The sequence below is a fragment of the Kitasatospora sp. CB02891 genome (assembly GCF_002803145.1).
In the GTDB taxonomy this organism is placed as follows: Bacteria; Actinomycetota; Actinomycetes; order Streptomycetales; family Streptomycetaceae; genus Kitasatospora; species Kitasatospora griseola.
Genome location: NZ_NNBO01000008.1, coordinates 57,470 through 112,397, shown reverse-complemented (window position 1 = coordinate 112,397; position 54,928 = coordinate 57,470). Strand labels below are relative to the sequence as shown.

The 54,928-nt window shown below is 72.6% G+C and carries 61 protein-coding genes and 1 tRNA gene (2 of these 62 cut by a window edge); 37 read left to right on the top strand and 25 right to left on the bottom strand.

Annotation, left to right across the window (positions count from 1 at the left end):
- The 5 genes from CG736_RS19285 to CG736_RS38970 all read right to left on the bottom strand — a co-directional run.
- Positions 1–56 carry the beginning of a hypothetical protein gene (locus CG736_RS19285; protein WP_157815643.1) on the bottom strand. 409 nt of this gene lie to the left of the window's left edge, so 56 of the gene's 465 nt are visible here — the first part of the coding sequence; the start codon lies at positions 54–56; its stop codon lies beyond the left edge, outside the window.
- An 11-nt stretch (positions 57–67) separates the two neighbouring features.
- Positions 68–367, bottom strand: coding sequence for a hypothetical protein (locus CG736_RS19280; protein ID WP_100587437.1), 300 nt, complete (start codon positions 365–367; stop codon positions 68–70).
- Positions 364–711 (bottom strand): hypothetical protein, encoded by a 348-nt coding sequence (locus tag CG736_RS19275; RefSeq protein WP_100587436.1) that lies wholly within the window; start codon positions 709–711, stop codon positions 364–366. The genes CG736_RS19280 and CG736_RS19275 overlap by 4 nt, the downstream gene beginning before the upstream one ends.
- 121 nt (positions 712–832) lie before the next feature.
- Complete coding sequence (locus CG736_RS19270) at positions 833–1,084, bottom strand: hypothetical protein (protein WP_100587435.1); 252 nt, start codon at positions 1,082–1,084, stop codon at positions 833–835.
- Positions 1,081–1,287 carry a helix-turn-helix domain-containing protein gene (locus CG736_RS38970; RefSeq protein WP_100587434.1) on the bottom strand — a complete coding sequence of 69 codons (207 nt, stop codon included), beginning with the start codon at positions 1,285–1,287 and terminating at the stop codon, positions 1,081–1,083. Before CG736_RS38970 ends, CG736_RS19270 begins: the two co-directional genes overlap by 4 nt.
- 180 nt (positions 1,288–1,467) lie before the next feature.
- On the opposite strand from CG736_RS38970, the gene CG736_RS19260 reads away from it, so the two are divergent.
- From CG736_RS19260 to CG736_RS19255, 3 genes are all read left to right on the top strand, one after another.
- Positions 1,468–1,980, top strand: coding sequence for a helix-turn-helix domain-containing protein (locus CG736_RS19260; protein WP_157815642.1), 513 nt, complete (start codon positions 1,468–1,470; stop codon positions 1,978–1,980).
- Between the two features lie 128 nt (positions 1,981–2,108).
- Positions 2,109–2,282 carry a hypothetical protein gene (locus tag CG736_RS36315; RefSeq protein ID WP_157815641.1) on the top strand — a complete coding sequence of 58 codons (174 nt, stop codon included), beginning with the start codon at positions 2,109–2,111 and terminating at the stop codon, positions 2,280–2,282.
- Between the two features lie 72 nt (positions 2,283–2,354).
- On the top strand, positions 2,355–3,641 hold the full coding sequence (locus CG736_RS19255; RefSeq protein ID WP_100587432.1) for a hypothetical protein: 1,287 nt from the start codon (positions 2,355–2,357) through the stop codon (positions 3,639–3,641).
- A 211-nt stretch (positions 3,642–3,852) separates the two neighbouring features.
- Here CG736_RS19255 and CG736_RS19250 read toward each other — a convergent pair whose 3' ends face one another.
- Positions 3,853–4,881 carry a leucine-rich repeat domain-containing protein gene (locus tag CG736_RS19250; protein ID WP_232734069.1) on the bottom strand — a complete coding sequence of 343 codons (1,029 nt, stop codon included), beginning with the start codon at positions 4,879–4,881 and terminating at the stop codon, positions 3,853–3,855.
- 162 nt (positions 4,882–5,043) lie between these two features.
- Between CG736_RS19250 and CG736_RS19245 the strand changes: the two genes are divergently transcribed.
- Entirely contained in the window at positions 5,044–6,603 is a 1,560-nt protein-coding gene (locus CG736_RS19245; protein ID WP_100587430.1) for a GMC oxidoreductase, read from the top strand.
- Positions 6,604–6,638: 35 nt separating this feature from the next.
- Positions 6,639–7,385 (top strand): LLM class F420-dependent oxidoreductase, encoded by a 747-nt coding sequence (locus tag CG736_RS19240; RefSeq protein ID WP_100587429.1) that lies wholly within the window; start codon positions 6,639–6,641, stop codon positions 7,383–7,385.
- Positions 7,386–7,401: 16 nt separating this feature from the next.
- Here the strand turns inward: CG736_RS19240 and CG736_RS19235 are convergent, their stop codons facing one another.
- Positions 7,402–7,959, bottom strand: a complete 558-nt coding sequence (locus CG736_RS19235) for an adenine phosphoribosyltransferase (RefSeq protein WP_100587428.1) — start codon at positions 7,957–7,959, stop codon at positions 7,402–7,404.
- Between the two features lie 411 nt (positions 7,960–8,370).
- Here CG736_RS19235 and CG736_RS19230 point away from each other — a divergent pair, with 411 nt between their 5' ends.
- The 14 genes from CG736_RS19230 (at position 8,371) to CG736_RS19165 (ending at position 21,185) form a co-directional block, all read left to right on the top strand.
- Positions 8,371–9,087, top strand: a complete 717-nt coding sequence (locus tag CG736_RS19230) for a hypothetical protein (protein ID WP_198520550.1) — start codon at positions 8,371–8,373, stop codon at positions 9,085–9,087.
- 19 nt (positions 9,088–9,106) lie between these two features.
- Positions 9,107–9,712 (top strand): NUDIX domain-containing protein, encoded by a 606-nt coding sequence (locus CG736_RS19225; RefSeq protein WP_232734068.1) that lies wholly within the window; start codon positions 9,107–9,109, stop codon positions 9,710–9,712.
- Positions 9,713–9,763: 51 nt separating this feature from the next.
- Positions 9,764–10,495: a phosphoribosylaminoimidazolesuccinocarboxamide synthase gene (locus tag CG736_RS19220; protein ID WP_100587427.1), complete on the top strand. Its 732-nt coding sequence runs from the start codon at positions 9,764–9,766 to the stop codon at positions 10,493–10,495.
- Positions 10,482–11,198 (top strand): SDR family oxidoreductase, encoded by a 717-nt coding sequence (locus CG736_RS19215; RefSeq protein WP_100587426.1) that lies wholly within the window; start codon positions 10,482–10,484, stop codon positions 11,196–11,198. The genes CG736_RS19220 and CG736_RS19215 overlap by 14 nt, the downstream gene beginning before the upstream one ends.
- 23 nt (positions 11,199–11,221) lie before the next feature.
- Complete coding sequence (locus tag CG736_RS19210; RefSeq protein ID WP_157815640.1) at positions 11,222–12,466, top strand: hypothetical protein; 1,245 nt, start codon at positions 11,222–11,224, stop codon at positions 12,464–12,466.
- A complete protein-coding gene (locus tag CG736_RS19205) occupies positions 12,463–12,879 on the top strand; it encodes a hypothetical protein (RefSeq protein WP_100587424.1) in 417 nt (138 codons plus the stop codon). The genes CG736_RS19210 and CG736_RS19205 overlap by 4 nt, the downstream gene beginning before the upstream one ends.
- 15 nt (positions 12,880–12,894) lie before the next feature.
- Complete coding sequence (locus CG736_RS19200; protein WP_100587423.1) at positions 12,895–14,103, top strand: MFS transporter; 1,209 nt, start codon at positions 12,895–12,897, stop codon at positions 14,101–14,103.
- Complete coding sequence (locus CG736_RS19195) at positions 14,100–15,941, top strand: Cof-type HAD-IIB family hydrolase (protein WP_100587422.1); 1,842 nt, start codon at positions 14,100–14,102, stop codon at positions 15,939–15,941. Before CG736_RS19200 ends, CG736_RS19195 begins: the two co-directional genes overlap by 4 nt.
- A 17-nt stretch (positions 15,942–15,958) precedes the next feature.
- Positions 15,959–17,314 carry a cation:proton antiporter gene (locus tag CG736_RS19190; RefSeq protein WP_232734067.1) on the top strand — a complete coding sequence of 452 codons (1,356 nt, stop codon included), beginning with the start codon at positions 15,959–15,961 and terminating at the stop codon, positions 17,312–17,314.
- 40 nt (positions 17,315–17,354) lie between these two features.
- Complete coding sequence (locus CG736_RS19185) at positions 17,355–18,191, top strand: S-methyl-5'-thioadenosine phosphorylase (RefSeq protein WP_100587420.1); 837 nt, start codon at positions 17,355–17,357, stop codon at positions 18,189–18,191.
- 139 nt (positions 18,192–18,330) lie between these two features.
- Positions 18,331–19,161 carry a hypothetical protein gene (locus tag CG736_RS19180; protein ID WP_229847594.1) on the top strand — a complete coding sequence of 277 codons (831 nt, stop codon included), beginning with the start codon at positions 18,331–18,333 and terminating at the stop codon, positions 19,159–19,161.
- A gap of 29 nt (positions 19,162–19,190) precedes the next feature.
- Positions 19,191–19,796, top strand: coding sequence for a histidine phosphatase family protein (locus CG736_RS19175; RefSeq protein ID WP_100587419.1), 606 nt, complete (start codon positions 19,191–19,193; stop codon positions 19,794–19,796).
- A gap of 47 nt (positions 19,797–19,843) precedes the next feature.
- Positions 19,844–20,404 (top strand): cupin domain-containing protein, encoded by a 561-nt coding sequence (locus CG736_RS19170; protein WP_100587418.1) that lies wholly within the window; start codon positions 19,844–19,846, stop codon positions 20,402–20,404.
- Between the two features lie 4 nt (positions 20,405–20,408).
- Positions 20,409–21,185, top strand: coding sequence for an SDR family NAD(P)-dependent oxidoreductase (locus CG736_RS19165; protein ID WP_100587417.1), 777 nt, complete (start codon positions 20,409–20,411; stop codon positions 21,183–21,185).
- Positions 21,186–21,228: 43 nt separating this feature from the next.
- On the opposite strand, the gene CG736_RS19160 is transcribed toward CG736_RS19165, so the two are convergent.
- Both CG736_RS19160 and CG736_RS19155 read right to left on the bottom strand, forming a co-directional pair.
- Positions 21,229–21,933, bottom strand: coding sequence for a response regulator transcription factor (locus CG736_RS19160; RefSeq protein ID WP_100587416.1), 705 nt, complete (start codon positions 21,931–21,933; stop codon positions 21,229–21,231).
- Between the two features lie 377 nt (positions 21,934–22,310).
- Complete coding sequence (locus CG736_RS19155) at positions 22,311–22,784, bottom strand: nucleoside-diphosphate kinase (RefSeq protein ID WP_229847615.1); 474 nt, start codon at positions 22,782–22,784, stop codon at positions 22,311–22,313.
- 675 nt (positions 22,785–23,459) lie between these two features.
- Between CG736_RS19155 and CG736_RS19150 the strand changes: the two genes are divergently transcribed.
- The gene (locus CG736_RS19150) at positions 23,460–23,897 is read left to right on the top strand and encodes a DUF190 domain-containing protein (RefSeq protein ID WP_157815639.1); all 438 of its coding nucleotides are present in this window, start codon (positions 23,460–23,462) and stop codon (positions 23,895–23,897) included.
- Positions 23,898–23,963: 66 nt separating this feature from the next.
- Here CG736_RS19150 and CG736_RS19145 read toward each other — a convergent pair whose 3' ends face one another.
- From CG736_RS19145 to CG736_RS19125, 5 genes are all read right to left on the bottom strand, one after another.
- Positions 23,964–24,701 (bottom strand): isocitrate lyase/phosphoenolpyruvate mutase family protein, encoded by a 738-nt coding sequence (locus CG736_RS19145; protein ID WP_369880223.1) that lies wholly within the window; start codon positions 24,699–24,701, stop codon positions 23,964–23,966.
- 50 nt (positions 24,702–24,751) lie between these two features.
- On the bottom strand, positions 24,752–25,375 hold the full coding sequence (locus CG736_RS19140; protein ID WP_100587414.1) for a DsbA family protein: 624 nt from the start codon (positions 25,373–25,375) through the stop codon (positions 24,752–24,754).
- 233 nt (positions 25,376–25,608) lie between these two features.
- Entirely contained in the window at positions 25,609–25,938 is a 330-nt protein-coding gene (locus CG736_RS19135; RefSeq protein ID WP_100587413.1) for a hypothetical protein, read from the bottom strand.
- Positions 25,939–26,139: 201 nt separating this feature from the next.
- Positions 26,140–28,182, bottom strand: a complete 2,043-nt coding sequence (gene murJ / locus CG736_RS19130) for a murein biosynthesis integral membrane protein MurJ (protein ID WP_232734066.1) — start codon at positions 28,180–28,182, stop codon at positions 26,140–26,142.
- A gap of 317 nt (positions 28,183–28,499) precedes the next feature.
- Positions 28,500–29,318 (bottom strand): phosphatase PAP2 family protein, encoded by an 819-nt coding sequence (locus tag CG736_RS19125; RefSeq protein WP_157815638.1) that lies wholly within the window; start codon positions 29,316–29,318, stop codon positions 28,500–28,502.
- Positions 29,319–29,639: 321 nt separating this feature from the next.
- Here CG736_RS19125 and CG736_RS19120 point away from each other — a divergent pair, with 321 nt between their 5' ends.
- Both CG736_RS19120 and CG736_RS37125 read left to right on the top strand, forming a co-directional pair.
- Entirely contained in the window at positions 29,640–30,611 is a 972-nt protein-coding gene (locus CG736_RS19120) for a sigma-70 family RNA polymerase sigma factor (RefSeq protein ID WP_043915705.1), read from the top strand.
- 56 nt (positions 30,612–30,667) lie between these two features.
- Entirely contained in the window at positions 30,668–30,832 is a 165-nt protein-coding gene (locus CG736_RS37125) for a hypothetical protein (RefSeq protein ID WP_198520549.1), read from the top strand.
- A gap of 3 nt (positions 30,833–30,835) precedes the next feature.
- Here CG736_RS37125 and mscL read toward each other — a convergent pair whose 3' ends face one another.
- The 4 genes from mscL to CG736_RS19095 form a co-directional block, all read right to left on the bottom strand.
- A complete protein-coding gene (mscL, locus tag CG736_RS19115; protein WP_043915706.1) occupies positions 30,836–31,249 on the bottom strand; it encodes a large conductance mechanosensitive channel protein MscL in 414 nt (137 codons plus the stop codon).
- 578 nt (positions 31,250–31,827) lie between these two features.
- A complete protein-coding gene (locus CG736_RS19105) occupies positions 31,828–32,118 on the bottom strand; it encodes an FmdB family zinc ribbon protein (protein ID WP_100587411.1) in 291 nt (96 codons plus the stop codon).
- Between the two features lie 94 nt (positions 32,119–32,212).
- Positions 32,213–33,505: an MFS transporter gene (locus tag CG736_RS19100; RefSeq protein WP_100587410.1), complete on the bottom strand. Its 1,293-nt coding sequence runs from the start codon at positions 33,503–33,505 to the stop codon at positions 32,213–32,215.
- A 206-nt stretch (positions 33,506–33,711) separates the two neighbouring features.
- The gene (locus tag CG736_RS19095; protein WP_100587409.1) at positions 33,712–35,232 is read right to left on the bottom strand and encodes a potassium/proton antiporter; all 1,521 of its coding nucleotides are present in this window, start codon (positions 35,230–35,232) and stop codon (positions 33,712–33,714) included.
- A gap of 215 nt (positions 35,233–35,447) precedes the next feature.
- Here CG736_RS19095 and CG736_RS19090 point away from each other — a divergent pair, with 215 nt between their 5' ends.
- On the top strand, positions 35,448–38,192 hold the full coding sequence (locus CG736_RS19090; protein ID WP_100587408.1) for a penicillin acylase family protein: 2,745 nt from the start codon (positions 35,448–35,450) through the stop codon (positions 38,190–38,192).
- A gap of 1,029 nt (positions 38,193–39,221) precedes the next feature.
- On the opposite strand, the gene CG736_RS19085 is transcribed toward CG736_RS19090, so the two are convergent.
- Positions 39,222–39,815 carry a 5-formyltetrahydrofolate cyclo-ligase gene (locus tag CG736_RS19085; protein WP_232734065.1) on the bottom strand — a complete coding sequence of 198 codons (594 nt, stop codon included), beginning with the start codon at positions 39,813–39,815 and terminating at the stop codon, positions 39,222–39,224.
- Between the two features lie 63 nt (positions 39,816–39,878).
- Here CG736_RS19085 and CG736_RS19080 point away from each other — a divergent pair, with 63 nt between their 5' ends.
- The 8 genes from CG736_RS19080 to CG736_RS19045 all read left to right on the top strand — a co-directional run bounded on the left by CG736_RS19080 (position 39,879) and on the right by CG736_RS19045 (position 46,087).
- Entirely contained in the window at positions 39,879–40,718 is an 840-nt protein-coding gene (locus CG736_RS19080; protein WP_100587406.1) for a GGDEF domain-containing protein, read from the top strand.
- Positions 40,719–40,775: 57 nt separating this feature from the next.
- Positions 40,776–41,696 carry a UTP--glucose-1-phosphate uridylyltransferase GalU gene (gene galU, locus CG736_RS19075; RefSeq protein ID WP_043915712.1) on the top strand — a complete coding sequence of 307 codons (921 nt, stop codon included), beginning with the start codon at positions 40,776–40,778 and terminating at the stop codon, positions 41,694–41,696.
- A gap of 26 nt (positions 41,697–41,722) precedes the next feature.
- Entirely contained in the window at positions 41,723–43,042 is a 1,320-nt protein-coding gene (gene glp, locus CG736_RS19070; protein ID WP_100587405.1) for a gephyrin-like molybdotransferase Glp, read from the top strand.
- 116 nt (positions 43,043–43,158) lie between these two features.
- Complete coding sequence (moaC, locus tag CG736_RS19065) at positions 43,159–43,596, top strand: cyclic pyranopterin monophosphate synthase MoaC (protein ID WP_232734085.1); 438 nt, start codon at positions 43,159–43,161, stop codon at positions 43,594–43,596.
- Entirely contained in the window at positions 43,593–44,084 is a 492-nt protein-coding gene (locus CG736_RS19060) for a molybdenum cofactor biosynthesis protein B (RefSeq protein WP_043915714.1), read from the top strand. The genes moaC and CG736_RS19060 overlap by 4 nt, the downstream gene beginning before the upstream one ends.
- Positions 44,081–44,707: a GNAT family N-acetyltransferase gene (locus CG736_RS19055; RefSeq protein ID WP_043915715.1), complete on the top strand. Its 627-nt coding sequence runs from the start codon at positions 44,081–44,083 to the stop codon at positions 44,705–44,707. Before CG736_RS19060 ends, CG736_RS19055 begins: the two co-directional genes overlap by 4 nt.
- Positions 44,708–44,870: 163 nt before the next feature.
- A complete protein-coding gene (gene glpR / locus CG736_RS19050; protein WP_157815637.1) occupies positions 44,871–45,863 on the top strand; it encodes a gephyrin-like molybdotransferase receptor GlpR in 993 nt (330 codons plus the stop codon).
- A 147-nt stretch (positions 45,864–46,010) separates the two neighbouring features.
- Positions 46,011–46,087 (top strand) — tRNA-Ala (locus CG736_RS19045).
- Between the two features lie 131 nt (positions 46,088–46,218).
- Here the strand turns inward: CG736_RS19045 and CG736_RS19040 are convergent.
- The 5 genes from CG736_RS19040 to CG736_RS19020 all read right to left on the bottom strand — a co-directional run bounded on the left by CG736_RS19040 (position 46,219) and on the right by CG736_RS19020 (position 49,424).
- On the bottom strand, positions 46,219–46,863 hold the full coding sequence (locus tag CG736_RS19040; protein ID WP_100587402.1) for a response regulator transcription factor: 645 nt from the start codon (positions 46,861–46,863) through the stop codon (positions 46,219–46,221).
- Complete coding sequence (locus tag CG736_RS19035) at positions 46,815–48,092, bottom strand: histidine kinase (RefSeq protein WP_100587401.1); 1,278 nt, start codon at positions 48,090–48,092, stop codon at positions 46,815–46,817. Before CG736_RS19035 ends, CG736_RS19040 begins: the two co-directional genes overlap by 49 nt.
- The gene (locus CG736_RS19030) at positions 48,089–48,853 is read right to left on the bottom strand and encodes a CPBP family intramembrane glutamic endopeptidase (protein ID WP_232734064.1); all 765 of its coding nucleotides are present in this window, start codon (positions 48,851–48,853) and stop codon (positions 48,089–48,091) included. Before CG736_RS19030 ends, CG736_RS19035 begins: the two co-directional genes overlap by 4 nt.
- Positions 48,854–48,969: 116 nt before the next feature.
- Positions 48,970–49,194: a response regulator transcription factor gene (locus CG736_RS19025; protein WP_043915720.1), complete on the bottom strand. Its 225-nt coding sequence runs from the start codon at positions 49,192–49,194 to the stop codon at positions 48,970–48,972.
- 32 nt (positions 49,195–49,226) lie between these two features.
- Complete coding sequence (locus CG736_RS19020) at positions 49,227–49,424, bottom strand: hypothetical protein (RefSeq protein WP_100587400.1); 198 nt, start codon at positions 49,422–49,424, stop codon at positions 49,227–49,229.
- A 317-nt stretch (positions 49,425–49,741) separates the two neighbouring features.
- Here CG736_RS19020 and CG736_RS19015 point away from each other — a divergent pair, with 317 nt between their 5' ends.
- From CG736_RS19015 to CG736_RS18995, 5 genes are all read left to right on the top strand, one after another.
- Positions 49,742–50,164, top strand: a complete 423-nt coding sequence (locus CG736_RS19015; RefSeq protein WP_100587399.1) for a hypothetical protein — start codon at positions 49,742–49,744, stop codon at positions 50,162–50,164.
- Positions 50,165–50,470: 306 nt separating this feature from the next.
- Positions 50,471–50,767 (top strand): hypothetical protein, encoded by a 297-nt coding sequence (locus CG736_RS19010; protein ID WP_100587398.1) that lies wholly within the window; start codon positions 50,471–50,473, stop codon positions 50,765–50,767.
- Positions 50,764–52,062: a putative T7SS-secreted protein gene (locus CG736_RS19005; RefSeq protein ID WP_100587397.1), complete on the top strand. Its 1,299-nt coding sequence runs from the start codon at positions 50,764–50,766 to the stop codon at positions 52,060–52,062. Before CG736_RS19010 ends, CG736_RS19005 begins: the two co-directional genes overlap by 4 nt.
- On the top strand, positions 52,059–52,766 hold the full coding sequence (locus CG736_RS19000) for a hypothetical protein (RefSeq protein WP_100587396.1): 708 nt from the start codon (positions 52,059–52,061) through the stop codon (positions 52,764–52,766). The genes CG736_RS19005 and CG736_RS19000 overlap by 4 nt, the downstream gene beginning before the upstream one ends.
- A complete protein-coding gene (locus tag CG736_RS18995; RefSeq protein WP_100587395.1) occupies positions 52,763–53,263 on the top strand; it encodes a hypothetical protein in 501 nt (166 codons plus the stop codon). Before CG736_RS19000 ends, CG736_RS18995 begins: the two co-directional genes overlap by 4 nt.
- A gap of 7 nt (positions 53,264–53,270) precedes the next feature.
- On the opposite strand, the gene CG736_RS18990 is transcribed toward CG736_RS18995, so the two are convergent.
- Positions 53,271–53,591, bottom strand: a complete 321-nt coding sequence (locus CG736_RS18990; protein WP_100587394.1) for a hypothetical protein — start codon at positions 53,589–53,591, stop codon at positions 53,271–53,273.
- A 185-nt stretch (positions 53,592–53,776) separates the two neighbouring features.
- On the opposite strand from CG736_RS18990, the gene CG736_RS18985 reads away from it, so the two are divergent.
- Positions 53,777–54,928, top strand: the 5' portion of a protein-coding gene (locus tag CG736_RS18985; protein WP_100587393.1) for a terpene synthase family protein. The gene runs 1,041 nt beyond the window's last position; only the first 1,152 of its 2,193 coding nucleotides appear in the window; its start codon is at positions 53,777–53,779; the stop codon falls past the right edge of the window.

The following is a 54,928-nucleotide window of genomic DNA, read 5'->3' as shown; positions in this document are numbered from 1 at the left end:
ACCACGGCGCTCATCGTCGGCAGAGCCCGGGCGGCCTCGACCGCGGCAGACGACATCGGCTCGGGCGTCATCCGGTCACCTGCTTGTAGCCGTAGGACCGAATCTGCAGTCCGGACAGCCGCGCGGTGTGAACCAGCGCGATGCAGCTGTAGGTCTCGCCGGCATTGACGGTTTCGTGCAGCACGGTCGCCACACCGAGAACCGCGGCCAGGGCGCGGACGGCCTCGTGGCTGCCTTCGGCGCAGAACGCCGGGTCGGGGTCGATGGTGCCGTCGGGGTCGATGGTCCAGACGAGCGGCAGCGCGGCCAGCTCGGGGTGGCTGGCGAGCAGGACGTGGACGGCGGCGATTCCGGGCAGGGCGTTCACGCGGCCACCGCCTGCTGGCGCTGCGCGGCGCCGGCCGGGACGGACGCGGCGAGGTGCACGGAGACGTCCTCGATGACGGTGCCGATCGCCCAGATGCAGCGGGGGCCGTCGGGGCGCTGCTCGGTGCGGGTCTCGAACCGCCCGGCACCAAGTACGCGGCGGAACCAGCCGTCCAGCGCGGTGAACGCGGTGCCGTCGGCGGTGTCGATCCAGCCGGTGACCATGTCGTCGGTGACGCGCCACTGCGGCGCGGGGCCCGGGACGCCGGCGGCGTCCGCACGGGCGGTGAGGCCAGCCAACACGGTGAACGTGCGGCTCTGGAGCCCGAGTTCGGTAGGCTTCATCTCGGCCTACTCCTTCCGTTGATCGGGTGTGCTTGGAGTGGGTCGCTGGGCTCTCGCGGGCCGGCATTCCGGGGGCTACCGGGTGCTGCCGGGCGGGGGCCCGACCCATGTCTGAGGCCGGTCAGGCGGCGGCGCGGCGGCGGCCGCGGGTGCCCGGGTTCACCGCGCACATCTCCTGCGCGGCGTAGATGTCGGCCAGGCGGAACCGGATCTTGCGGTTGATCAGGGTGTGCGGAATCCGCTTCTGGTTGCACGCGATCTTCAGCGTGCGTTCGGTGTAGGGCAGGAGCCCCATCTCGATGACCTGCGCGATGGTGTAGAGCCGCAGCCGTTCCTCGGCGGTGAACTGCGGGTCGGCGACCTTGCTGGTCACGGCGAGTCCTCTCTGGTGATGGCGCCGACCTCGACGCCCAAGGCGTCGGCGACCGCGCGGAGTGTGTCGTCGCTGGCGCCGGCCAAGCCGCGCTCGACGCGGGACAGAAAGCTGCGATGCCGTCCAGCCCGCAATGCGAGCACCCGGAGGCCAATCCCGGAGGCGGTTCGGATGGCTCGGATTGCGGTTCCGTTCGGTGTCACGAGAGGAGCTAACCATCGGTCCGCCCGTAAAGCAAGCAGTCTCGGCACTCTTTAAGGGCAGTCTCGGGCATGGCTGGGGTGCGGGTGGATGAATGCATGCAACCGCTCACCGCCTTAAATGCAGGTCAAACGGCTTGATCTGGGCTTCGTGGTTGCATGGATGTAGGGCATGATGTGCCCATGGACAGAGACTGGGCCCGGCTCTCGCGCTACATCGCGAGTGCACGCGAAGCACTTGGCCTGCCCCAGCCCGCATTCGCGGCCGAGCTTGGAGTCGGGCGCTCGGCGATTCAGAAGCTGGAGAGCGGACACGAGTACCGCAAGGTCACGCCCTTGCACCGTGCCGTTGAGCGGCGCTTCGGATGGGCTGAGGGCAGCATCGAAACCGTGCTGGCTGGGGGAGAGGCTGAGCGGTTCGCGGGTCCCGTCTCGGACAGTCCGATCGAAGCGGGTGTCGACGCCCTACTGGACGACCTCACTGCCCGCGTGAAGGGCGCGCTGCTCGGCGGCCAGGTGGTCGACGCCACCGCGGTACCGATGGGCGACGGCGACGGAAGCGTCGTCATCATCTGGAAGGGGGGTGAGGAGCGCGACCTGACTCCAGCCCAGCGGCGCAGGCTGGAGAGGCAGTGGAGCAAGTTCCAGCGCGCCGCTCACGACATTCTCGCTGACGGCGAGGAGCAGGAAGAGTAGTAACCCATCCGGCGCAACACGCCACTCGAACGCCCGTCGCATATGCCAATCGTGTGACAGAATTCCGCTTACCTGCGGAGGGGGGTCATCCCAACCAGGTAAGGGGGTGGTCCGCCTTGCTGCGGACCATGCGCGTGCAGACCAATCCCACCGGCGCTCTCGCCGTGCTCTACCGCAAGCCCGGTTGCCCGCCGGTCGTCCACCTCAACGCCGACCTCATCACCGATGAGCAGGCCGCTGTGCTTGGACGCCGCCTTAACGCTGACCCGGGACTGCTGGCCGCGCTTGGCCTGGTCGCCTAGCACCACTTCTGTCGGCACGGCGGGGACACGACTGCGTGCCCCGCCGGCCGGAGAACACCAGGAGGGGTGGGCGTGGCCTACGCAGAGAAGGTCTACAAGGTCAAGCACGGTAAGCCGACCAAGTCGTACACCTGGAAGGCGAAGTTCCTGCTGCCCGACGGCATCAACTATGGCAGCAAGTCGGGTTTCCCAACCGAGAAGACGGCCAAGGATTACGGCCTCGACCAGGAAGCTGACATCAGGGCCGGCCGGTGGATCGATCCGAAGCTGAGCAGCAAGCACTTCGGCACCTGGACGCAGGAGTTCATGCGGGCCCGGCCGAAACGCGGCCAGACCGTGGACACCCGGTGGAAGCAGCTGCAGGGGCACATCCTCCCGCGGTGGCAACACACACCGCTGCGCGACATCACGTGGTTCGCGGTCGACGCCTGGCAGGTGAACGACTTGCGCATCGACGACGTGTCCAAGGGCCACGTGGTCAGCCTGATGTCGACGATCCTGACCGCAGCCGTGGACGCGCGGCACCTGCTGGCGAACCCGCTGGTCGGCCGACGCCGTACGAAGCCGGTCATGGTGCTCGGCGTCGTGCCGAAGAAGGCGGACGAATCGAAGTGGTATCCGCCGGCCCAGGTCATCCAGGTTGCGGAGCGGCTCGGGTTCGAGGACGGGTTCCAGCTACTGTCCGCGGCTTTCACGGGCGTCAACTGGGGCGAAGGCTTGGGCCTGGAGAGTGACCACCTGCTGACCCGAGAGCAGCTCGACATCGACGGGACCCCTTGGTCGTGCCCCGTCCTGCGCCTTGTTCAGGAGGTGGCTGAGTACGAGGAACGGGGTCCGAACGGCGAGAAGCTGGGCACGGTGCTCCGTCTGGAGCCGCTGAAGAACGAGCATCGCATTCGGGATGTGGATATCCCCCCGTTCCTCGCTGGCCTGTGGCAGCACCGCGCCGAGGTCTGGCCGCACAGATTCCTGCTGTCGACCGAGAGCGGCAGCTGGTGGCGGCGGGGAAACTGGGGCAAGACCATCCGCCCGGCTGCAGACGGCCGACCGGCCAGGGAGCGGCGCCGGGGCGTGGCGGCGCGGGAGGGGTGGGAACCACTCGCGCCCGGGCTGACGATGCGTGGCGCCCGGCACACCCACGACACCCTCCAGGAGCAGATCATGGTGGCGGCGTCGCTGATGTACGAGCAGGCCGGGCACAAGCCGCGCGGCATCAAGGGCGTGTACCAGCACCCCACGGTGACGATGAGGCAGCACCGCCTGGATGGCTTGCAGACGGTGTTCGTGCGCGCCATGCTGGGGCTGGGGAAGACCACTCTGTGGGGCTTGCCGGTGGATCTGGAGCTCCCACAGAAATGATCACCGAAATTTCTCCCAAAGGATCTTCAAATCGAGGGAGTTGGGGGCGTCGCCGCTGGCAGCGAGAATGGACCAGCCAAGATAGCCCGGCCCTCCTAAAGCCGGTGTCGCAGGTTCGATTCCTGTCTGGGGCACAGAGAAGTAGCAGGTCGCAGGCCCTTCGCCCATTCGGGCGGGGGGCCTGCGCCGTTTCTCGGCCGGGTGCCGGCGGTCAGAGCAGGACGACGCACCCGCGCTGTTCGAGGTCGGCGATCCAGGCCGGCAGCGGGTCGATGAGGTTCCACCGCAGGTCGAGCTTCTCCAGGCGGGGGAGGCGGGCCAGCGAGTCCGGGAGCCGGGTCAGCGCGTTGTTGCGCAGGTCGAGATGGGTGAGGGCGGTCAGCTCCCCGACGGCGGCGGGCAGTTCCCGGACGCGGTTGTTGCGCAGGTCGAGGATCCGCAGCCGCTCCAGGCGGCCGATCTGCTCGGGGAGGCCGAGCAGGTGGTTGTCGGTCAGCCGCAGTTCGCGGAGCTCGGTCAGGCCGGCCAGGGTGTCGGGCAGGGCGGTCAGCCGGTTCCCCGCCAGGTGGGCCTCGCGCAGGCGGGAGAGTCGGCCGATCGAGTCGGGCAGGGTGGCCAGCCGGTTGTTGTAGAGGCGCAGCTCCTGCAGGGCGGCCAGGTCCCCGAAGCGCTCCGGGAGGCTCTGGAGCAGGTTGTCGGTGAGGTTCAGGTAGCGCAGCCGGGTGAGGTCGCACAGGGCCGCCGGCACGCTGGTGAACCGGTTGTTGCTCGCGTAGAGGTAGCGGTCGAGGCCGGCCAGCCGCCCGATCGACTCGGGCAGTTCGGTGAGTGCGTTGTGCCCCAGGTCGAGGGTGTGCAAGCGGCTCAGCGCGCCGATGCCCTCGGGTACGCGGGTGAGGCGGTTGTCGCCGAGGTTCAGGTGGCGCAGGCCGCGGAGGTTCTCGATCCAGTCGGGCAGGGTGGTCAGTTCGTTCTTGTACAGCGTCAGCAGTTCGAGGCCGGCGAGCTCGCCGACGGGCCGCGGAAGGTGGCGGAAGGCGTTCCGGTCGAGCCGGAGTTCGGTCAGCCGGCGGAGGGCCGACAGGCTCTGCGGCAGGTCGCTCAGCCGGTTGCCGGACAGGTCGAGCCGGCGCAGGCCGGGGAGGTCGGCGAGCTCCGGGGGCGCCTGCTCCAGTTCGGCGTCGCGGGCCGAGAAGTCGGTGACGTCCTCGGACAGTTGACGGTCCGTCAAGTGGGCCACGTGGCTCCTTCGGTGCGGCTTTCGGTCCAACGTAGCGGAGAACGGCGCGGGAGCGGTGCTCGATCGGCGGCCTCGTCGGACCGGTCGGAAGTTCATCTGGTTCGTGACCATCGGCTGCCTTAGGTTCCTGATCACGATTCGGGGGTCACGAGAGGAGTCGCGATGGTAGCGCCCGACAGTCAGGCGGATCCGGCCGGAGGGCTGGAGGAGATCCTCCTCGCCACCTTCGAGGAGGCCGCCGCGGGCGACTTCGACGTCATCATCGTCGGTGGCGGCGCCACCGCGGCGGTGACGCTGAAGAAGTTGCTCCAGCTCGCCCCCGACACCCGGGTGCTGCTCCTGGAGCAGGGCCCGTACCTGCTGCCCGACCACGTGCAGAACCTCGGTGTGGTGCTCCAGCCGCTGATGGACCGTGCGGTCGCCAACCCCTGGCGCTCCGAGGGGGATCTCGAACTCGTCTCGCAGGTCCCGTACCTCGGCGGGCGGACGCTGTTCTGGAGCGGGGCCAGCCCGCAGCCGACGGCGCAGCAGCTGGCCGGGTGGCCGAAGTCCGTGGTCGACGAGCTGGACGAGGAGTGGGCCGAGGCGAAGCGGATCGTCGGGGTCCGCCGGGCCTCCGAACTGGGCCCGGAGTTCGGGAACCTGAACTCCCGGCTCCGGCAGCGGATCCACGAGGGGACCGGGCCGGACTCGCAGCTCGTCCTCCCCGCGGACCCGAGCCTGCTGGACGCGCCGCTCGGCATGGCGGCCACCACCGAACCCGGGGCGACCAGGAAGTTCAGCGCCGTCCCGCTGCTGTTCGAGGCGCTGGCCGGGCACCGCGGCTCGGTCGCCGTCCTGCCGCGCTGCAAGGTCGTCGGGCTTGCCTGCGAGGACGGCCGGGTGACCGCCGTCCGCACGACGCGGGGCGAGCTCGCGGTCGGCGGCGCCCGGATCGTGCTGGCGACGGGCACCGTCGAGAACACCGAGCTGGTGCTGCGTTCGCTGCCCCCCTCGGCCACCCCGCTGGCGGGCTCGAACCTGGCCGGGAACGCCGCCAGCTTCTTCAACTGCCGGCTGCCGCGGGCGGCGTTCGAGGACCTCGCCACGGACCGGCCCGAACTCGCCGCGCTCTACCTGGACGGCGCCACCGAGGACCGCGAGTTCGTGCTCCACCTGAGCGCGAGCGCGACCGTCGACCCGGGCCGGGACGTGGAGACCGTCTACCGCCTGCTCCCCGACGTCTTCGGCGAGGGCACCCCGGAGCGGCTGACCGACCCCGACCACGTGGTCTTCCTCGTCAACGGCGTGACCGAGCTGGCCGGGGTGCGCGCGGCCGACTCCCCGAGCCGGGTCTACCTCGACGCGGACGGCGCCACGGTGGGGGCGTTCCACCTGGACGAGTCGGACCGCAGGGCCTGGGACGCCCTGGACCGGACGACCGACGAGGTGCTGAGGCTCGTCGCGGGGGACTCGGCGCTGGAGTACTGGTCGCCCGAGCACCGCCGGTGGGAGTCCGAACCGGTCGCCGCCCGGCGCATGCCGTTCGCCTTCCTGGAGGCCGGGACGCTCTGGATGGGGGAGTCGCCGGAGGAGTCGGTCACCGACCTGCACGGCCGGCTGCACGGCCTCGACAACCTCTACGTCACCGGCGGAGCGCTGTTCCCGACCCGCGGATCCTGGAATCCGCTGCTCACCATGGCCGCCCTCGCGCTGCGACTGGCCCGTCACCTGGCCCGGTGACCGACCGGGTCCACCACTCTCAAGGAGCTTTCCCGATGCGGGACTTCAAGCTGGGTGTGCAACTTCAGCCCGAACGGACCGAACTCGACCCGCTGCGCGACGCCTGGCGGGAGCTCGACCGCGCCGGAGTCGACTCGATCTGGGTGCCCGACCACTTCTTCCCGGTGTCCCCGGGCGACCCGAACGGCCCGAACTTCGAGTGCTGGTCGCTGCTCGCCGCGATGGCCGTCGACACCTCGCGGGCCGCGTTCGGCGCGCTGGTCAGCTGCGTCTCCTACCGGAACCCGGACCTGCTCGCCGACATGGCGCGGACGGTCAACCTGCTGAGCGGCGGCCGGCTGGTCCTCGGCCTCGGCGCGGGCTGGTGCGAGCGCGAGTACGTCGAGTACGGCTACCCCTTCGAGAGCCCCGCCGTCCGGCTGCGCGAGTTCGAGGACGCGCTGGTCCGGATCCGGGCGCGGCTGCCCCGGCTCAACCCGGCCGCGCCCGGCCTGCGCACGCTGATCGGCGGCGGCGGCGAGAAGGTGACCCTCCGGCTGGTCGCCGAGCACGCGGACCTGTGGAACGCGTTCGGCCCCGCGGACGACTACCGCCGGAAGAACAAGCTGCTGGACGAGTGGTGCGAGCGGGTCGGCCGGGACCCGTCCACGATCGAGCGCTCGGCGTTCGTGGACGTCTCCGAGGTCGACCGGGTCGAGGAGTTCCTGGCGGCCGGGGCCGAGCACGTGATCGTCGGGCTGGCGGCGCCCTACGACCTGTCGTTCCTCGACCGCCTCGGCTAGGGCCCGTCCAGCCCCCTCAGATCGTCAGCACCGCCCCGAGCGGCGCCCCGCCGAGCGCGGTCGCCAGGCGGGAGCGGCCCGCCAGGAAGCCGAGTTCGAGGAGGACGGCGACGCCGGCCACGTCCGCGCCGGCCCGCCGGAGCAGGGCGAGGGCGGCGTCGACGGTGCCCCCGGTGGCGAGCACGTCGTCGACCACGACGACGCGCTCGCCCGGGGCGAACGCGGAGCGCTGGATCTCCACCTCGGCGGACCCGTACTCCAGGTCGTACCGCTGGGTCAGGGTGGGGCCGGGGAGCTTGCCGGCCTTGCGGATCGGGACGAAGCCGAGGCCCGCGCGCAGCGCCACCGGGGCGGCCAGGATGAACCCGCGGGCCTCCAGGCCGGCCACCTTGTCGGCGCCCACGGCGGTGCAGAACCGGGCGAGGACGTCGACGAGCGGGCCGAACGCGTCGGGGTCCGCGAGGAGCGGCGCGATGTCCTTGAACACCACGCCCGGGTTCGGATGGTCGAAGACGTCCGTGATCCGTTCCAGCAGAAGTGCGCGGAGTTTGTCGTCGATTTCCTCGATGGCCATGGCGGCGTAATTTCCCTCGGTCGATGGTCGGTCGCGGCGGAATTCGGTGAAGCCGCCCGAATGCGGCTCCGCCAATCATGGGGCATGGCCGCGCACGTCCGTAGGTGCACCATCGACCGGCCCGATCGACAGGCTCCGGCGGGCGCACCGCCGACCCGCCCGAGCGCCCGCCCCGACCGACCGCCCGGGCGGCCATCACCTTCGAATACTTGTCGCGCGTCTGGCGTGGCTGGCTAGATAGGACGGTGATCCAAGTCGGCACGAGGCCGACTTTCTGTGCGTCGGCGAATCCGTTTCCGGAACCACCGGATTCGTCCGGCCGATTTGTGCAAAGGGGGTTCGGACTTGACCAGAGAAATACCGCTCGACGTTGATCTCGGGGAAATTCGCCCGGCGGATCTCGATGCCCTCGTGAGCGGTCTCCACCCGGCCGACGACGAGAGTCGGCTCACCTACAACCTGGCCCTGATCCGGGAGCTCGGGCGACCGGAGCGGATCACCGCTCTGCTCAAGGACTACCTGAGCGACCCGGCCGCGCTGGCCGTGATCGCGGACCGCTCGTACCGCCACGTCAACCACTTCGACAAGATCGTCCTGGTGGACACCGACAACGGCGGCTACCGGCTGACCCTGCACCTGTGGAGCCCGCCGTACAGCGAGAAGGAGCTCCACGACGAGCTGATCCACGACCACCGGTTCAGCTTCTGGTCGACCATCCTGACCGGCCGGCTGGTCTCGCAGAACTTCAGCAAGCAGGAATCGCCGGGCGCGGTGAACTTCCGCCAGTACCGGTACAGCCCGGAGAAGCTGGGCACCGCGTCCGTCGGCAACTTCTACGAGTTCGTCGGCGACACCCGGCTGACCATGACCGACCAGGCGGTGGAGTCCCAGGGCAACGCGTACCACCTGCAGTACCACCGCATCCACCGGGTGGCCCTGCCGCTGGAGGCGATGGTCTGCACCCTGGTGCTGCGCGGCCCCCGGGAGCGGACCTTCTCCAACGTCTACAACACCGCGTACCCGTCCACGAACACCCAGAACGGCAACGTCATGTTCTCGGTGCCGGAGCTCACCGAGAAGCTGGAACGGCTGAAGGCCACGATCGAGCGCACCCGTGCCGATGCCTGATCCGGACGGTCGCGCGAGCGTGACCGGGTCGTCGGGCGCCGCCTCCGTCCGCGAGGTGGAGACGGTGCTCGACGACTGGCTGGCCGTGCGCCGGTACACGCTGGACGTGCCCGGAGCCGACGGGGGGACCCGTCGGCTCCACCGGCTGAGCGTGGGCCGCGGCGACCGGGCCGCGGTGCTGCTCGGCGACCCGGACCGCGGGACGGTCCTGCTCACCCGGCAGCTCCGCCTGCCGGTGCTGGTCCACGGCGGAGCGGCGACGCCGGGCGACGGACGGCTGATCGAGCTGCCCGGCGGGCTCACCGACGGCGCCGACCCCGCCGAGGCGGCCCGCCGGGAGGCGGAGGAGGAGACCGGCTACCGGGCCGGCGAGCTCACCCGCCTGGCCACCGTGTACCCGGCCCCCCAACTGAGCACCGAACGGCTGCACCTGTTCACCGGCGAGTACCGCGCCGACGACCGGACCGGCCCGGGAGGCGGCGTCGCCGCCGAGGGCGAGGACATCGAGGTCCTCGAACTCCCCCTGGCCGAGGCGGTCGACCGGCTGCTCCGGGAGCCCGCCGCCGACGCCAAGACACTGCTGCTCGTCCTTCTCGCGCACCACCGGCACACCCGTCCGGCCTGATCGGACGCCCGCCGCCCGCACCCACACCCACGACCGAGGACAAGGGGTCCGATGCAACCCTCCGCCCTTCCGAGCGACCAGGAACTGCAGGCGATTCGCGAACAGCGCGAGCCCGACATCCAGGGGCGCAGCAAGCGGCTCTGGCTGCTCCCCGACGGCCTGTGCATGGTGGAGATGATCCCCAGCCTGCGGAGCTTCACCTACAGCCGCGACGAACTGGTCGAGGAGACCGGCCCGTTGCGCCTGGACTTCTACGAGCGGGCGGCCGCCCGGCTGGAGAAGGCCGGCATCCGCACCGCCTTCGTGCGGCGGCTGGGCCCGGTCAGCTACCTGGCCGAGTACCACCCGGCCCCGCCGTTCGAGGTGATCGTCAAGAACCGCGCGGTCGGCTCCACCCTGGTGAAGTACCCCGGACTGTTCGAGGAGTACGAGCCGCTGCCGCGCCCGGTGGTGAAGTTCGACTACCGGGTCGACCCGGAGGACCAGCCCATCGGCGAGGACTACCTGCGGGCGCTGGACCTGCCGGTCGACGAGTTCCGCCGGCTGGCGCTCGGGGTGAACGCCTCGCTGATCGAGTGGCTCGACTCGGTGCAGGTGTGGGACTTCTGCGTGATCTTCGGCCTGGACGGCGGACAGCCCGTCCTCATCTCGGAGATCTCGCCGGACTGCATGCGGCTGCGGCACGCCGACGGCTCCTCCCTCGACAAGGACCTCTTCCGCCGCGGCGCGTCCGCCGAGGAGATCACCACCGCGTGGCGGAGGCTGCTGGATGAGCTCGCCTGAGCAGTCGGCCGGTGACCGGGTCGCCCTGGTCACCGGCGCCAACCGGGGCACCGGGCTGGCGATCGCCGCGGAACTGCACCGGCGCGGGTACCGGGTGGCGGCCCTCAACCGCACCCCGGCGGGGCAGGACTGGCTGTCCGAGGTGATCTGCGACCTCGCCGACCCGGCCGCGCCGGAGCGGGCGGTGGCCGAGGTGCTCGAACGCCACGGACGGCTGGACGTCTGCGTCGCGAACGCCGTGGTCCGCCGGATCGCCACCGTGGGCGAGCTCTCCGCCGAGGACTGGGACGAGTCCGTCGCAGTGAACCTCACCTCGGTGTTCCGGCTGGTGCAGGCCACCCTCCCGGCGCTGCGCGCCAGTTCGGGCAGCTACGTGGTGATGGGCAGTCACGCCGGCACCCGCTGGTTCGAGGGCGGGTTCGCCTACGCCGCGACCAAGGGCGCGCTCAAGGCGCTGGTGGAGACCCTGCTGCTGGAGGAGCGGCCGAACGGGGTGCGGGCCACCCTGCTCAGCCCCGGCGCGATCGCCAACCGGGCGGCCGACGACACGCCGCTCAAGATGACCACCGAGTCGGTGGCCCGCTGCGTCGGCTACCTGGTGCAGGATCAGCCGGTCGACCTGGTCTACGGCGAGGCCGAGATCCGCCCCGCCCGGCTGGGCGAGCCGCAGGTCGCCGGCCTGGACCGACTGCAGTACGTGTGATCACGCCCGACGAGGAGCCGGTGTTGACGCGAACCCTGATCTCCGACACGGCGTTCCACCTGGAACGCGGCTCGGGCCCCGGCAGCCGGGTGCTGGTGGTCGGGGACGGCGCCGGCGCCTCGCAGGCCGCCGCGACCGCTCCGGGCACGGTCGCCAGACCCCGGATGCCGCTGCTGACCGAAGTGATCCGGGCCCATCCCGCCGGCCCGGCCCGGCTGGTGGTCGCGGCCGACCTGAGCGGGGAGAGCGCCTCCTTCCTCAGCCACCTGCGGGCACTGGCGCCGGACCTCGACCTGGCCGCGGTGGTCACCACCGTCGCGGCCGCCGACTCGTCGGTGCGCGGCGCGATCGGCAAGGACGTCCCGCTGCTGGTGCCCGAGCGGCCCTCGGACATCGGCCGCGCGGCGGTCGAGTACGCGAGCCGGGCGGCGCGCCGCACCGCGGACCCGGTGATCGTCCAGGGCCCGGTCGGCCAGGCGGTGACGGGCCGCGAGGCCGGCCTTCCCGGGGAAGGGCTGCGCGGGGTGGTCGAGGGCGCGTCACCCGGCGACGGCCGCCACCGCTGGGCGGCCGGCCGGCAGCCGGAGCTCCCCGTCTACCGCACCGCGGGCAGTCCGCTGGGGGCGCTGGTGAGCCGGCCCGCCGGGGTGGCGATGGCGTACGGCCTGGAGTCGGTGCTGCGCCGCCGGCTGGCCCGGACGGTGGCGAAGTCCCGGGTGCTCCTCGTCGGGTACGAGGGCGGGGCGCCGTCCGCGGCCGCGACGCTCCACACGCTGGGCGCCACGGTCGGGGTGCACGACCCCGATCCGATCCGGGCGTGCGCGGCCGCCATCGCCGGCCACCGCACCCTCGGCCACCAGGAGGCGCTGCGGTGGGCGGACGTGGTGGTCGACCTGACCGGCGAGCTGGTGTGCGACGCGACCGCCCTGAACGAACTGAAGGACGACAGCGTGGTCCTGACGCCGGAACCGGGCTGGTGCACCGCGCCGCCCGGGCCGCTGCCCGGCCTCGCGATCACCGAGACCTACGAGGGGCTGACCGTCTGCCGGACGGCACGCGGTTCGCTCCACCTGCTCTCCGGGCTGTGCGGCTCGCCCGACGGGGGCGAGCTCCCCGGGCCGCTGCACGACCTGGTGAGCGCCGAACTCTATCTGTGCGTGCGGGAGTTGGCCGCAAGGCCGCACCGGCGGGGCTTCCATCACCTGGGCGCCCGGGAGTGTGCGGACCTGGCACATCGTTGGTACCAGATCTATGGGGTGGTGTGGTGAACGGCTCGGTGTCCGAGGCGGTCGAGGTCGAGTGGGAGCCGGGGCGCGGCCGGCTGCGGGTGCGGGTCGGCGGACCGCCGGTGCGGCCCGGCGCCGACGAACCGTCACCCGCGGAGTTCGTCGCGCCGGTGGTGCTGGTCCTCTCGGAGGACAGCACCCCGCTCGACGTGGAGGTCCGCGGCCTCCCGGCGGACGCCGTCCGGCGGCTGTCCCCCTACAGCTCGGCGCGGCACCGGGCCCCGGCCAGTGACGTCGTGTCACTGGACTACGAGGCCGGCTGGCTCTGGGTCCGGCTGGCCGAGGGCAGGGCCGCCCGGCGCCTGCACGGAACGGCCGGCGTCCGGCTGGCGCCCGGCGACGGCTTCGGCGGGGTCGACCTGGACTTCCGGCCGGGCCCGGCCGCGGCGAACTGAGACGAGAGCCGGCCGATGACGCACGCCTACCGGGACTGCCTGGGCAGCCCGCACGCCAAGTACCTCTTCACCACCAACCTGCTGGGCCGGCTGCCCAACGGCATGGCCCCGCTCGGCATCGCCATCTTCCTCCGCTCGCACCACTTCGGCTTCGGCACGGTCGGCCTGATCACGGCGCTGTACGGCCTCTCCACGGCCGTCGGCGGACCGCTGCTGGGGCGCGCGGTGGACCGGTTCGGCCAGCCCGCGGTCCTCGCGCCCAGCGCGCTCGGCTCCGCCGCGGGCCTGCTCTGGCTGATGGCGTCGGGCGGCCGGAGCGCGGCGGCCGCGGCCGGGGCGGTCTGCGTGGCCGGCCTGTTCTCCCCGCCGCTGGAGCCCTGCCTGCGCACACTGTGGCCGAGCATGCTGGCCGACCCCCGGGCGATCGCCGCCGCCTTCGCGCTGGACGCCTCGCTCCAGGAGGTGGTGTTCGTCAGCGGCCCGCTCCTGGTGGTGCTGACCTCGGCCGTGCTCTCGCCCGGGGCGGTGCTGCCGCTGACGGCGCTGGCGATGCTGGTGGGCACGGCGGGCTACCTGCTGCCCGAGCCGGTGCGCCGCTGGCGGGCGGAGCCCCGCCGTCCCGACTGGGCGGGGCCGCTGCGCTCCTCGGTGCTGCGGCGGCTGCTGCTCACCCTGGGCTGCATCGGGATCGGACTCGGGGCGCTCAACATCGCGATGGTCGCCTACCAGGAGCACGTCGGCCGGCCCGGCCTCTCCGGCGTGCTGCTCGGCGCGAACGCGCTGGGGGCCCTGATCGGGGGCCTGGTGTACGGCGCCCGGAGCTGGCCGCTGCCGGTGCCGCGCCGCCTGGTGCTGCTGCTGGCCGCCTCGGCGGTCTGCTACCTGCCACTGGTGGTGGACGCGCCCCCGCTGCCCACCACCGTCCTGGTCTTCTGCGCCGGACTGTTCCTCGCCCCGATCCTGACCTGCGGGTTCTCCATCATCGGCGAGGTGGCCCCGCGGGGCACCGCCACCGAGGCCTTCGCCTGGATGGTGACGGCGGTGCTCACCGGGAACGCCGCCGGCTCGTCGCTGGCCGGACTGACGCGGCAGCAGGTCGACCTGTGGGCCGTCCTTCTCATCCCCGGCCTCGCCATGCTCGTCGCCACGCTGGCGGCGACCACGGTGGGGCGCGGGCCGACCGTACCGACCGACACCGCCTCACTGGAAGTGATGAACCGATGAACCGCCTGGTGATAGTCAGCGATCTGGACGGTACGCTCCTCGACCCCGCCGGCCGGGTCACCGACCGGACCCACGCCGCCGTGCGGGCGGTCACCGAGGACGGCCACATCTTCGTCGTCGCGACCGGCCGCCCGGTGCGCGACGTCCGGCCCGTCGCCGAGGCGCTGGGGCACCGCTCCATCGCGATCTGCGGCAACGGCTCGATCTCCTACGACTTCGCCCGCGACGAGGTCGTCGACTACCGTCCGCTCTCCCGGGCGGCGGCGGCCCAGGCCCTGACCGAGATCCGCCAGGTGCTGCCGGAGGTCGCGTTCGGCGCCGAACGCCGGCTCGAACTGGTCCTGGAGGACGGATTCGACCTGGACCCCGCGCTCTGCGGGGAGGCCGTGCGCAGCGCCCGACTGGAGGACGCCCTGGACGACCGCGGCTTCGGCAAGCTCATCGTCCAGGCGCCCGGCACCGCCCACGACTACTACCGGACGCTGCGCGAGCGGCTGCCGAGCAGCTTCGAGGTGACGGTCTCCACCGCCGCGTTCTGCGAGGTGACCCGGGCGGGGGTCGACAAGGCGACGGCGCTGACCCGGCTGGTGCGCCGGCTCGGCGTCGAGCACTGGGAGACCGTCGCCTTCGGGGACATGCCCAACGACCTGCCCATGCTCGCCTGGGCGGGCACCGCGGTCGCCGTCGCGAACGCCCACCCGGACGTGCTGGCCGTGGTCGGCCAGGTGACCGCCGCCAACAGCGACGACGGGGTGGCCCGCCACCTCGAACGGCTGACCGTGACCGCGACCCCTCCGCCGACGAAAGGTCGACCCGCCATGGACGTGGCTCTGCTCGGGACCCGACGGGGCGCCACGCACGCCCGGTGGCTCGTCGGCGCCCCCGACCTCCGGCTGACCGCCGTCGCCTGCGCCGCCGACCGGGAGTCGGCCCGGCGGCTCGCGGCCGCGCTGGCCCCCGCGGCCGCGGTGACCGACGACGCGCCCGCCCTGCTCGCCGCCCGCGAGTCGGGGCTCGTCGTGGTCGCCACCCCCACCGACACCCACGACGAACTGATCGAGGCGGCCCTGGAACGCGGTCTCGGCGTCCTCTGCGAGGCGCCGCTCGCACCGAGCGCCGCGCGGGCCCGCAAGCTCGCCGAGCGCGCCGCGGACAGCGGCGCCGACGCCTTCGTGTCCTTCCAGTGGCGGGAGAACGCCGCCGTCCGCGACCTCCGGGACGCCCTCGCGGACCGCAGGCTGGGCGAACTGCTCACCCTGGAGATCGACTTCCACGACGACTCGCAGGCGAGCCCGGCGGCCGCCTCGCCCTGGCGCGAGCGCCGGGAGCTGGCCGGCGGCGGGGCGCTGGCCGAGCTCGGGACCCACGCCTTCGACCTGCTGCGGTTCACCACCGGGGCCTTGGACTGGGCGGTCGAGTGGGGCTGGACCGAACAGCTCCACGCGCAGCGCATCGGCGCCGGCGGCCCGGTGCCCACCGACGTCGACGACCTCGCCCAGTGCTGGCTGCGGGCGTCCGCCACCCGGGCCCGGGTGGCGGTGTCCCGGATCAGCGCGGGCCACCGCCGGCTGGAACTCTTCGCGCTGGGCAGCCTCGGCAGCGCGCGCCTGGTGGCCGACCCGAGCGACGGCTCCGCCGTCCTCACCTTCCGCGGCGGCTCGCGCACCGCCCAGCAGACGTACGCCCCCGCCACCATGAGCCCCTACCCGCGCCTGGCCGGCGCCCCCGGCGCCCGGGCCGACCTGGCGACCTTCGAGGACGGGCTGGCGGCCGCCGAACTGGTCGAGCAGGCCGTGCGGTCGGGCAAGCAGCACACCGACTCGACCGTGGGGGAGTAGCCGTGTCGCCGAGAACCGTGGACGTCGCGCACCTCCTGATCGCCCTGGTCGCGCTGCTGGGCGCGGCGCACATCGGCGGGTACCTCTTCAACGCGATCCGGCAGCCGCCGGTGATCGGCGAGATCCTCGGCGGCCTGTGCCTCGGCCCGACGGTCCTCGGGCAGCTCGCCCCCGGGGCGCAGCACTGGCTCTTCCCGTCCACCGGTCCGACGCCCGGCGTCCTCGGCGCCCTTTACAACATCGGGCTGCTCCTCCTGGTCTATCTGACGGGGATGGAGATGCGGGGACGACGGGCCAGGACCGAGCGCCGGACAGTGGTCTGGGTGGCGGTGTCCGGGCTGGTGCTGCCCTTCCTCTTCGGGCTGCTGGTCGCCACGGCGGTCGATCTGAACGGCCTGGCCGGGCCGCACGGGTCGCCCGCCACGCTGGCCCTGGTCTTCGGAATGGCCGTGGCCATCACGAGCATTCCGGTGATTTCCCGGATCATGATCGATCTGGGCGTCATCGACACCGCATTCGCCCGAATAGTCCTCGCCGTGGCGGTCGTGGAGGACATTCTCCTCTATGTGGTCCTGGCGGTCACCCTCGGCATGGCGCAGGCCCGGACGGGAGATTCCTACGGTCTTCCGAAACTCCTCGGGATCGACACCGTCGGGGAATCGGTGGCGTATTTCACGATCGCTCCGCTGATATTCATGCTACCGTTTGCCTGGCGCGGTCGAATGCTGTTCGACAGGCTGGCGTCGGCGCGTTTCAACCTGATCGAGGGCCGCGCCCCCGCGGCTTTCCGCATGATCCTGGTGTTCGTGATGTGCGTCGCCGCCATCGGCCTGGGGATCGACCCCGTGTTCGGTGCGCTGATGGCCGGGCTCTGCGCTTCCGGCGGGGCCCGGGAGGGTGCGAATCCGCTGCCGGCCGGGGGCGGGGGTTCCGGGGCGGCGCTCAGGGAAATGACGCTGGCGTTCTTCGTTCCGGTGTATTTCGCCATCGTGGGGCTGCGGCTCGATCTCGCCCGCCATCTCGACCCGGTGTTCTTCTGCTGGTTCCTCGCTTTCGCCTGCACCGTCAAATCGATCAGTGTGTGGCTGGGCGCGCGGCTCGCCGGGCAGGACAATTCCTCGGCGGCCAACATCGCGATCGCCATGAATGCGCGGGGCGGCCCGGGGATCGTCCTCGCCTCCACCTCCTTCGCCGCCGGCGTGATCAACGAGAACCTCTTCACCGCGCTCGTCCTGCTCTCCCTGGTCACCTCGCAGGCGGCGGGCGCCTGGCTCGGCAGAATCGTCCGGCGGGGCCTGCCGCTGACCGTCCCGGAAAAGCCTCGCCCGCAGGAATCGGACGAGGCGGAGGACGCCGCGCGAATTCCCGCATGACTCGGACGCAACAGTTCCAGACGACTCCTTGGGGCATTTGATGAGTGACAGTGACGGCGCCGCGATCGGCGTCATCGGCGGATCGGGCTTCTACTCCCTCCTCGACGGCATCACCGAGGTGGCGGTCGACACCCCGTACGGCGCGCCGAGCGACAAGCTGCTGATCGGGGAGCTGGCCGGCCGCCGGGTGGCCTTCCTGCCGCGCCACGGGCGCAGCCACTCGCTCCCCCCGCACCGGATCAACTACCGCGCCAACCTGTGGGCGCTGCGGGCGGTGGGCGTGCGCCAGGTGGTCGCCCCCTGCGCGACCGGCGGGCTGCGCCCCGAGTTCGGCCCCGGCACCCTCGTGGTGCCCGACCAGCTGGTGGACCGGACGTACGGCCGCGAGCAGACCTTCTACGACGGCGAGCCGCGGGCCGACGGCCTCCGCCCCAACGTCGTGCACATCCCGCTCGCCGACCCGTACTGCCCCGCCGGTCGGCAGCAGGCGGTGGCGGTCGCCCGCCGGGCCGGCTGGGAGCCGCAGGACGGCGGGACCCTGGTGGTCATCCAGGGGCCCCGCTTCTCGACCCGCGCCGAGTCGCGCTGGCACGCGGCGCAGGGCTGGTCGGTCGTCGGCATGACCGGCTACCCCGAGGCGACCCTCGCCCGTGAACTGGGCCTCTGCTACACGTCCATCGCGATGGTCACCGACCTCGACGCGGGCGTGGAGGTCGGCGAAGGGGTCACCCACGAGGAGGTCCTCAAGGTCTTCTCGGAGAACATCGAACGCCTGCGCACCGTGATCCTCGACCTGGTGACCGAGCTCCCCGCGGAGCGGAACTGCCTGTGCAGCAAGGCCCTCGACGGCGTGGACACCGGCCTGCCGCTCCCCTGATCCGCAGGCGCCCCGAGTCCGAAGGCACCCCCTGATCCGACAGCACCTCCGAGTCCGAACGCACCTCCGAAGGCACCGACGTCCGACCCACCACGACCCCGCCCCGGGAGACCGGGACACGAGCAGAGGAAGTGACATCGTGACCACCACGCCCAAGATGCCGGAGAACGAGGCCGTCTACACGAAGAAGGGCGACTTCGTGGTGTTCAACCAGCTCGCCCTGAAGATCGAGATGGACGCCGTCTCCAACGAGGCGTACTACGCCTGGCTGGACGACATGGCCGCGACCATCGGCGACCTGGTGCCGGGCGCCCAGATCGCCGAGAAGGAGAACGCGCGGGTCACCCCGCCGCTCAACACGGCGATCTACTACGACACCGAGGACTTCCGGATCCTGCGCACCGGCGCGCTGCTGCGGACCTCGTGCAACAAGATCACCCACGCCTTCTGCGCCTTCAAGGCCGCGCAGGACGAGAACCACGTCCGCAAGGACCACCGGTACGTCTTCGACGGCGAGGAGAAGCGCACCATCCAGGGCGCCCCCGACTCGCCCGAGGCCGTGGCCGTCGTCAAGCGCCTGCTGGCCCGCACGGACATCGAGCACCCCGGCCGGCACCTGGAGGAGAACTACGGCATCCCGCCCCAGGAGCTGTTCCCGGCCCTGAAGCTGGACGACTACCGGTACACGTTCTTCGTCTGGCTGGACAAGCGCGACGCGCTCCGGTGCAGCATCGACCGGGCGTTCGTCAGCAACCTGCGCCTCCCGGAGGCCGAGCGCGAGGTCAAGCCGGTCAGCGAGGTCGAGCTGGCGATCTACCCGCGGATCGACCCCGAGGTGGCCAAGGACCCGCGGGTGGTCGACCTGATCAAGACCCTCTCCGAGAACCTCTGCGCCCGGTTCGACACCCGGGTCACCGCGGACATCAAGTACCAGCGGTCGGCCAAGGCGCTGGGCATGGGCGGCCGCTGAGGCGACGGCGGGCGGACGGAGGGCGCGGCATGAAGATCTACCTGGCCCGGCACGGGCAGTCGACCTGGCAGCTCGAACCGAGCGACGACCTGGACACCCCGCTCAGCGACACCGGGCACCGGCAGGCACAGCTGCTCGCCGCCTGGCTCGCCGACCACCCGGCCCTCGACGGCAAGGGCCGGCTGGAGGTCGCCGCCCTCCGCACCAGCCCGCTGAAGCGTGCGCAGGAGACGGCCGGCTACGTCTCCCGGGCACTCGGCCTGCCGGTCGAGATCCAGCCCACCCTGACGGAGGCCCCGTTCCACGTGGTGGAGGAGCTGCCCCGGGCGCCGGCCCCGTTCGAGCCGGTGCCCGCCGGGTACCGGCTCCCGGAGCGCTACCTCCGGTTCCGGGAGCAGGCCGAGGAGGCGCTGACCGAACTCGCGGAGCTGAGCGGGCAGGTCGGCGGCCCGGTGCTGGCCGTCACCCACGGCGGGTTGATCAAGACCCTGCTGCGGGTGGTCGCACAGACCGATCTGACGTGCTTTCAGATCTACAACAGCGGTATCGTGGCGCTGGATTGGAAGAACGGGCGGTGGCGCCTGCTCCACCTCAACCTCTGGGACCACCTGCCCCCCGATCTCCGACTGACCTGATCCCCCCTGCCCCGCCCCGGGGCCGGGCCCGGCCACCGGACGGACGCATGACCGACAGTCAGAAACCCACGGCCGCGGCGCTCGCCGAGCTCTTCCGGCTGAGCCCTATGCCGCTGGAGGGCGGTCTCTTCCGCCGCACCTGGTCCGGTGCTCCGCAGGACGACGGGCGGGCGGCCGGGTCGGCGATCATGGTGCTGCTCTCGGCGGAGGACGACACGTTCTCCGCCATGCACCGGCTCCCCGGCGACGAGGTCTGGCACCACTACTTGGGCGCACCGGTCGAGTTGGTCCTCCTGCACCCCGACGGCGACGCCGAAATCGCGGTGCTCGGGCCGGACGTGCTGAACGGCCAGCAGGTCCAGCTGATCATCCCGGCCGGCACCTGGATGGGCGGATCGGTGGCCCCGGGCGGCGACTGGTCGCTGTTCGGCTGCACCATGGCGCCCGGGTTCGTCGCCGCCGACTACGAGGGCGGGGAGGCCGACGACCTCTGCGCCCGCTACCCGCGGCTGGCCGACCGGATCCGGGCGCTCTGCCGCCCGGGGCAGCCGCTGCGCCACCCGGCGGACGCCTCGCCGGACCTCGTCGTCGACGGACCGGAGGGCTGAGCCCGTGACACCCGCCGCTGCGCTTCCCGACCTGAGCGGTCAGGTCGCCCTGGTGACCGGCGCCGGGGGCGGGATCGGCCGGGCCATCGCCCGGCAGTTCGCGCTGGCCGGCGCGAAGGTCGTGGTGCACTACCGGACGGCGGCGGCTGGCGCCGGAGCCGTCGTGCGGGCGATCGGGGACGACGGCGGCGAGGCGTTCGCCGTCGGCGCCGACCTGGGCCGGGAGGACGAGTGCCGGCGCCTGGTGCAGGCCGCGGTCGAGCGGTTCGGCCGACTGGACGCCCTGGTCAACAACGCGGGGCTGCAACCCACCCAGGACCTCGCCGGCATGGAACTCGCCGACTGGCGGGCCGTGGTGGACACCAACCTGAGCAGCGTCTTCTCCTGCACCCAAGTGGCTGCCGCCGTCATGCGCGGACAGGACGGGGGATCGGTCACCCACATCGCGTCCATCGAGGGCACCCAGCCGGCCCGGCGGCACGCGCACTACGCCTCGTCCAAGGCGGCGATCATCATGCACGCCAGGGCGGCCGCGCTGGAGTACGGCGAGGCGGGAGTCCGGGTGAACAGCGTCTCGCCCGGGCTGATCGACCGGGACGGCCTCGCCGAGGACTGGCCCGAAGGCGTGGAGCGCTGGCAGCGGGCCGCACCGCTCGGGCGGCTCGGCCGGGCGACCGACGTGGCCAATGCCTGCGTCTTCCTCGCCTCACCGCTCGCCGCCTGGATCAGCGGGCACAACCTGGTCGTCGACGGCGGAGTCTCGGCTCGTCCCACCTGGTAGCCGCACTTGTGAACGACCGGAACCAGGCGGGACGGGCCGGGACTCAGGGGGCCGAGACGATGCCGAGGTCGACGGCGGCCAGGGCCATCTCGGTCCGGTTGCTGCAGTCGAACTTCACCAGCAGGTTGGAGACATGGCGCTTCGCGCCGTGGATGGAGATGCCGAGCGAGCTGGCGATCTGCTGGTTGCCCTGCCCCTGCACCAGGAGGGTGAGGACCGCGCGCTCGCGTTCGGTGAGTCGGCCGGGGCTGCGGAGGTTCCCGGACCGGCCGCGTTGGGCGATCAGTTCACGGGCCATCGAGGCGGGCAGCGGCATTTCGCCCCTGATCAGCTTCTCGAAGGTGTCCTGCAGGTCGGCGACCGTGAGGTCGGAGCCGAGCAGGTAGCCGTCCGCGGGTTGGGCGATGGCCTGGATCAGGCGTGCGCGCTGTTCGTTGGGGAGGGTGATCAGCAGTTTGGTCCGGCTGCGGTGGTGCGGCAGGACCGGCCCGAGGGTGTCCACCCGGGAGCTCAGGGGCAGCACGTAGACGTCGAACTGCTCGTTGTCCGGCAGGTGCTGTGCCTCGTCCGCCCCGCGCAGCACCCTGGCCCGGCCGATCGCCGGGACCTGTCCGAGCAGGGTGGGCAGGCCGTAGTAGGAGATGTCGTCGTGCGCGAGCCAGAGGACCGACAGGCCACCGGCGCGTGGGGCGCCCTGGCCTGTCGGTTCCAGCCCGGGCTGGACGTTGTGTGGTGTTGGGTAAGACACGTGTCCCTCATCGTCCTGGGGATGACCAAGCGCTTTCCGGTGAGTGCACTTGGTGGACGCCGACTGGTGGTTGGCCGGTGGTTCGGCAGGGCGACTTGCCCGCGCGCGGCCGGTCGGGCCGGCGCGCGGCGGTCGGGAGCATGCGTGACCGAGGTGCGCATGCCCGCGACGGGGCGGGGCTCGCGGCTGACAGCTGGGGCTGGTGCGGCAGTTCTGCGGGCCGGTGGACCGGAAGAGTCGTCATGTCACACCCACCACTGCCACACCCCCGGCGTGTTCGCGTCAAACACCCACCTTGTGACGATCGTTACACCATCCGTTATTACGCGCAAGAGCGACACAGGATCCACACGGGGCTCCCGGCGGCTCGGCTCGACTCAGCGGCTGAAGGCTCCGGCCGCCGTCGGATAGTCGAACATCTCCCCCTTGTCGAACCAGAGTTGGATCTCCTGCTCGGCCTCGGCCCGGTTCGCCGACGCGTGGACGAGGTTGGCGACGCCCTTGCCGGTGGCGGCCGTCGCGGACGGGCTGTGGTGCGAGAAGTCGCCCCGGATGGTGCCCGGGGCCGCCTCGCTCGGGAAAGCGCCGCCCAGCATCTTCCGCAGGGTCGTCACCACGTCGAAGCCTTCGAGCGCCAGCGCGATCACCGGCCCCTGCTGCATGAACCGGGCCGTCATCGCGTAGACCTCCGCCCCGTGCCGCTCCGCCAGGTCGAAGTAGTGGCGGCGGCAGAGATCCGCGTCCATCCACCGCATCTTCGCCCCGACGATCCGCAGGCCGGCGTCCTCGAAACGGGCGATGATCCGGCCCACCAGGCCGCGGGTCACGGTGTCCGGCTTGAGCAGGACCAGGGTCCGCTCGACGGCTGGCGCCGGAGCGTCCCCGGCCGTCCGGGGATCCGCGGCGCAGAGGTTCTGGTTGGCGTACGCGGACTCGCCGGTGACCTCGCGCCCGAACCAGGCCGGCGGCACGAACTCCGCGGCCGCCGCGGAGTCCGCGAACTCGACCTCGACCGTCATCAGGCCCGCCAAGTGCCCTTCGAACACGTCGAGATGGGCGACGCCCTCCGGGAGGGCGATCGCGCTGCGCCGCTTGGCCACCCGGGCGCCGTCGGTGGCCGGCCAGAGCTCCTCGAACTGGGCCGGCGTCAGCGGGGATTCGTACTCGATGCGCTCAAGTCCGCTGCCCTGCTTGACGGTGACGCTGAACTCCGCGCCCTGCTGCCGCACCCGGACCTCGGCGACGCCGGTCCCGCGGGCGAGGTAGCCCTGCCGGACGGGCACCGGGTCGGCCGTCGCCGCCTGCTCGGGAAGGGACGTGACCAGGAACTTCCGTTCGATCTCGATATTCACGCGGCGATCCTCTGCCAGGGACGCGCCGTCGGAGTAGGTGCACCTGAGGCCTGCACCTTCGAGCTGCCCGATGGTGCACCTCCCATGGTGCACTTGCCCTCCCGGGGCGGGCTGACGAAGCATGGAAGACACCGTTCCGGCATCCGGCAGGGTGGCCGCTGGCAGGGAGGGGCTGTGCGACCGTTGGAACCGACCGCCGAGGACGCCGGTCACCCGAACACCTGGACCACATCGCCGGCCACCCGCCTCACCATCTCCTTCCCCGACGGAACTCTCTGGCGGCGCACCCCGCTCGGCCACGAGATCGTCCGGCGCGCCAAGCAGGCCGGAATCGGGTACGCCCACGCCGTCCGGGCGGTCGAAGGCATCGGCCCGGACGGACGCCTCCACAGCACGCGGCTGCTCAGCCTGACGGACGCCGTCCCGATCGTCGTCACCGTCGTCGACAGCCCCGCCGGGATCGAACGCTTCCTCGACGAACTGGCGGAGATCACCGGCCGGGCGACCGTGGTGATGGACGAGGTGCGCCTCGTCGCCTTCCCCGCCGCGGCCGATGCGCCGGACCGCCGCCCCCGCAGCGCGCTGTCCGCGCCGCGTGGGGACCACGACTGAGACGGCCGCACACGCCGCAGGCCCTCCGCCCGGCTCGGGCGGAGGGCCTGCGGCGTCCGGGCGCGGCTACTGCGGGGCGATGCGCCGGGCCAGGACGGCGAGATCGGCGGCGTCGCGCTGCTGGAGCGAACCGCCGTAGCTGACCCGGGAGGCGCCGAGGGCGCCGAGGTGCGTGGGAGTGGTGGTGTCCAGGTGGCAGAGGGCGTTCAACGGGCGGGGAATGCCGGCGGCCAGCTCGGGGAGCAGGTCCGCGGGAGCGAGGATCGGGTAGATCACGTCGACCCCCGCGTCGATGTACAGGGCGGCGCGCTTGACCGTCGACTCCACCGAGCGGTCGCCGAACAGGAAGGTGTCGACCCGGGCGTTCAGGACCAGGCGGTCGCCGGCGGCGGCCCGCACCTGGGCGAGCCAATCGGCATGCCGGTCCGGGTCCTTGAGCTGCCGGGTGGCGGCGACGGAGTCCTCCAGGTTGCAGCCGACGGCCCCGGCCTCCAGCAGCCGCTCGACGATCTCGGCCGGGGCGAGCCCGTAACCGGCCTCGATGTCGGCGGTCACCGGGACGTCGACCGAGCGGACGATCCGCCCGACTGCCGCGAACATCTCGTCGGCGGGGGTGTCCTCGCCGTCCCGGTGGCCGAGGACGGCGGCGACCGCCGAGCTGGAGGTGGCCAGGGCGGTGAAGCCCGCGTCCGCGAACGCCCGGGCACTGACCGCGTCCCACACGTTCGGGAGGACCAGCGGATCCGAGGGCTCGGGGCGATCGTGCAGGGCCAGGAACTCTCCGGCGCTCATGGCGGTCGCCATCAGGGGGTCTCCTCTTCCTCGTCGATACGGTCGATACGGGTGTCGATGCGTCAGTCGAAGTTGAGCGACCCGGTGCGGGTGCGCTTCAGCTCGAAGAAGTCCGGGAAGCCCGCCAGGGCCCGGGCGCCGTCGAAGATGGCGACGGCCTGCTCGCCGCGGGGGATCGAGTTCAGCACCGGCCCGAAGAACGCCACCCCGTCGATGTGGATGGTCGGCGTGCCGACGTCCTCGCCGACCGGGTCCATGCCCTCGTGGTGGCTCTTGCGCAGCGCCTCGTCCCACTGGTCGGTGTCCGCGGCGGCGAGCAGCTCCGCGGGCAGGCCGGCCTCGGCGAGGGCCTCGACGGCGACGGCCCGGAAGTCCTTGTTGTCGTGGTTGTGGATGCGGGTGCCCATGGCCGTGTACAGCGCCGGGAGCACCTCCTCGCCGTGCTGAGCCGCGGCGGCGGCGCAGATCCGGGTGAGGGAGAGCGAACGGTCGATCAGCTCGCGGTACCAGTCGGGGAGGTCCCGGTTCTCGTTCAGGACGTACAGGCTCATCACCCGGAACCTGAGGTCCAGCTCCCGGAGCTGCTGGACCTCCAGGATCCAGCGCGAGGTGATCCAGGCGAACGGGCAGGCCGGGTCGAAGTAGAAGTCGACCTTGGCAGGGGTCTGAGCGGTGCTGGGGGTCACGCGGGGTCTCCGGTCTCCACTGCGGCGAAGGCTGCGCCTGCGCCGTTCGACAGCAATCGGACAACGAAGCCTACGCCGCGGCGAGTTGACGTCCCATTGTTTTCCGACCGGCAGCTTCGGCCCGGGAGATCCGCGGTGTTTCGCCCGCCGGGCACCCGGACGGGGGTGTCGGGCCGCTCGACCTGCTCGGCGCCCGGCCGGCCGGTCCGGCAGTCCGGCGCTCGGGCGGGCGGTCAGCTCCGCGCGCGGGCCGGCAGCATGCCGAGGGCGATCCACGGATCCGCCTCGCAGCGCACCGTCGCCCAGCCGGCCAGCGGCCCGCCCGGCTCCACCAGCGCGTCCGTGCCCGCCCGCAGCGCGCGCTCCGCGTCCAGCAGCGACGGGGCGGTCAGGAAGCACACCGCGGCCAGCCCGTCCGAGCCGTACAGCACCCGGGCGTGGCACACCTGGGCCCCGTCCAGCGGCAGCTGCATCAGGGCCAGCCGCACCGGACCGGCTCCGGCCTCCGTCGCGGGGCCCGGGACGGGCCGCGGCGGGATCAGCTCCAGGCGGATCGCGTACATCCCTCCAGCGTGACAAACCCCGGCCCCCGCCGGACCTCGTCGCAGGTGACAGATATCCGCCTGGCACGAAAATGACAGTCGCCCCGGCCGCTTCACGGGTCGCCGCCCCCGCCCGCACCGGGCTCGCCGGTGGCGGCGCCCGTCAGTGCGCCGTCGGCCCGGAACGCGGCCCGGCGGCTCGATGCCGCCGCAGGGCGTCGGCTACCGCCGGTGCTTGCCCCCGCCGGCCGGCGCCGGCGTCGGGTACGGGATCCGCAGCTTGCGGGCGAACGGCGCCACCGACGCTCCCACGCCCAGCGGACGGGCCAGCACGAACAACGACAGCAGCACCGCCAGCGAGCCCGCCGCCAGCCCCACCAGGCTGCCGAACAGGCTCGCGCCGAACCGGCCCGCCAGCCAGTGCGCGGCGAACGCGCCCGGCAGGCACGCCACGATCAGGCCCAGGTGCAGGGTGACCAGCCGGAAGCCCTCCAGGCCGCTGCCGCGCCGCCCGCGCCGCACGCCCAGGTCCACGGTGGCGTTCGCACCCGGTGCGAAGGCGTCGGTGCGCAGCACCATCGTCGAGTCCAGGTCCGCGCTCGCCGGGGCGGGCGCGGCGGCCGGGGGAGCGCCCTTCGCCAGTCGGCGGCCCAGCGCGACGCCGGTCACCACCACCGACAGGACGGCGGCCGCGGTGTGCGCCACCGCCATGCCGATCACCTTGTTCTGGAGCGGCAGCGTCTCGTACGCCACCCAGCACAGCGCGGCGTTCGTGCCCGTGGACACCAGCGTCAGCCAGAACGGCGTCCTGGCGTCGCCCATCGCGTAGAAGCCGCGGGCCAGGCCGTACTGGGCGCAGAAGGCGGGCAGGCCGATGGCGAAGGCCATCAGCAGCAGGCCCACCACCATGGCGTCGTCGTGCACGGTCCTGCCGGAGCCGTAGCCGTACGCGGCCATCGCGATCTGCGAGCCCAGCGCGAAGAACAGCACGGCGGCGGTCACCACCATCGCGGCCGAGGAGCGCAGCACCGCCGACAGGTCCTCGCCGATCTTCCGGTAGTCGCCCGCCGTCGCGGACCGCGCCATGCTCGGCAGCAGCGCCGTCACCAGCGACACCGTGATCACGCCCTGCGGGACCACGAACAGCGCGTAGGCGTTGTTGTAGGCGGAGAAGCCGCGGCCGCCCGGGATGCCCGCGTCGTGCGCCGCCTGGCCCGCGCCGGTGCTCAGGCTGGTGATCACCGCGAAGGACAGCTGGGTGGCCGCCACCAGGGCCAGTGCCCAGCCCGCCGCGCGCAGCGGCCGGGTGAGGCCCGCGCCGCGCCAGTCGAAGCGCGGTCGGAAGGTGAAACCGGCCGAGCGCAGCGAGGGCAGCAGGGCGGCGGCCTGCACCACGATGCCCATGGTCGAGCCGAGGCCCAGCAGCAGCGCGTCGCTGCTGCTCACCTCGTCGGCCTGGTACGCGTGGTGCCCCATCGCCAGGTAGCCGCCGAACACGCCGATCGCCACGACGTTGTTCAGGACCGGGGTCCACATCATCGCGCCGAACCGGTCGCGGGCGTTCAGCACCTGCCCGAGCAGGGTGAACACGCCGTAGAAGAAGATCTGCGGCAGGCAGTAGCGGGCGAAGGTGACCGCCAGTTCGTGCTGCACCCCGTCGAAATTGGAGTACAGGTCGACGATCTGCGGGGCGAACAGCCAGGCGCTGAGCGTCAGCACCACCAGGATCGTCCCGCACAGGGTCAGCAGCCGGTCGGTGTAGGCCTGGCCGCCGTCCTTGTGGGTCTGCATCGCGTGCACCAGCTCCGGCACGAACACCGAGGCCAGCACACCGCCGATCAGCATCATGTAGACGATGTTCGGCAGCGAGTTCGCCACGTTGAACGCCTCGCCGGCCGGGCCGGTGGTCAGCGCCGCCACGATCACCGCGCTGCGCACGAAGCCCAGCGCGCGGGACGCCAGCGAGCCCAGCGCCATGATCAGGCCGTTGCGGGCGGTGGACGCGGCGGGCTTGGCGGCCCCGGGCTCCGGGGCCGGTTCCTCGCCCGCCCGCGGCGGCGGCACCGGTACCGGTGCCGGGGGCTGCGGCGGGGGCGGCGGGTAGCCGACCTGCTCGTACTGGTCGTACTGGTCGGGGATCCGGCCGAGCTGCATGGTCGGCGGGTCCTGCGGGAGGTACGGGCCGCCCTGCTGCGGGTACGGGCCGCGCTGCTGGGCGTACGGATCGTACGGGTCGGTCGGGCCGTCCGCGGTGTGCATGGTCATCGGACCCCCCGTCGATCGGTGCCCGTCCGGCGTTGCGTGGGAAAAGTTCAGGAGAAGTGCGGGAGAACGGTCTGGTCCGTCCGCCGACTGCCGGTTGCAGGGTGCACCCAGCCGCAGAAGTCTGCCGTAACTCGGCACCCGATGGGGAGTCGAGTGCCGGACAGGGGCCCGTCCGGCTCGTGGCGGGGGGCGTCCGGGCGCAGCGGCGGGTCGGCCGCCGAGCGCCGTTTCCGCCCGGAAACATGCGGAATGCCGCCCACGTCCGTTCCCGCGCCCCGGAGCGCCCGGATGCGGAGTGTGACGTTGCTCACGAACCGTCAGGAGCGGCCCGGGTCGGGCTCCGTGGCGGGTTCCGCCGGCAGCGGGGCGGCCAGCACCCGCTGCACCCGGGACCGCAGCCGCCAGTGCAGTCGGCGGACGTCCCGGCCGAGCCGGCCCGGCCGCCAGAGCTCCACCGCCAGCGTGGCCCCCGTCAGCACCACGGCCGCCGCCGCCCAGCCGGCCAGCACGTCGCTGGGGTAGTGCACGCCCAGCGCGAGCCTGGTCCAGCCGACGCCCAGCACGGTGAGCGCCGCGCCGGTGCTCGCCACCGCCCGCACCACCCGGTCCGCGCGCGGCCGGAGCAGCACCAGCAGGGCCCCGCAGGTCACCGCGGAGGCGATCGCGTGCCCGGACGGGAAGCCCGCGCCGGAGCCCACCGCGACCGGGTCGACGAAGTGCGGGCGGGGTCGGCCGATCAGCGCCCGGCCGCCCGCGCTGGCCGCCCAGCCCAGCAGGCACACCGCGAGCACCCACCCGGCCAGCACCCGGGCGCGCACGCACCACAGCCACAGCGCGGCGGCGCCGAGCAGGGCGCGCATGGTCCACGGCGCGCCCAGGTCGGCCAGGGTCTGCATGGCGGCCGTCCACACCGGGTGCCGCAGCGCGTACCGGTGCAGCGTCGCCACCCAGCCGTGGTCCAGCCGGGACAGCGGCGACCAGTCGGCTTTCACCAGGATCAGCAGCACCGTGAACAGCAGCAGGCTCGTCAGGCCGATCCAGGCACAACCGAGCAGGGTCCGGCGTTGAACCGGAGAGCGGCGGTCGCCGGCCGGGGGGCGGTCGGCCGCCGGGGAACCATCGTTGGACTGGTGCATGACAGAGACCTTCCCAGCGCCGGGAGGCGAACCGGGGGTCCGGTGATAGCGATTCGGCATCGGTTGTGCGGATGTGTCGCGAAGGCACCGCGCGGGTTCGGTGGCGTCCGGTGGACGCGCGGTGTGCGACTCGCGTCACGCTGCGTGTATCGATCGGATGAAAATCGGCAGGATACTGCATCGCTCACGAAAAACTGAGCCACTTGGGAATGTTGTCCGATTTCTGTGCGTTGGATCGTTACGTGTGAGCCGGGAAATGGCCCACACGGTTGTGCCAGGCGGCGGAACGGAGCCCCCGGCACCGTCAGTGAGGGAGCAAGCATGGCCACCCGTGCCGTCGTACGCGACAGGGCCGATCGGAGCCGCACCGCCCGACCGACCAACCTCGAGGCCGACCGCGACCTGGTCGGCATGTACCTCGACGAGATCGCCAGGACGCCCCTGCTCGACGCCGCCGAGGAGGTCGAGCTGTCCCTGCGCATCGAGGCCGGGGTCTTCGCCCAGCACCTGCTGGACGAGGAGGAGCAGCTCGACGGCGTCAGCGCGGAGGAGCTCCGGGTGATAGCCGACGACGCCGAGCGCGCCAAGGACGTCTTCATCCGCTCCAACCTGCGCCTGGTGGTCGCCGTCGCCCGCCGCTACCCGCGAAGCGGCCTGCCGCTGCTCGACCTGATCCAGGAGGGCAACGCCGGCCTGGTCCGCGCGGTGGAGAAGTTCGACTACTCCAAGGGCTTCAAGTTCTCCACCTACGCGACGTGGTGGATCCGCCAGGCGATCACCCGCTCGATCGCCGACCAGTCCCGCACCATCCGGCTGCCCGTCCACCTGGTCGAGGAGCTCGGCCGGATCCGCCGGGTGCAGCGCGAGAAGTCCAAGGAGCTGGGCCGCGAGGCCGAGCCGTCCGAGATCGCCGCCGAGCTGGACACCACCGAGCAGCGGATCAAGGACGTGCTGGACTGGGCCCGTGACCCGGTCAGCCTGAACATGGCGGTCGACGACGAGGGCGAGACCCAGTTCGGCGACCTGGTGGAGGACACCGGCGCCGTCTCGCCGGAGGACGCCGTGCTGGTGATGCTCCGCCGCGAGGAGCTGGACGATCTGATCGGCCGCCTCGACGACCGCACCGCGTCGATCATCCGCAGCCGCTACGGCATGGAGGACGGCCGGGAGCGGACGCTGACCGAGGTCGGCAAGCAGCACGGTCTGACGCGCGAGCGGATCCGCCAGATCGAGAAGCACGCGCTGGCCGAGCTCAAGAAGATCGCCGACCACGCCGGCTTCGAAGCCGCCTGAGCCAGGGCCTGTCCGGGCGTCCCCGCGGGGGCGCCCGGCAGTTCTACAGTGGACGGATGACCGAGCAGGACGAGAACAAGCCCAAGCCGCGACTGGTCTTCAAGGACCCGTTCGAGCAGCAGACCAGTGACGACACCGACCGCGGCTGGGGAGAGTCGCAGGGCGGGCGGGGGCTGGACTGGTACCTCGACCAGCGGCCCCCGCACCACGGGGAGAAGTAGCCGTCAGCGGCGGACCAGCGCGTCGCGGATCTCGGTGAGCAGCTGGACCTCCCTCACCTCGACCTCCATCGCCTCCTCCTCCGGCGTCTTGCGCTTCTCCAGGAAGTGGTTCATCGGCAGGACGATCAGGAAGTACACGACGGCCGCGATGATGATGAAGCTGATCACCGCGCTGATCACCGAGCCCCAGAGGATGAAGATGCCGGAGGTCACGTTGCCGCTGGCGTCCATCGAGCACGGGCCCCGGAGGCAGGACGCGTAGCTGTTCAGGTCCTTGGTGCCGATCAGACCGAGCAGCGGGTTGATGATGCCCTTGACGAACGCGTTGACGACGTTGGTGATCGCCGCGCCGATGACGACGGCGACGGCCAGGTCCACCACGTTGCCGCGGAGCAGGAAATTCTTGAAGCCTTTCATGCCGCGTCGAACGCTGTCCGCACGCAGAGGTCACGGGTGAATTCACGGCACTCCGGTTGACGCCCGGGGGCATTCGCCGGCCCCGGGGCCGGGCGGCGGGGCCGGCCGCAGCGGACCCGAGGTGAACGCGGCCGCCACCGCCAGACAGGCCACCGCGAACACGCCCGGCCGCCGACGCACGGCCTGCCGCAAGCGGTGGCGGCCCCGCGCGGTGCCCCGGATCGGCGGAAAATCGGGCACCTCGCGGCGCGGCGGCACCAGTGCGGCGGGCAACGGGGGGAGCACGAAAGCGGTCATGGCGGCAGGCCCTTCCTGGGGAGCGGCGGCCCCGGTCGAGGCCGCGGCAGCAATCCTGCGGCTGCCCGTCCGCCCCCGCCCGCGGATATCCGCAGCCTGTGGAAAACCCCGCCCTGTGGAAAACCGCCGTCACCCGCAGGGCTGAGCCGCTGCGCCGTTCGGAGCACACCCCGTGACCCGCCCCGCCCCACCGTCCGGAGGAACCCGCGTAACCACCCCGCACAACGCCGCAGGCCCCGCCCGGTCGAACCGGGCGGGGCCTGCGGCGATGCTTCGGACGGTCAGCTCGCGGCCGGGGCCGAGCTGCTGCTCGACGAGGACGACGAGGACGACGCCGACGACGAGGTCGAGGAGCCGGAGGTCGACGAGGACGAGGTCACCGAGCTGCTGGAGCTGGAACGGCTGTCGGTGCGGTAGAAGCCGGAGCCCTTGAAGACCACACCCACGGCCGAGAAGACCTTGCGGAGCTTCCCCTGGCAGTCGGGGCACGTGGTCAGCGCGTCGTCGCTGAACTTCTGCACCGCCTCGAGGCCGTTGCCGCACTCGGTGCACTGGTACTGGTACGTGGGCACTTTCCGCTTCCTCCTGCACTCCCCCTGGCACTCTCACGCTATGAGTGCTAACGACGGTCCATGATGCGGCATTCCGCTGGTGGAGTCCAGCGGCTCAGCCGTGCCGGGCGGCGCCGGCGGGCTGTTCGACCGCGCCGCCCCTGGCCACGGTACGGGTGACGGGGGCCGGGGCGAGCAGCAGGTGGCGCATCGTGACGAGCGCCACCAGGCCCAGGCCGGAGCCGATCAGCGGGACGGTGAAGCCCAGCGAGGGCCCGGAGTGGTCGATCAGCTGCCCGGCCGCGGTGGAGCCGACCGCCAGGCCGAGGCCGATCGCGCCGGTCAGCCAGGTGAACGCCTCGGTCTTGGCGCCGTCCGCGACCAGCGTCTCCACCAGGGTGTAGCCGGTGATCAGGGTGGGGGCGATGGCCAGGCCGCAGAACAGGCCGGCGATCGACAGCGAGACCAGGTTCGGCATCGCCCACAGCGTGGAGCAGCCGAGCATCAGCAGCGCGTAGCAGGCGAGCATCCGCTGCCGGGCCGAGCTGCGCCAGGGGATCAGGCCGTAGAGCACGCCGGCGACCATCGACCCGGCCGCGAAGATGCCGTAGACCGCGCCGCTGAGGCCCGGGGTGCCGGCGTCCTCGGCGAAGGCGGTGATGGAGACCTGGAGCGCACCGAACACGGTGCCGAGGCCGAGGAACCCGCCGGCCAGCAGGCGGACGCCGGGGGAGGCCAGCGCGGAGGCCTGGCGGCGGCCGGGTTCGGCGGGGCCGGTGGGGGAGGGGGCGGTGCCGCGGCGGGCGGCGAAGAGCAGGCCGCCGAGCACCGTGAGGGCGGCCTCGGCGATCAGCCCGGCGGACGGGTTCACCGCGGTGGCGACGCCCGTGGCCAGCACCGGGCCGACCACGAAGGTGAACTCGTCGGTGACGGACTCGAAGGCGAACGCGGTGTTCAGCAGCGCGGGCCGGTCGTTCAGCCGGTGCACCCAGCGGGCCCGCACCATGGCGCCGACCTGCGGCACCGACGCGCCGGCCGGGGCGGCGGCGAGGAACAGCGTCCAGTCGGGGGCGCCGCCGTGGGCGAGCGCGATCAGCGCGCCCACCGCGGCGGCGTGCACCAGGACGGCGGGGACCAGCACGGCGGCCTGGCCGTGCCGGTCGGCGAGTCGGCCGGTCTGCGGGCCGATCAGGGCCTGCGCGACGGCGGCGGTCGCGGCGACCGCGCCGGCCAGGCCGTAGGAGCCGGTGGTGTCGCGCACCAGCAGCACGATGCCGAGGCCGAGCATGGCGTACGGCAGTCGGGCGACCAGGGCGGGGAGCAGGAAGGTCCAGGCGCGGGGGGTGCGCAGCAGGGCTCCGTAGCCGGTGCTGCCAGTGGGGTCGTCGACCGGTCGGCGAGCCGCCACGGTCGGTCCTCTCTGCTGCCTGGTAGCGCGGGACCGGGCGTGCAGATGGGACCGGGACCGGCGCCGAGAGTCGTCCTCTCGCGCGTCGACCGGGGTTGTTACCGGGCCCGGGCGGAATGCCTCGGGGCCCGGCCGCCGAGCGGTCGCGCCGACTCTGCATCAGGCAGATGCGGGGGAATCGGGGTTTCTGCCTTCAGCTTAGCGGCTCAGCCCGCTTTCCTTCTGGGAACAGAAGGTGAAGCCTCCGCATTGTGCAGCCAGCCGGCCAGCTTGCCGCCCTGGTCGACGGCGCGCAGCCGGCGTTCGGCGGCCTCCGAGACCTCGTCGGTGGTGACCACCAGCAGTTCGTCGCCCTCGCGCAGCACCGTCATCCGGTCCGGCACGAAGCTGGAGCCCTCGCGGACCACCAGGGTGACCGCGGCGCCCTTGGGCAGGCGCAGTTCGGAGACCTCGACGCCGGACATCCGGGAGCCGGCGGCCAGCTGCACGGACAGCAGGTGGCCGTGCAGCTTCTCCAGCGGGGCGGACTCGATGCCCAGGTCCTGGCCGAGGTCGCCCTCGCCGATCTTCAGCCAGCGGGCGACCATCGGCAGGGTCGGGCCCTGGAGCAGGGTGAAGACCACGACCAGGATGAACACCACGTTGAACAGCTGCTGGGCGTCGGCCGCGCCGGACACCAGCGGGATGGTGGCGAGCACGATGGGCACGGCGCCGCGCAGACCGGCCCAGGACAGCAGGGCCTGCTCCTGCCAGGGGATCCGGAACGGCGTCATGCTGACCATCACCGACAGCGGCCGGGCGACGAACACCAGCACGGTGCCGGCCACCAGGCCCGGAATGATCGCCGAGCCCATGGTCGCGGGCGTGACCAGCAGGCCGAGCAGCACGAACATGCCGATCTGGCCGATCCAGGCGAGTCCGTCGGCGAAGCCGCGCACCGCGGGGCCGTGCGGCAGCTTGGAGTTTCCGAGGATCACCGAGGCGAGGTAGGCGGCCAGGAATCCGGAGGCGTGCAGCAGCGCGCCGCCCGCGTAGGCGAGCACGATCAGGCCGAGCACCGCGATCGGGTACAGGCCGGAGGAGGGCAGCGCGATCCGGCGCATCGCGTACGCGCCGAGCTTGCCGACCGCGAGGCCGACGGCCGCGCCGATCACCAGTTCCAGCGCGATGGTGCCGAGCAGCACGTACCAGGAGTCGAGTTCGCCGGTGGTGGCGAAGGCCACCACCAGGATCACCACGGGCGCGTCGTTGAAGCCGGACTCGGCCTCCAGCAGGCCGGTCAGGCGCTTGGGCAGCGGGACCGTCCGCAGCACCGAGAAGACCGCGGCGGCGTCGGTGGAGGAGACGATCGCGCCGAGCAGCAGCGCGGTGCGCCACTCCAGGCCGACCAGCCAGTGCGCGCCGGCGGCGGTGACGAACACCGAGACGGCGACGCCCACGGTGGCGAGCACGGCGGCTGCCGGCACGACCGGTTTGATCGCCTTCCAGCTGGTTTTGAGTCCACCCTCGGCGAGGATGACCACCAGGGCCGCGTAGCCCAGGACCTGGGTGAGTTCGGCGTTGTTGAAACTTATGCCGATGCCGTTCTGGCCGAGCAGGACGCCGATGCCGAGGTACAGCAGCAGTGACGGCAGTCCCGTACGGGTGGAGAGCCTGACGGCGCCGACGGCGACGAGCAGGATGACGGCGGACTCGAGAAGCAGCTCGTTCAGGTGGTCAACGGTCACGCAGGGGCACCTCGGGCAGGAAGGGCGGCTGACGGATCGTTACTCAGTCTAACATTTTACTTGATCTTTACGCTAGTCCCCGCTTTCCTCCCGGCCCGGTAGGGTCCGAACGGCGCCGCCGCAGCCTGGCGGTGTCCCCCGTGCACGGCTGCCGGTGCCGTCGCCCTAATGTGGTGACCTGTCACGGCCGCACGCTCCCTCATACAAGGACTCGGATGCCCCGCTCGAAGAAGTTCCGGCGCGCACGTCTGATCGTGATCCTGCTGGCCGTGCTGCTGGTGGCGGGTCTGGCCGGCGGCAGCTGGTGGGCGGTGGACACCGTCCGCTCGTCGTTCCCGCAGGTCAGCGGCACCGTCTCGGTGCCCGGCATGTCCGCTCCGGTGGACGTGGTACGCGACGACAAGGGCATCCCGCAGCTGTACGCCGACACCGACGCCGACCTGTTCCGCGCCCAGGGCTACGTCCAGGCGCAGGACCGGTTCTGGGAGATGGACGTCCGACGGCACATCACCTCGGGTCGGCTCGCCGAGATGTTCGGCTCCAGCGCGGTGGAGAACGACAGCTTCCTGCGCACCATGGGCTGGCGCCAGGTCGCCCAGAAGGAGTGGGACCACGTCCTGTCCGAGGACACCAAGCGCAACCTGACGGCCTACACCGAGGGCGTCAACGCCTGGCTCGCCGAGCACCCCGGCGGGGCCGGCGCCTCGGTCGAGTACGCGCTGCTGGGCGCCGTCAACTCCGGCTACCGGCCCGAGAAGTGGGACCCGGTCGACTCGGTGGCCTGGCTGAAGGCGATGGCCTGGAGCCTGTCCGGCAACATGCAGGAGGAGATCGACCGCTCGCTGCTGACGCAGAACTTCAGCGCCGAGCAGATCGCCCAGCTCTACCCGGACTACCCGTACGACCGCAACGGCACCATCGTGAAGACCGGCAAGGTCGGCGCCGACGGCACCTACACCCCCGGTGAGGGCGCCACCGTGCCCGCCCCGTCCGGCAGCGCCACCTCCGCGAGCACCTCGCAGGCCCGGGCCGTGACCCAGCAGCTGCTCGGCGACCTGTCCGGCAGGATGGGGGAGCTGCCGCAGCTGCTCGGCCCCAACGGGCAGGGCATCGGCTCCAACTCCTGGGTGGTCTCCGGCACCAACACCACCACCGGCAGGCCGCTGCTGGCCAACGACCCGCACCTCGGCCCCGGCATGCCGTCGATCTGGTACCAGATGGGCCTGCACTGCCGCAGCACCTCCAGCAGCTGCAACTACGACGTGGCCGGCTACACCTTCGCCGGCATGCCCGGTGTCGTCATCGGCCACAACAAGGACATCGCCTGGGGCTTCACCAACCTCGGCGCCGACGTCACCGACCTGTACCTGGAGAAGGTCACCGGCCCCGACACCTACCTGCTCGACGGCAAGGACACCAAGTTCACCGTCCGCAAGGAGACCATCAAGGTCGCCGGCGGCGAGGACCGCACCATCACCGTCCGCACCACGCAGGACGGCATGCCGATGATCTCCGACCAGTCCTCCGAGGAGCAGAAGGTCGGCAGCAACGCGCCCGCCGGCAACGCCGCCCCCGACCGGGCCACCGGCTACGGCGTCGCGCTGCGCTGGACCGCGCTCGTCCCCGGCAAGACCATGGACGCCGTCTTCAAGCTCGACCGGGCCACCGACTTCGCCTCGTTCCGGCTCGCCGCGCAGGACTTCGCCGTCCCCGCGCAGAACCTCATCTACGCCGACACCAAGGGCAACATCGGCTACCAGGCCCCCGGCCTGATCCCGGTCCGCGGCAAGGGCGACGGCCGCTACCCCGCCCCCGGCTGGGACTCCGGCTACGCCTGGAAGAGCGACTTCCTGCCGTTCAAGTCGCTGCCCTACGCGTACAACCCGCCCGAGGGCTACATCGTGACGGCCAACCAGGCCGTGGTCGACGAGACCTACAAGCCGATGCTCACCAAGGACTGGGAGTACGGCACCCGCGCCAAGGAGATCACCGACCAGATCCAGGCCAAGCTGAAGAACGGCGGCAAGATCTCCCCGAACGACATGCAGTCCATGCAGCTGGACAACACCAGCGTGCTCGCCAAGGACCTCGTCCCGCTGCTGCTGAAGATCAAGATCGACGACCCGTACGTGCGCGAGGCCCAGGACCTTTTGAAGGACTGGAACTACCACCAGGACGCCGACTCCGCCGCCGCCGCGTACTACAACGGCGTCTGGCGGGCCCTGCTCACGCTCTCCTTCGGCCAGAAGTTCCCGGCCGACCTGCGCGTGAAGGGCGACTGCCTGCTGGTCCGCCAGAAGCGCGACAACACGCTCCCCGACGACGCCCTCAACGGCGCCGCGCAGGCCGTCACCGAGTGCGGCACCCGCAAGCCCTCGCTGGCCCAGCCGGACGGCGGCGACCGCTGGACCGAGGTCGTCCGCCAGCAGCTCGGCGACCCCAAGTCGCAGTGGTGGGACTACATCGACTCCAACCACCAGCAGCAGCACGGCCTGAACAACCTGCTCGCCGAGGCCCTCAAGGACGCCCGCCAGGACCTCACCTCGCGCCTCGGCAAGGACATCTCCACCTGGAGCTGGGGCCGTCTCCACCAGTTGACCCTGCAGGAGCCCACGCTCGGCAGCGACGACTCCTCGATCGCGTCCCCCGCGATCCGCAAGCTGCTCAACCGGGGCCCCTACAAGCTCTCCGGCGGCAGCGCCGCGGTCAACGCCTCCGGCTGGAACGCCGCCGCCGGCTACGACGTCGACTGGATCCCCTCGATGCGCATGGTCGTCGACCTCAGCGACTTCGACGCCTCCCGCTGGATCAACGTCGGCGGCGCCTCCGGCCACGCCTTCCACCCCAACTACAACGACCAGACCGACCTCTGGACCAAGGGCGAACTCCTCCCCTGGGCCTACACCAAGGACGCCGTCACCAAGTCCGGCAAGAACACCCTCACCCTCACCGCCGGCTGACGCCCGACCCGCACCACCCGGAGGCGGACTCCCCGAGCGGGGGCCCGCCTCCGGCGTTTCCCGGCGGCGCTGACGCGCGGTTCGGCCCGGCAACGGAGGCGGGATCCCCTGCGGGGGGCTGCACCCGGTTGTTTCTGGATCGGGTCACCTCGGCCGCCCTGCTTGTGGGGGCGGGGCGAGTCGCGACGCGCTCCGGGCCGCGTGCCGACACGCCGCGCGCGTCGGGCGGCTGCTTCCGGGCTGGCTTCCTGCGGGCTCGGCCGTGCCGGCGGGCGGCACGCCGGTCGGCCCGAAGCCCGACTGCGGCCGGGCGCTGGGGTCGGACTTCCCGTAGACGGGTCTGCCGTTGGTGCGTCGGCAGGTGTTTGCTGCCTCGGGCCCGGGTGCCGAGCTTCGCTGGCCGGTTCGCTTGCGGCGCGGTTCCGCAGGTGGGATCGCTGCCGGTGCGTTGGGCGGCTGAGTGCCGCCTTCGGTCTGGCGCCAGGCTCCGTCGGGTGGCTGCTTTCGGGCGGGGTTTCGTCGGGCCGGTGGGCGGGCTTCCTGCGGGCTCGGCAGTGTCGGCGGGCGGTACGACGGTCAGCCCGAAGCCCGCCTGCGGCTCGGCGTTGGCGGCGGACTTCCCGCAGACGGGTTCGCCGTTGGTCGGCGGCGGGTGTTTGCTGCCTCGGCCCCGGGTGCCGAGCTTCGCCGGCCGGTTCGCCTGCGGCCCGGTTCCGTGGCGGTCCGGACCGGGCCTGTCGTGAACCGGGGGATACCGACCGTGGAGGGCGGTGGTTCAAGTGCGGGGCGCGGCTGTCCGAACCGCCGGCGCAGGCGGGATCGCCGCCTTCGGTCTGGCACCAGGCTCCGTCGGGCGGCTGCCTTCGGTGCCGGCCGATGGGTGGTCCGGTGGTGACGGACGGGCTTTCCGGGGTCCTCGCTCCATGTCGGCGAGGGGTGCCCCGGTCGGCCCGGGTTCCGTCGGGTGCTCTGTCCGGGTCCGTCGACGGTGCGTCGGCCGGTGCCTGTCGCGTCCTGTTCTTCGCTCCGTCAGGCGGTGAAGCGGGTGATGCCGGTCGGGGTGATGACAGCGTGGACGGGGTGGTCGTGGGGTTCGGTGGGGACGGCGGGGAGGAGTTCGTGGGGGTAGAGGAGGGTGGCGAGGAGGGGGTGGGCGTCGGCGCGGGCCAGGCGGGCGAGGACGCGGTCGTAGGAGCCGCCGCCGCGGCCGAGGCGGATGCCGTGGGCGTCGACGGCGAGGCCGGGGAGGAGGACGACGTCGGCGGTGCGGACGGCGTCGGGGCCGAGGCGGGGGGCGAGGGGTTCGAGCAGGCCCCGGGTGGCGGGTGCGAGCCGGGCCTCGCTCTCGTAGGGGGCCCAGTCCAGGTCGTTGTCGGGCAGCAGGACCGGCAGCAGCACGCGGACGCCGGCGGCGGCCAGCGCGGCGAGCAGCGGGCGGGTGCCGGGTTCGGCGCCGACCGAGACGTAGGCGGCGACGGTGCTGCCGGGCGGGACGAGGTCCGTCGCGTACGCGGCCAGTGTGCGGGCCGCCGCGGCCCGCTGCTCGGCGGTGAGGGCCCGCCGCTCGGCGAGCAGCCGTGACCTCAGTGCCACCTTGTCGTTGGACAACTGATCTGCAGACACCACCCGTATCCCTTCAGCTCTGTCATTCACAGTGACACGAGCCTGACACGTCGAGGCCGCCGCATGTCCACCCCGCTCCTGCTCCAGGCCCTGGCCGTGCTCGGCGCGGCCGCCCCGGTCGCGGCCGGTGTCACCGTGCTGCGCCGCCGCCGGGCGGGGGCCGGGCAGGGCGGGAGGGAGGCGGAACTTCTGGCGAAGATCGCGGAACTGGCGGCGGAACGGGACGAGTTGCGTCGGACCGCGTCCTGCGACCCGCTCACCGGGGTGTGGAACTACCGGCACCTCCAGCTGACCCTGGACCAGGAGATCGAGCGGGCCCGGCGGGCCGAGGCCACGGCCGCCGAGCCGCGCCCGCTGTCGGTGCTGATGGTGGAGCTGGTCGGGTTCGACGGGCTGGTCGCCGAGCACGGCCGGTCCCGTGCCAACGGGATGCTGCGCGACCTCGCCCAGCGGCTGGCGGTGGAGATCCGCAGCTGCGACACGCTGGGCCGATACGGCGGGGAGGAGTTCCTGGTGCTGCTGCCGGACACCGCCCCGGAGGGCGCCGCCCAGGTCGCCGAGCGGCTCTGCTGGTCGGTGCGCAGGCACCGGCTGACGGACCGCCACCCGGGCGAGCCGGCCGACCCGGAGGCCCGCAGCGGGCTGACCGCCGCGATCGGTCTGGCGGTGCTTCCCCGGGACGGCGCGCACGCCGCCGTCCTGCTGCGGGCGGCGGACCGCGCGCTGGCGGAGGCCCGGGCGGCCGGTGGGGACTGCTGGCGTCCCGCTCCGCCCGGTGAGCCCGCGTCGGGCGGTCCGGGCGCTTCATCGGTGCCCGGTAAGGTGTCTCCCGGCCCCGGCGAGGACTCCCTCACCCCGCACGCGACCACCGTCGGCCCCCGCCCGACCGGTGACCGGCCTTGACCGTAGATTCACCCGCCTCTCAGCAGGGTGGAATCCCTGCCTTAGTAAGGTCGACGCATGACGAACAAGCACGCCCGCACGCCGGTCACCAAGGCAGTCGTCCCCGCTGCCGGCCTCGGCACCCGGTTCCTCCCCGCCACCAAGGCCACGCCGAAGGAGATGCTCCCGGTCGTCGACAAGCCGGCCATCCAGTACGTCGTGGAGGAGGCCGCCTCGGCCGGACTGTCCGACATACTGATGGTCACCGGTCGCAACAAGCGTGCTCTGGAAGACCACTTCGACCGCGCGTACGAGCTGGAGGAGCTGCTCACCCGCAAGGGCGACCACGACCGGCTGCGCCGCGTCCAGGAGTCCGTGCAGCTGGCGAACATGCACTACGTGCGCCAGGGCGACCCGAAGGGCCTCGGCCACGCCGTCTCGGTCGCCGAACAGCACGTCGCCGGCCAGCCGTTCGCCGTCCTGCTCGGTGACGACCTGATCGACCCCCGGGACCCGCTGCTGGCCCGCATGATCGAGGTGCAGCAGGAACTCGGCGGCTCCGTGGTCGCGCTGATGGAGGTCGACCCCGCGCAGATCCACCTGTACGGCTGCGCCGCCGTCAAGGCCAACGGCTTCGGCGAGGACGTCTTCCAGGTGACCGACCTGGTCGAGAAGCCCGACACCGCCGACGCCCCGTCCAACTACGCGGTCATCGGCCGCTACGTGCTCGACCCGGCCGTCTTCGACGTGCTGCGCGAGACCCCGCCCGGCCGCGGCGGCGAGATCCAGCTGACCGACGCGCTGCGCGAACTCGCCACCCGCGACGAGAACACCGGCGGCCCGGTCTACGGCGTGCTGTTCAAGGGCCGCCGCTACGACACCGGCGACCGCGCCGACTACCTGCGCGCGATCGTCCGGCTGGCCGCCGAGCGCGACGACCTCGGCCCCGAATTCCGGACCTGGCTGCGGCAGTTCGTCGCCGCGGAGATGCAGGGCTGACCCACCACGAAGGCGAGTGTGAGGCGATGACCGGGAAGCACGACCCCTGCGGAGAGGGCGCCGGCTCCCCGGCCTCGCCGCGCCTGTGGAGCGTCGACGAGCACCTCGCCGACGTGCTGTTCGCCGCGGCCCCGCTGCCGCCGATCGAACTCCGCCTGCTGGACGCGCAGGGCTGCCGGCTCGCCGAGGACGTGCGGGCCGGCGCCGACCTGCCGCCCTTCGACAACAGCTCGATGGACGGCTACGCGCTGCGCACCGCCGACACCGTGCGGGCCACCGAGCAGTACCCGTCGGTGCTCGCGGTGGTCGGCGACATCGCCGCCGGCGCCGACGAGCTGCCCAAGGTCGGCCCCGGCCAGGCCGCCCGGATCATGACCGGCGCACCCGTCCCGCCCGGCGCCGAGGCCGTCGCCCCGGTCGAATGGACCGACGGCGGCACCGGCACCGGGCAGGCCGCCGACACGATGGGCGGCGACGAGGGCGCCCCCGGCGACGAGGTGCGGGTGCTGCGCCCGGTCGCGGAGGGCGCGTTCATCCGCCGCCGCGGCAGCGACGTCACCGCCGGGGACACCGTGCTGGAGGCCGGCGCCGTGCTCGGCCCCACCCAGCTCGGCCTGCTGGCCGCGATCGGCCGGGCCACCGTCCGGGTCCGCCCCCGGCCCCGGGTGGTGGTGCTCTCCACCGGCAGCGAACTCGTCCAGCCCGGCGAGGAGGCCGGCCCCGGCCGGATCCACGACTCCAACTCCTTCACCCTGACCGCCGCCGCGATCGCCGCCGGCGCGGTCGCCTACCGGGTCGGCGGCGTCCCCGACGACGCGGCGACGCTGCGCGCGGTGCTGGAGGACCAGCTCGGCCGGGCCGACCTGATCGTCACCAGCGGCGGCGTCTCGGTCGGCGCGTACGACGTGGTCAAGGAGGTGTTCGCGGACTACGCCGGAGTGGACTTCCGGCGGCTGCGGATGCAGCCCGGCAAGCCGCAGGGCTACGGCCGGATCGGCGGCGAGCGCGGCGTGCCGCTGCTCGCGCTGCCCGGCAACCCCGTCAGCGCGTACATCTCGTTCGAGCTGTTCGTCCGCCCCGTCATCCGCACCATGCTCGGCGCGCCCGACGTGCACCGGCCCGTGCTGCGCGCCGCCACCACCGCCGCGCTGCGCTCCCCGGCCGGGCGACGGCAGTTCCTGCGCGGCCGGTACCGTCCGGCGGACGGCGCCGTCAGCCCGGTCGGCGGCGAAGGATCGCACCTGGTCGGGGCGTTGGCGCAGGCCGACTGCCTGATCACGGTGCCCGAGGACACCACCGCGCTGCCGGCCGGCAGCACCGTCGATGTGGTCCTTCTCACGGACTGACCCGGACGGGGCGGTACGGTAGCGCGAGATTCGCACCGCGTTACTGGAGCCCATTCGTGACCGACACATCCCCCGGCGACCGCCTCACGCACGTCGACCACACCGGCGCCGCCCGGATGGTCGACGTCTCCGAGAAGGCCGCCACCACCCGGGTCGCGGTGGCGGCCGGACGCGTCCGGGTCGCCCCCCGGGTGGTCGAACTGCTGCGCGGCGAGGGTGTCCCCAAGGGCGACGCGCTCGCCGTCGCCCGGATCGCCGGCATCATGGGCGCCAAGCGGACGCCCGACCTGATCCCGCTCTGCCACCCGATCGCGCTCACCGGTACCACCGTCGACCTGGCGGTCACCGACACCGCCGTCGAGATCACCGCCACCGTCCGCACCGCCGACCGCACCGGCGTCGAGATGGAGGCGCTCACCGCCGTCGCGACCGCCGCGCTCACCGTCATCGACATGGTCAAGGCCGTCGACAAGGCCGCCGCCATCGAGGACGTCCGGGTGCTCAGCAAGACCGGCGGCAAGGGCGGCGACTGGGTGCGCGAGGACGCCCGATGAAGGCGCTCGCCGTCACCGTCTCCAACCGGGCCGCGGCCGGGGTGTACGAGGACCGGGGCGGGCCGCTGCTGGTCGCCGGCCTGCGCGAGCTGGGCTTCGCGGTCGACGGCCCGACGGTCGTCCCCGACGGCGACCCGGTCGAGGCCGTGCTGCGCGAGGCCGTCGCCGCCGGGTACGACGTGGTGCTCACCACCGGCGGCACCGGCATCTCCCCGCAGGACCTCACGCCCGAGATGACCGCCCGGGTGATCGACCGGCAGCTCCCCGGAATCCCCGAGGCGATCCGGGCGTACGGCCGCGAGAAGGTGCCGACCGCGGCGCTCTCCCGCGGCCTGGCGGGCTGCGCCGGACGCACCCTGATCGTCAACCTGCCCGGCTCCACCGGCGGCGTCCGGGACGGCCTCGCCGTCCTCGCCCCGCTGTTGCCGCACGCCGTCGACCAGTTGGCCGGCGGCGACCATCCGCGACCCGCGGGCGGTGCGCACTGAACGCGGGGTGGCCGACCGAGCTGGTCGAGGGGGACGTCGTGCTGCGGCCCATCCGCCGCCGCGACCAGGCCGAGTGGCAGGAGGTCAGCCGGCGCAACCGGGACTGGCTGCGCCGCTGGGAGGCCACCGTCCCGCCCGCCCCGGCCGGCCGCGCCCCGCTGCCCCGGCCCACCTTCCGGCAGATGGTCCGCTACCTGCGCGGGGAGGCCGCGGCCGGCCGGATGCTGCCCTTCGTGGTGCTCTACCGCGGCCGCCTGGTCGGCCAGCTGACCGTCGGCGGGATCACCTGGGGCTCGATGTGCTCCGCCAACGTCGGCTACTGGGTGGACGAGGCGGTGGCCGGCCGCGGCATCATGCCGACCGCCGTCGCGCTCGCCGTCGACCACTGCTTCCGTGACCTGGCGCTGCACCGGGTCGAGGTGTGCATCCGCCCCGAGAACCGACCCAGCCGCCGGGTGGTGGAGAAACTCGGCTTCCGCGCGGAGGGAATGCGCCCCCGCTATCTGCACATCGACGGCGACTGGCGCGACCACCTGGTCTACGCGCTGACCGCCGACGAGGCCGCCGACGGTCTGCTGCGGCGCTGGCACGCCCTCAGGAGCGGTCCGTCACAGGGGAATTGAATATTTGTTCGAAAAGCAGATATCGATATGGCATCGGCGGGTCGCCGGGGCCGGGGCGAGCCGTCACAAATACCGGCAAAATAGTCTGAGAATCAGCTTGATCGCACGACACGCCGTCCCAAATTGCTGCAGCGCCTTACCCCGCGCCCGTACCGTGTGAAACGTGAGCAGCAGCGGCCTTATCTACGCGGTCATCGTAGGGGCCTGGGCCGCCTATCTGGTGCCGATGTGGCTCCGCAGGCAGGACGAGCTCAACGAGTCGCGTCCGACGGAACGCTTCAGTACCGCGATCCGCCTGCTGGCCGGGCGATCGGCCATGGAACGGCGCGCGGCCCGAGCCCTCGGCGAACAGACCGCCGACCAGCAGCACCCCGCCGGTGAGCCGGACGGGGCCCCCGTCGACCCCGCGGACGTTCCCACCAGGCCCGCCGCGGCGGGCCCGGCGGAGCCCGTCGTGCCCGCGGAACCCGTCGTGCCCGCGGAGCCGGACCCGGTCGCCGAGCCGGGCGCGGACCGGGCCGGGAAGCGCGAGCGGGACCGGGGCGAGCAGGACGAGCGGCGCTCCGCCGAACGGCGGGCCCGGCTGCTGGCCAGACGGCGGCGGATGGTCACCCTGCTCTTCCTCGCCTTCGCACTCGGCGCGGTCGTCGCCGCGGTGGCCGGTTTCGCGTTCCTCTGGGTGCCGGCCGTGCCAGGCATCCTCCTCACTCTTTACATCGGACACCTGCGCCGGCTCGAACGGCAGCGTTACGAGGTCAAGTTCGACCGGGTGCGGGCCGCGCAGGCCGCCGAGCGGCTGCGGGAACGCGAGCGGGCCCGGGCGGCCGAGCCCGCGACCGCCCCCCATGCCGCCGACGTGGCGACCGAGCCCGCGACCCCGGCCAGCGTCCTCGCCGACGCCACCGAGCACGAGGAGTGGGTCGACGGCGTCCGCGCCCGCGCCGCGGCCGGCCCCGACTCCTGGGAGCCCGTCCCCGTCCCGCTGCCCACCTACGTCACCGCCCCCGTGGCCCCCCGGGTCACCCGGGGCCTCGACCTCTCCGCCCCCGGCACCTGGGACTCGGGCCGCCCCGTCACCCCGCTGTTCGACCAGTACGGCGAGCCCGGCCAGCAGTCGGCCCCCGAGTACCGCCCGCCCCGCGCCGCCAACGAGTAGCCCGCACCCCCGAACGCCCCGCCACCCGCGCGGGGCGTTCGCGTTCTCCCGCCCCGCTGCGGTGCCGGCGGTCCGGACGTCCTGTCATCCGGCCGTCGCGACCATGGTCATGAGTACCTCTTCAGGGGTGATAGAGTTCTTCTTGTTGGGGCTGTGGCGCAGTCCGGTAGCGCACCTCGTTCGCATCGAGGGGGTCAGGGGTTCGAATCCCCTCAGCTCCACCAACAGAAGTCCCGTCCGGGTGATCCGGGCGGGACTTCTTGCGTTCGGGGCGACGGCCCGTCAACGGGCCGGGCGCGGGTGTGCGAGGACCCGGCCCGCCGGGGGCGGGCCGGGGTCCGGGGCGGCGGGGCGGTCAGCGCTTCAGGTAGGCGAGGACGGCCAGTACCCGGCGGTTGGCGTCGGGGGTGTTGTCGATCCGGAGCTTGCCGAAGATCGCGGCGGTGTGTTTGGCCACCGCGCTCTCGCTGATGTGCAGTTCGGCCATCACGGCGGCGTTGGAGCGGCCCTCGGCCATCAGGCGCAGCACGTCGAGTTCGCGGGGCGACAGGTCGGCGGTGGTGCCGCGGGCGGTGGAGCGGGCCATCAGGCGGGCGATCACCTGCGGGTCCATCACGGTGCCTCCGGAGGCGACGGTGCGGACGGCGTCGACGAACTGCGCGGTGTGGGTGACCCGGTCCTTGAGCAGGTAGCCGACCGCGCCGTGCCCGTCGGCGAGCAGCTCTTGGGCGTACAGCTGCTCGACGTACTGGGACAGCACCAGCACCGGCAGGGCGGGGCGTTCGCGGCGGACGGTCAGCGCGGCCTGCAGGCCCTCGTCGGTGTGGGTGGGCGGCAGCCGGATGTCGACCACGGCCACGTCCGGCCGCAACTCGCGCAGGGCGCGCAGCAGTTCGGGGCCGGTTTCGACGGCGGCGGCGACATCGAAACCGTGTTCGGCGAGAGTGCGGCTCAGGCCGTCACGGAGGAGGAAGAGGTCTTCGGCGAGGACGACGCGCACGGGAGCTCCAGGGTCGCGGTGGTCGGTCCGCCCGGCGGGCTGACCAGGGCGAGGGTGCCGTCGAAGGCGGCCAGTCGGCGGCGCACCCCGGCCAGGCCGGAGCCGCGGGCCGGGTCGGCGCCGCCCCGGCCGTCGTCGGTGACGGTGGCGCGCAGCAGGCCGTCGGCGCAGCGCAGCCGGATCCGTACGGTGCTGCCGCCGGAGTGCTTGCCCGCGTTGGCGAGCAGTTCGGCGATCGCGAAGTAGGCGGCGCCCTCGACGGCGGCGGGCAGCCGGCCGGGCAGCTCGGCGTCCACCTCGACGTCCAGGAAGGCGTCCAGGGCGAGCGAGCGGACGGCGTCGGGCAGGCCGCGGTCGGCGAGCACCGGCGGCAGGATGCCGTGGACCAGGTCGCGCAGTTCCTGCAGGGCCCGCTCGGAGCTGGCCCGGACCTCGCCGAGCAGGCGGCGGGCGGCGGTCGGGTCGCTGTCCACCAGCCGGTCGGCCTGGTCGAGGGTCAGGCCGAGGGCGACCAGCCGGGCCTGCGCGCCGTCGTGCAGGTCGCGTTCGATCCGGCGCAGCTCGGCGGCCTGGGTGTCCAGCGCGTCGGCCCGGCTGTCCGTCAGCTGGCCGATCCGCCGCTCCAGCCGGGCCGCGTACGGGTCGCCGAGCAGCCGCCCGGTCCACTCGCCGTAGCGGACCAGCGCCGGGACGGACAGCCACAGGCCCGCCGCGACGAAACCCAGGCCGAGGGCGGCGGCGGCGATCGCGGTGGTGGTGGACTCGACCGGTATGAAGGCGTACCAGTTGCCCGGGCCGAGGTACGGCCACAGGAACGGCTGCGCCACGGCGCCGAACAGGCCGTAGCCGACCAGCGTCGGCGGGACGGAGACCAGCAGGCCGGTGCTCCACGGGCCGAAGCAGCACCAGGCCACGTCGCGCCAGAACGCGGTCGAGCCGAGCACCGCCGCCCCCCGGCCGGTGACGGTCGGCGCGGTGGGCAGCGGTTCGGGCGCGTCGATCACGGTGCCCGTCCAGCGGGCCGTGCGGTCGCGTTCGAGGTCGCTGCCGCGGCGCAGCATGCGGGCGGCGGGCGGCAGCAGCGGCAGACCCGCGCCGACCGGCAGCAGCGCCAGCGCGCCGAGCACCGCGAGCGACCGCAGCGACGTCACCAGGGAGGCCAGCGAGAGCAGTTGGCAGCGGACGAGGGCGACCAGCGGCCCCCGGAAACGCTTCTGTCGATCCGTCATGTCGTCGCGAGCCTATCCGTGCGGGCCGGGCGCAGGGCGGCCAGGACCCAGGGCAGGGCGACCAGCACGCCGGCGACGCCGAACAGCACCATCGGCTCCACCGCGCCGGACTCCTCGTCCAGGAACAGCAGCATGCCCAGGTTCACCAGGGTGTGGAAGCCGCCGGCCACCAGCAGCCGGTGGGCGCCGATCCGCTCCCAGGCCAGGCCCAGCAGCACCGACATGGCGGTGGTCGCCGCCAGGAAGCCGATCGCGTACGCCGGGGCCGCCGCGAAGATCTGCAGGTGCCAGCAGCCCCAGAGCAGGCCGACCGCCACGGACGAGCCGAGCGGCCCGAACCTGGTCCGCAGCAGCGGCTGGAGGAAGCAGCGCCAGCCGATCTCCTCGCCGCACGCGCCCACGAACTGGGCCACCGCCACCACCCAGAACGGGGCGACCAGCCCGTTCGGGTCGCGCACCGGGACGCTGCCGTGCAGCAGCAGCGAACCGGCCACCGCCACCGCGATGATCGCCAGGGCGCTCAGCAGCACCGCCCCGCGCGGGCCGCGCGGCCCGCCGGCCGTCAGCAGGCCCCGCACCTGCGACGGCCGCACCAGGGCGACCACGGCCACGCCCACCGCCGGGCCGAACTGCACCAGTTCGAGGACCTCGCCGGGCAGCCCGGTGAGCGGCTGGAGGGCCAGCATCAGGCCGGAGGCCATGACGGTCGCGGTCAGGAAGAGCGCGGCGGGGCCGAGCCAGCCGGGTCGTCGTTCTTGCACGGGAGTTCGCCTCTCGGTCGGGATCGTCGTGTCACCCATGACGATCCCGGGCGGGCGGCCCCGTGCCATTGCAGCCACCTGCCCGGCCGGGGTGTACCCAGCTGCACCCCCTGCGCTCAGGCGGCGGCCTGGGCGGGCTGCGTGGGCAGTCGGGAGGCCAGCAGGGCGAGCTGGACCTGTGAGCTGACACCGGACTTGGCGCGGATCCGGCGCAGATAGGTGTCGACGGTGTGCGGGCTGAGACCGAGCCGGCGGGCGATCGTCGCGTAGCTGGCGCCCTCGCCGACCAGGTGCAGGACCTGGAGCTCGCGGCGGCTGAACGCGATGCCGATGGTGTGCATGGAGGACTCCCGGGGCGAGGTGGTGGGGGCGGTCAGGACCAGGGCTTGCAGAGGGGCGTCTCGCAGGCGCCGCCCCACGAGGTGTCGCCGTCGAGCGGGGTGTTCGGCAGCCCGACCGACAGCTGCGTGGCGGATCCGGCCGGGGCGGGCACGGTGGTGGCGGAGGCCAGCGGAGCGGCCGCGAACAGGGCGGCGGCGGTGACGGCGACGAGGGCGAGGGCGCGCTTCATGGAGGCCTCCGAGGGCGGTTGCGGGGTGTGGGGAGCGGGCCTGCCGGGCGGCCCGCCCGGCGTTGATCGGCCTGCACCCAGCATGTCCGGGCGGGCCGCCCCGGGACCACCGTGCGCCCACCTCATCAACTGCGCTGGCAGCAAGGTGACCAGGGGGCGAACCGGCCCGAACCGGAGCAAAGGCCACGACCCTTGCGGCGCGGCGACGCGGGGTCCGGTGTCGCGCGATCTCGTGACTGGTCGTCAGATCCGCCACTGCCCAGGATGGTTCTCGGTGCCCGAGACGGTCCGGCGCCCGGTCCGGAGGGGTGGCACACGTGCAGTGGTACGAGGGGGAGGACCGGCCGTCCCCGGAACCGGGCGGCCAGGTCGCGGAGTTGGCGGCCTTCCTGCGGGGCGCCGCCGCCCGCTCCGCCCCGGCGCTGCTGTGGAGCGAACAGGAGCCGGCGCCGGACGGCTCGGCCGGCGCACTGGCCGCCGCGCTGGAGCGCGAACTGGCCCGCCCCGTCCGGCCCGTCCCCGAGCGGCCCGCCGGGCCGTGGCAGCGCGGCCGGTCCGCGGTGCTGCTGGTGCAGCGGCGCGCCGCCGCCGAGATCCACCTGAGCCCGCCCCCGGGCTCCGCCGCCCGCCGCAGCACGCTGCGCCTGCGCGCCTCCCAGTGCCTGCTGGTGCCCGCCGACTGGAGCTACCGCCTCGACCCCCGCAGCCCCGCGCAGCCGCTCGCGCTCGCACTGCCCTGACATCCCGCTCCGACAGCCCGCCCCGACGCCCTGCGCCGACGCCCCGGCGGGTCGACCCTTCGCAGGCGGAAGGTAATCTGCGCTTTGGTGTTCGAGCGCCGAACCACAGTTCGGCAAAGACCGCCACCGTGCGCCGGGGCCTCGCATTCCACGAATACCCAGGTCGGTCCGGCGCGGACGCGGGGGCGTCGACCGCTCGGACGCCTCATGTGAAGGAACGGCAAAGGCGCCCTTGCGGAATGTGCGCACGGCCACGGGAGTGGGCGTCGCGTCGCACTGCTCGGGCCCAGAGGGGATCAGCGCAGCATGGGGGCCTACTTCCGGGTCGAAGTGAGCGAACTCGACCGGCTGGTGAAGCAGCTGAAGAGCAGTCAGCAGGACATGCGCGAGGCGCTCCGCGCGATGAAGGACACCGGTCCGAAGACCACCGGGAGCAAGAACCTGGACCACGCCTGCGACGACTTCAACGACAGCTGGCAGGACGCCATCACCCGGATCTCGCAGGGCGTCGAGGCCCTGGAGGGCAAGCTCCAGGAGACCTGCAAGGGCTACTCGGAGACCGACCAGGCGATCCGGGACATGTTCACCGGAGCGGCCGCGTGAGCAGCAAGGCCGACTTCCCCACCCTGGGCTTCGACCCGGCCCCCGGCAGCCCCGAGAACGTCGACGGCCTGGTCGACAAGCTCAACCGGGCGTCCGTCGCGATGGAGAGCGCCCACCGCACCCTGGTCGCCGTCGGACAGGGCGGCAGCGTCTGGGAGGGCGACGCCGCCAAGGCGTTCGCCGGCAAGGTCGGCGAACTGCCGCGCTACCTGGCCGACAGCGTCGACGCGATGCGGCAGGCCTCCGGTCAGCTCGACAGCTGGAAGAACCAGCTGGTCTCGTACCAGGGGGTGGCCCGGCGCTACGAGGCCGAGGCGGCCGAGGCCAAGCGCCGGATGGAGAACGCGGAGAACGTCAAGCAGAACGCCGTCGAACGGTTCGACCTGGCGGCCGACTCCCCGGCGTTCGCGCTGATCGGCAAGCGGTTCGACGACGACGCCGCGCTCGCCGACGCCCAGCGCCGGATCGACGCGGCGAGCGCCGAATACAGCACCGCCGAACGCCAGTTGGAGGACGCCAACCGCGAGCTCCGGGCCATCAAGGACGAGCTGGAAGCGATCGTCAAGCAGGCCAAGGAACTGCACGAGCACCACCAGGACGACGCCGACCGGACCGCGAAGGCGCTCCGCCGGGCCAACCAGAACGCTCCCGAGATCAGCGCCTGGGAGAAGATCGGCAACGGCTTCAAGAGCGTCGGCAAGAAGATCAAGGACTGGGCCACCAAGCACGCCGACCTGCTGAAGAAGATCGGCGACATCGCGGGCGGCGTCTCGGCGGTGCTCGGCATCGCGGCCCTCGCCACCCTGTGGTGCCCGCCGCTGTCCGCCGCCCTCGGCGTCGCGGCCGGCGGCGCGTCCGCGGTCGCGCTCGGTGCGCACGGGATGGCCAAACTCGGCGGCGCGGACGTCAGTTGGACCACCATCGCGCTGGACGGCGTCGGCGTGGTGCCGTTCGTGGGCGGTGCCGCCAAGGGCATCGGGGGCGCCGCCAAGGGCGTCACGGCCATCGCCAAGGGCGAGGGCCTGGCGGCCGGCGGAGCGAAGCTGATGGAAGCCGGGCAGGCCATCAAGGCCACCCACCTGGAGGGCGGCCTGCTGCACAACAAGGTGCTCACTCCGCTGTTCACCAAGACCCCGCTGAAGAAGCTGCCCGGCATCGGCTCGCTCGGGGAGGACGGCCAGAAGGTCTTCTCGCTCCCGGTCGAGTCCTGGTGGTCGCGCGGCACCCAGATCGGCATGAAGGGCAGCGGCCTGATCATGCACGCGCCCACCCTGTACCAGGAAGTGACCTCGTGACGACCCCGCAGAACGGCCCGGCCGAGAGTCTCCCGGCCGACATCCTCCCGGACGACGCGCTCGACATCCGGTGGGTGGTGCCGGCCCAGTTCCACTCGCTCGGCGTCGAACTGCCCGAGCAGGAGCGGGAGGCGCACCTCGCCGAAGTGGCCGCCGAGATCTGGTGCGGCGGCACCGAGTTCCAGCGCAGCACCGTCGCCTCCTGGTACAGCGACATCGCCGCCACCGCCGGGGAGGAGGGCGCGGTCTACTCCGGCTTCCTGCTGGCCGGCACCGAGGACGACCGGGTCACCGTCGCCACCCTGGTCATCCAGGCCGACCAGGCCGACACCGCGGACGCCGACACGGTCGCCGCCGCGATCCAGGACATGCTCTCCCTCGACCCCGCCAACGAGGTGTTCCGGGTGCCCGCCCCGGTCGGCCCGGTGGTGGTCGCCGTCGCCGGGTCGCTCGCCGAGGTCGACGACGAGTTCGGGAACAAGGCGAAGCTCGAACTGGCCCAGGCGTCCGCGTACATCCCGGTGCAGGGTGCGGACACCCTGGTCACCATGACCATCAGCACGCCCATGCTGATCGACTTCCCCGAGTACGTGACGATGCTCGCGGGCCTGGTCGAGACCGTGGTGTACGACCGGCCCGGCACACAGCCCGCGACCGCCCCGCCCGGGCCGGACCAGGCGAAGATCACGGAGGCGTTCGGATGAGCACCTGGCACCCACCGGCCCCGCCCGGCCTGAACACCGGCCCGCTGCCACGTCGCTCCGTGCTCGGGCTGTGGCTCCAGTTCGGCCTGCAGTGGTTCTGGCTGCCGTTCCGGATCGTCTGGGACTTCCTGGACAACTCGGTGGCGTTCGACGGCACGGCCGAGCCGGGCGTGGCCAAGTTCGTTCTCACGCCCAGCCGTTACCGCCTGGAGCGGCAGGGCACCCGCGAGGAGTGGGAGGCCTGGGCCGGGCGGGCGCTGGACCGCGGGATCGAGCGGGGACTGGCCACCGTGCGGAGGAACCAGGAGTTCAACGCCAACAAGTACCGGTACAAGTTCAAGGGCGACGAGCTGGTGCCCAGGACGACGATCCGCCGGCGCTACTACCGGGGCATCGGCCTCGACGGCCTCGCCGTCCTGGCCGCCCGCCGCGGCTGGCAGGTCGACTGGAGCAGCGGCACGGCGGAGGTCCGGGTCTTCCGGCCGCAGGCCGGCTGACGGACGATCAGTCGTCCTCGAACGGCTCCTCGCTGAAGCGGAACCAGGCCCGGGGCGGCTCGATGTGCAGCAGGAACTCCGCCATCGGGCCCTCCGGGGCGTGCAGCGTGAGTTCCTGCTCCAGCCTCAGGTGCACCTGACCCCAGGCGTCCCACTCCTCGGCCTCGGCCAGTTCGCGGCACTCGGCGAACCTGGGCGCGAACCCCGGCCAGCCCGGGCCGGGGGTGAACTCGCCGTGCAGCCAGGGGAAGTCGGCGTCGTCGATGCGGATCTCGCCGACCAGGTCCTCGCCGTGCACCAGGCGCCAGGTCTCGTCGGTGAACGCCATGTGCGGGCTCCTCGGTGCGGGGGCAGGACGGTGACAGTCTGCCGAAGGGGTACGACACCGGCGCGGTTCACTCGTTCGAGTGGATTGTGACGTGTGGGCTACGGAGTGGGGTTCCGGTGACCGAGGGTCGGAAGGCTCGTTAGGCATCGCGCCGATCTTCAGTCGTCGAAAAGGGGCGGGACCCAGTGGCTCAGCCGTTCGAACTGCCGGACTTCTACGTGCCGTACCCGGCGCGCATCAACCCGCACTACGAGAAGGCACGGGTGCACACCAAGGAGTGGGCACGCGACTTCGGCATGCTGGAGGGATCGGGCATCTGGGAGGAGCACGATCTCGACTCGCACGACTACGCGCTGCTCTGCTCCTACACCCACCCCGACTGCGACAGCGAGGCGCTCGACCTCGTCACCGACTGGTACACCTGGGTCTTCTTCTTCGACGACCACTTCCTGGAGATCTTCAAGCGCACCCTCGACCGCGAGGGCGGCAAGGCCTACCTGGACCGCCTGCCCGCCTTCATGCCGATGGACCTCGCCGACGGGTTCCCCGATCCCACCAACCCGGTCGAGGCGGGCCTGGCGGACCTGTGGCAGCGCACCGTCCCGCACATGTCCGCCGACTGGCGGTCCCGGTTCGCCGAGTCCACCCGGCACCTGCTGAACGAGTCCCTGTGGGAGCTCTCCAACATCAACGAGGGTCGGGTCTCCAACCCCGTCGAGTACATCGAGATGCGCCGCAAGGTCGGCGGCGCCCCCTGGTCGGCCGGCCTGATCGAGTACGCCGCGTACGCCGAGGTGCCCGAGTCGGTCGCGTACTCCCGGCCGCTGCGGGTGCTGCGCGACGCCTTCTCCGACGGCGTCCACCTGCGCAACGACCTGTTCTCGTACGAGCGCGAGATCCAGGAGGAGGGCGAACTCTCCAACGGCGTCCTGGTGTTGGAGACCTTCCTCGGCTGCTCCACCCAGGAGGCCGCGGACGCGGTCAACGACCTGCTGACCTCCCGCCTCCAGCAGTTCGAGAACACCGCGCTCACCGAACTGCCCGGCCTGTTCGCCGAGCACGCGCTCGACCCGGAGGAGATCGCCCGCGTCCTGGCGTACGTCAAGGGCATGCAGGACTGGCAGTCCGGCGGCCACGAATGGCACATGCGCTCCAGCCGCTACATGAACGGCGGCGGCGCGGCCGCCCCCACCTTCGGCCCCAAGGGCCTCGGCACCTCCGCCGCCAACATCCGCCTCGCGGCGGGCATCCGCGGCCTGCGCAGCTTCGCGCACGTCCCGCACCGCAGGGTCGGGCCGTCGTTGATGCCCGATTTCCCGATGCCGTACGCCGTCACG

What these genes read in the sequence shown, in the direction of transcription:
- CG736_RS18990 (WP_100587394.1), bottom strand. Translation starts at nt 53,591, where the DNA reads ATGGCGTTCACCGACGAGACCTGGCGCCTGGTGCACGGCGAGGACCTG.
- CG736_RS19275 (WP_100587436.1), bottom strand. Translation starts at nt 711, where the DNA reads ATGAAGCCTACCGAACTCGGGCTCCAGAGCCGCACGTTCACCGTGTTG.
- mscL (WP_043915706.1), bottom strand. Translation starts at nt 31,249, where the DNA reads ATGAAAGGCTTCAAGAATTTCCTGCTCCGCGGCAACGTGGTGGACCTG.
- CG736_RS19135 (WP_100587413.1), bottom strand. Translation starts at nt 25,938, where the DNA reads ATGTACGCGATCCGCCTGGAGCTGATCCCGCCGCGGCCCGTCCCGGGC.
- CG736_RS19025 (WP_043915720.1), bottom strand. Translation starts at nt 49,194, where the DNA reads ATGCACACCATCGGCATCGCGTTCAGCCGCCGCGAGCTCCAGGTCCTG.
- CG736_RS19260 (WP_157815642.1), top strand. Translation starts at nt 1,468, where the DNA reads ATGGACAGAGACTGGGCCCGGCTCTCGCGCTACATCGCGAGTGCACGC.
- CG736_RS37125 (WP_198520549.1), top strand. Translation starts at nt 30,668, where the DNA reads ATGACCGAGCAGGACGAGAACAAGCCCAAGCCGCGACTGGTCTTCAAG.
- CG736_RS19175 (WP_100587419.1), top strand. Translation starts at nt 19,191, where the DNA reads ATGAAGATCTACCTGGCCCGGCACGGGCAGTCGACCTGGCAGCTCGAA.
- CG736_RS19035 (WP_100587401.1), bottom strand. Translation starts at nt 48,092, where the DNA reads ATGACGGATCGACAGAAGCGTTTCCGGGGGCCGCTGGTCGCCCTCGTC.
- glp (WP_100587405.1), top strand. Translation starts at nt 41,723, where the DNA reads ATGACCGGGAAGCACGACCCCTGCGGAGAGGGCGCCGGCTCCCCGGCC.
- CG736_RS19090 (WP_100587408.1), top strand. Translation starts at nt 35,448, where the DNA reads ATGCCCCGCTCGAAGAAGTTCCGGCGCGCACGTCTGATCGTGATCCTG.
- CG736_RS36315 (WP_157815641.1), top strand. Translation starts at nt 2,109, where the DNA reads ATGCGCGTGCAGACCAATCCCACCGGCGCTCTCGCCGTGCTCTACCGC.
- CG736_RS19145 (WP_369880223.1), bottom strand. Translation starts at nt 24,701, where the DNA reads ATGGCGACCGCCATGAGCGCCGGAGAGTTCCTGGCCCTGCACGATCGC.
- CG736_RS19185 (WP_100587420.1), top strand. Translation starts at nt 17,355, where the DNA reads ATGAGTGACAGTGACGGCGCCGCGATCGGCGTCATCGGCGGATCGGGC.
- CG736_RS19170 (WP_100587418.1), top strand. Translation starts at nt 19,844, where the DNA reads ATGACCGACAGTCAGAAACCCACGGCCGCGGCGCTCGCCGAGCTCTTC.
- CG736_RS19010 (WP_100587398.1), top strand. Translation starts at nt 50,471, where the DNA reads ATGGGGGCCTACTTCCGGGTCGAAGTGAGCGAACTCGACCGGCTGGTG.
- CG736_RS19245 (WP_100587430.1), top strand. Translation starts at nt 5,044, where the DNA reads ATGGTAGCGCCCGACAGTCAGGCGGATCCGGCCGGAGGGCTGGAGGAG.
- CG736_RS19125 (WP_157815638.1), bottom strand. Translation starts at nt 29,318, where the DNA reads ATGCACCAGTCCAACGATGGTTCCCCGGCGGCCGACCGCCCCCCGGCC.
- CG736_RS19215 (WP_100587426.1), top strand. Translation starts at nt 10,482, where the DNA reads ATGAGCTCGCCTGAGCAGTCGGCCGGTGACCGGGTCGCCCTGGTCACC.
- CG736_RS18995 (WP_100587395.1), top strand. Translation starts at nt 52,763, where the DNA reads ATGAGCACCTGGCACCCACCGGCCCCGCCCGGCCTGAACACCGGCCCG.
- moaC (WP_232734085.1), top strand. Translation starts at nt 43,159, where the DNA reads ATGGTCGACGTCTCCGAGAAGGCCGCCACCACCCGGGTCGCGGTGGCG.
- CG736_RS19220 (WP_100587427.1), top strand. Translation starts at nt 9,764, where the DNA reads ATGCAACCCTCCGCCCTTCCGAGCGACCAGGAACTGCAGGCGATTCGC.
- CG736_RS19235 (WP_100587428.1), bottom strand. Translation starts at nt 7,959, where the DNA reads ATGGCCATCGAGGAAATCGACGACAAACTCCGCGCACTTCTGCTGGAA.
- CG736_RS19200 (WP_100587423.1), top strand. Translation starts at nt 12,895, where the DNA reads ATGACGCACGCCTACCGGGACTGCCTGGGCAGCCCGCACGCCAAGTAC.
- CG736_RS19020 (WP_100587400.1), bottom strand. Translation starts at nt 49,424, where the DNA reads ATGAAGCGCGCCCTCGCCCTCGTCGCCGTCACCGCCGCCGCCCTGTTC.
- CG736_RS19080 (WP_100587406.1), top strand. Translation starts at nt 39,879, where the DNA reads ATGTCCACCCCGCTCCTGCTCCAGGCCCTGGCCGTGCTCGGCGCGGCC.
- galU (WP_043915712.1), top strand. Translation starts at nt 40,776, where the DNA reads ATGACGAACAAGCACGCCCGCACGCCGGTCACCAAGGCAGTCGTCCCC.
- CG736_RS19120 (WP_043915705.1), top strand. Translation starts at nt 29,640, where the DNA reads ATGGCCACCCGTGCCGTCGTACGCGACAGGGCCGATCGGAGCCGCACC.
- CG736_RS19060 (WP_043915714.1), top strand. Translation starts at nt 43,593, where the DNA reads ATGAAGGCGCTCGCCGTCACCGTCTCCAACCGGGCCGCGGCCGGGGTG.
- CG736_RS19240 (WP_100587429.1), top strand. Translation starts at nt 6,639, where the DNA reads ATGCGGGACTTCAAGCTGGGTGTGCAACTTCAGCCCGAACGGACCGAA.
- murJ (WP_232734066.1), bottom strand. Translation starts at nt 28,182, where the DNA reads ATGACCATGCACACCGCGGACGGCCCGACCGACCCGTACGATCCGTAC.
- CG736_RS19195 (WP_100587422.1), top strand. Translation starts at nt 14,100, where the DNA reads ATGAACCGCCTGGTGATAGTCAGCGATCTGGACGGTACGCTCCTCGAC.